This is a genomic window from Komagataeibacter diospyri, assembly GCF_006538165.1.
Classification (GTDB): domain Bacteria; phylum Pseudomonadota; class Alphaproteobacteria; order Acetobacterales; family Acetobacteraceae; genus Komagataeibacter; species Komagataeibacter diospyri.
The window spans coordinates 114,932-171,296 of record NZ_BDLU01000037.1 but is presented as its reverse complement, the minus strand read 5'-3'; the positions used below and the strand labels follow the sequence as shown (position 1 = coordinate 171,296).

Here is a 56,365-nt window from a genome sequence, read left to right as displayed (position 1 = left end):
GCCGGTGGGAATGGGGCATTGCGGGCGGTTCAGTGACGCTCGACTTCCGCTGCAAGGACATAGCCACCCCCGCGTACTGTCTTGATAAGCTGCGCGTTACGCCCGTTATCTTCCAGCTTGCGGCGCAGGCGGCTTATGGCCACGTCGATCGCCCGGTCAAACGGGCCGGCCTGCCGACCGCGCAGCAGGTCAAACAGCATGTCGCGGGTCATGACGCGGTTGGCCCGTTCCAGCAGGGCCAGAAGCAGGTCGTATTCCCCGCCCGTCAACGGCACTTCCACCCCTTCGGGGTTGAGTAGCCGACGCCGCCCGGTATCCAGTTCCCACCCGGCAAAGCGCAGCGTATGCAGCACCGGCACGCTGCGGGGGTCGGGGATGTCGGATGCGCGGCGCAGCACGGCGCGGATACGGGCCAGCAGTTCACGTGGGTTGAAGGGCTTGGGCACGTAATCATCGGCACCCAGTTCCAGACCGATGATCCGGTCGGTATCATCGCCCATGGCGGTCAGCATGACGATGGGCACATTCGCCTGCGTGCGCAGCCAGCGCGAGATGTCCAGCCCGCTTTCACCCGGCAGCATGAGGTCGAGGATCACCAGCTGGTAATGCCCTTCGGACCAGCGGCGGCGTGCTTCGTGGCCATCACGCGCGGTGGTGACGCGCAGTTCGTTGCGTTCGAGGAAGCGTGCCAGCAGGTCACGGATCTCGCGGTCATCATCAATGATCAGGATATGCGGCAGCGGGCTCATGTCACGATCCTACATCACAAAAAGGGCGGGAACATCAGATGTTTCAATCCGTAGCAATTCCCGTCCCATCAGGTGAGAACCCTCAGGCCAGCCAGCTGGGAACCGGCAGGTCCTTGGCGCGCAGGAATTCGGGATTGAACAGCTTGGACTGGTAACGCGCGCCCCCGTCACACAGGATGGTGACGATGCGGTGCCCCGGCCCCATGGCGCGGGCGACACGGATGGCAGCAGCGATGTTGATGCCCGCCGAGCCGCCGACCGACAGCCCTTCATGGATCAGCAGGTCATAGATCTGTTCCAGCGCTTCCGGGTCGGGAATGCGCACGGCGTCATCAAAATGCAGGCCCTCAAGGTTGCCCGTTACCCGCGACTGGCCGATGCCTTCGGTCACGGATGACCCGCTGACCGACAGGTCGCCTGACCTGACCCAGCCATACAGGCCCGACCCCTCCGGATCCGCCAGCACGACGCGCGGCCGTGCGACACCGGCCTTTTTCGCGCAGTCCTCCAGCCCCAGCGTAACGCCGGCCAGCGTGCCGCCTGTCCCGCACGAGCAGGTAAAGGCATCGATCCTGCCATCCAGCTGGTCCCAGATTTCGGGGGCCGTGGTGTGGCGGTGGCCTTCACGGTTGGCGGTATTGTCAAACTGGTTGGCCCAGACGCCGCCAGTCTCCTCCGCCAGGCGGCGCGAGACATGGACGTAGTTGCCCGGATCGCGGAACGGCTTGGCCGGGACCAGGCGCAGGTCGGCACCGATCATGCTCAGGAAGTCGATTTTCTCCCGGCTCTGTGTCTCGGGCATCACGATGACCGAACGGTAGCCACGCGCGTTGGCCACCAGCGTCAGCCCGATGCCGGTATTGCCCGCCGTCCCTTCGACAATCGTGCCGCCGGGCTTGAGCGTGCCACGGCGTTCGGCATCGTTGATGATGGCAAGGGCCGCGCGGTCCTTGACCGAGCCGCCGGGATTCATGAATTCCGCCTTGCCGTAGATATCGCAGCCCGTTGCCTCCGATGCCCGTCGCAGGCGGATCAGGGGCGTATTGCCGATGGCAGCCGGCATGTCCGGTGAGAGGGATGAGGCGGGATTTGCACTTTCGGCCATAAGGCAGCACCTTCACTGGTCTGGATCATATCATGCGGCACGGCGGCCAGACATGGCGGCCATGCCGGGCGTGTTGCATTCTTTACTATCAGGAATGCGTGCGGCTTGGCATATCCCTAAACAGGTTTTCCCGATGAAAGGAAACAGCGATGATTGATGATATTTCCCCCGCCGCCACGTGGGAGGCCGTGCGTGGCCGCCCCAACGCCTGGCTTGTCGATGTGCGCACCCCCATGGAATGGGAGCATATCGGCGTGCCCGACCTGTCGGGTGCGGGCAAGGTGCTGGTGCGTGACAGCTGGCAGCTGCCGCCTGCAGGGCAGGTCAACCCGGATTTCATCACCACGCTGGAAAAGGCGGGGATCGGCAGGACGGACGAGGTCTATTTCATCTGCCGTTCCGGCGCGCGCAGCATGGCGGCCGCCCACGCGGCGTATGATGCGGGCTATCACAATGTACACAACGTGGCCGACGGGTTTGAAGGGCCTGAGGATGCAACCGGCAGCCGTGGCCGCCTTGCCGGCTGGCAGGCATCCGAACTGCCGTGGTCACGCGGCTGACTGACATGGCCGTTACAGCCAGATCCGGCCCGGCGGGCATGAACCTTGCCGGGTGCGGTGGCTACTGGTCCGTCTGCGGTTCGCTATCGGCATCGTAGCGGACCTGCAGCACGACGCACCAGGGGTAGCGCGGATCGAGGCTTTTGCCACTGTGGTCGGCCAGTCGCCCATCACGGCCCACCGGCACATGGGTCAAAGCGACCGCGTCGTCTATGTTGCCACCGATAATGCTGATTTCATGGCCGAAGGGCGCATCATCATGCGGGCCTGCCACCACGATGCCGCAATGGGCAGGAAAGCCCTGTTTCGTGGGCAGGTCACGAAAACGCACCGACTTGCTGGCCCCCCGCCCCACACAGATCAGATCCCCCAGCTTTGGCGCATAGCGGGCGGGGCTGCGTGCCTTCACGCCCTTTTCCTGCCCGCTTGCGGCTGCGTTGATGTAAGTGGCGTGGTTGGGGGAATAGGCAAAACGGTCGTTCGCTCCCGCCACCCGCATGACATAGGAAATGAATGCCGCCGACCAGGCAAAGCGGCCATCATGCACGAAATCGGTTATGTGGCCGTCCGCATCATGCTTGCCGTCCCACGCGATCTCGGTTTCCTGCGGGTCCTGACCGATCCACCAGTATTCGCCCACGCGCTGCCACAGACCGGGCGTGCGTTCGGGCTTGACCACCGGCGTGGTTGGTTCAGGGCGCAGCAGGGGGTCGTCATCACTGACCGGTTCGCCAAACAGCCGCCATTCGCGCAGGGCAATGGCCACCACGTCCTGCCGGGTAAAGGGTTCGTAATTGCGGGTGGCGAAATCCGGCACATGGGTATTGACCGCCATCGGCCCCGCCCCGGTTGCGTATTGCGCGACCGGCGTGGTCGCCCGCCGGGCATGGTCGTCCGGCCCATGGGCACAGGCGGCAAGGCAGGCCAGGAACAGGAGGGGGGCTAACTTGCGCAAAATCGGCACTCCATTGCAGGCGGCGTGCTCATTCCATACGGGGTGGACCGCGCTGGTGGAAGGGGGGGCGGCGCTGTATGGATGAAAATGCATCCTGCATCCGGCCCCATGGGGAAGGTGGCTATTGCATGTGGCGCAGGTATATTTTGACATGCGCCTGTATTGTCAGGATGACGTCAGGCGGTGCGGTCAATATCCGGCCCGCTTCAGCGGGCACGGTTTCGGTGCAGGAATAATGATCACCGGTAACCTGCGGTCATACTGTTATGTCAGTTCAGATATAGGCATATCGCGGCGGTGTTCGGCATCAAAGGCGATGGGGATTATGGGAAAGGTATTCCGATGCCTGACCACAGATCAATGGCAGGATAGGGACGCCTGCAGGCTCGGGGTTGCGCATGCGCGATATCAGTCACGCAACATGATGCGCATGACCCGACCGGCATGATGCGAACGGACCGGCGGCGGTCGTTACAGGCTGGACGGGAAGGGGGTAATCCCCGCAGGTCCGATGGCCGCCGGGATCATCCCGTCAATCCCCGGTCATGCCCGGCACATGATTCAGGTGCCGATCCGGTCAGTCGTCAAACCGGTCGCCCGTGTTTGTAGCATAATGGGTACGCCATGCGCCTTCAGACACCATGCATTCCGAGTAAAAATGGACATGGTTGCCACCAGCCTTGGCGGTGGCGTTGCCTGTCGCCCCTTTTGAAATGACACCCATCGAGGCTTTCGTCTCACATTTCTGTTCGGCTGCGATGTAGCGGGGGTCATGTTCATCCATGGCGGCAATGTAGCCTCTGACCTGGCCATAAGGTGAATTCGCATGGACATGGCGCTGGGGCATGCTGAAATGGTGCGAACGGGCCTGGGCACCGGATGTGAGGATCGTGGCAAGGCATAGCCCCGCAAACAGGATGCGGAGGGAGGGCATGGCAGGCTTCTCCTGAAATGGTCATGCGCGGGTGTGTCGTGGGTATAGGGATGCGGACCGGCCGTGTCAGTGGGTCACAGCTCCGGCCATGCGTTCACTGGTGGGCTGTATTGCGGTTTCATGTCCGGCATGGGGCAGGCTGTCAGGGCGGGGCAGGGAGCGCGCCTCGATCTGCAGTTCCTGTTCAATGAAATCAAGTTCCTGATTGATGGTCCATTCGGTTTCATCATTGATGTGCTTCTGGATCACGCGCATGTGCAGGCGTTCGCGCATGTGCCGGATGATACGGAAGCGCAGCGCCAGTTCGGCGCGCTTTTCCCGTATGGCGGTCGCGCGGATGCTGGCTTCTGCAGCACGGGAATTATCCAGCCGGTGCACGGTGTCCTGATATTCATGCAGCAGGCGGCCAATGGCTTCCTGTTTCAGGTCCACCGATTCCTCATGGCCGGGCAGGTCTTCGATTTCCTGCTGCGCCAGCGCCGCCTGTTCGGCATGCAGGGTCTGGATGGCGGTCTGCGCCAGTTCGATGCGCATCATGTCCAGTTCGTGCAGGGTGGGGTCTTCCTCATCCGTACTCATGCCATGCAGCAGCGACGGGATGGCGAGGCTGGCCAGCAGGAGCGAGCAGATGATGACGCCCGCCGCCAGCGTGACCAGCAGATCACGTCCCGGAAAGCCCGGCCCGGACAGGGACGCCACCGGGAGTGACAGCACGGCTGCCAGCGTAATGGCTCCGCGCGTGCCCGCCACCGTCATCAGCAGCACCGTGCGTATGGATGGAATGACGGTCTTGCGGTGGCGGAAATGGGCGAAAAGTCGTCGTGCGGAAATGGAAATCCAGATCCATGCGAAGCGGATCAGGCTCATCATGAGCTGGATCCCGATGATGGCCAGGATCAGGAACCATGGCGAAACACCGCCCGCGCGTGCGATCGCGGCGCCGCCGTTCACCAGGTCGGGCAGCTGAAGTCCCAGCAGCAGGAAGATCACGGCATTGAAGGTGAAGTTCACCATGTCCCACACCGTGGTGGCCTTCAGGCGCGTCTCGGTCCGGGCTTCGTTCATCACGCCGGTAAACTTGACGGTCATGCCCCCCGCCACGGCGGCAAGGATGCCTGAACACTGCAGCGCGTCGGCAATCAGGTAGATGCCGAACGGCAGCATCATGGCCAGCGTGATATGGGTGGGCGGGTCGTCATACCCGCGCACCAGCAGCATGTGTTCCGCCCGGCAGGCGGCCCATGCGCAGGCAATGCCGATCACCACGCCGCCGGTGGACATGAAGATGAAGCTGCCCAGCGCCTGCTGGAAGGAAAACAGCCCCGTCATGGCTGCCGCCACCGCGAACTTGAAGCACACCAGCCCCGATGCGTCGTTCAGCAGCGCTTCTCCATGCAGGATATGCACCACGCGCGCGGGTGCGCGGCCACCTTCGATCATGCTGCCGACCGATACCGCGTCGGTGGGGGACATGACGGCGGCGAGTGCAAAGGCCGCAGGCAGCAGGATGGGGGGGATCAGCCAGTGGATGAAGTAACCACAGACCAGCGTGGTAAAGACCACCAGTCCCAGCGCCATCATGATGATGATGTTCCGCAGTTCGCCAAATTCGCGCATCGGCATGCGGTAGGCATCAGCATAGAGCAGCGGCGGGATGAACAGCAGCAGGAACATGTCGGGATCGAAGCCGATATTCAGCCCCGCCAGGGCGGCGATCGCCCCAACCCCGATCTGGATCAGCGGCAGGGGCACGGGAATGCGCCCCACGCGTGAAATCAGGCTGCTGATCCCGGTGACGGTCAGTAATGCAAGGGTGATGAAAACGGCATGCATCTGCAGGGATCTTTTTTATATTTCTATTGTTGTTGGGGAATACTTCATTTTTCATTTAATTAAAAATACAAAAAATGTTATTTCGAAGTCTCTGTTTTGTTATTTTCTTCTGCCTGCCATGCAGGAAATAAAGATTTCCCCCTGCTTTCATTGACCCGGTCCGCCCCAATTCCCATTATCGGGGTAAGAGGGGCCGCAAGGTCGTATTCATGGTGTTCGGGACGATAACGGGCGTGGCACAGGCCGGGCTGGCATGTTCCGACGGAGGGATGATTTTTAAGTGAGCAAGGATCCATACGAAGTACTCGGCGTCGCCCGCACGGCAAGTCAGGATGATATCCGCAAGGCCTATCGCAAGCTGGCCAAGAAATATCATCCCGACCTCAACCCCGGTGACAAGGTGGCGGAGGAGAACTTCAAGGCCGTTGGCGCGGCCAATGCCCTGCTGTCGGATGAGGAACAGCGCGCCCGCTTCGACCGTGGCGAAATCGACGCCGCAGGACAGGAAAAGGGCTTCGGTTTCGGTGGCGGGCGTGGCGGCTACCGTGACCATGCCGAAGGGGCGCAGGGTTTCAATTACGGCGGCGGCCAGTTTTCGGAAGATGATCTGGGCGATATTTTCGGCACCATGTTCGGTCAGGGCGGCGGGGCCGGCTTTGGCGGGGGATTCCGCCGCAGGCCGCAGGGGCCTCAGCCGGGGGGCGACCGGCAGTACGCACTGACCGTAAGCTTCCTTGATTCCGTCAATGGCGGCACTTCGCGCATTACCCTGCCCGGCGGCGCGCAGCTGGATGTGAAGATTCCCGCTGGCATTACCGACGGCCAGGTCATGCGCCTGCGTGGCAAGGGGGACCCGGGCATACAGGGCGGCCCCGCGGGTGATGCGCTGATTACCATCACCGTCGCCCCGGACAGTACCTACACGCGTGATGGCAATGACATCCGCATGTCGCTGCCGGTGGACCTGAAAACGGCGGTGCTCGGCGGCAGCATCACCATTCCCACGCCTGCGGGCTCGGTAAAGATGAATGTCCCGCCCCATTCCGACAGTGGCAGCGTGCTGCGCCTGCGCGGACGCGGGGTCAAGGCGCATGGCAAGCAGGAAGCAGGCAACCTGTATGTCAAGCTGGTCGTGACCATAGGCAAGGTGGACCCTGCCCTTGAGGCCTTCCTGAAAGGCACGACGACGGACGAGGCGAAGGAGCAGGGGAAGGACAAGAAGGCATGATCACGCTCGAAACCCTGTGCGTGCGTATCGGCAACGTGCCAGCGGACGAGGTGCAGGGCTGGATCGACAGCGACTGGCTGCGTCCCGAAGGGGTGCGCGGGCATTACCTGTTCCGCGAGATTGACGAGGCCCGCGCCCGCCTGATCCTTGAACTGCGCGATGACATGGGCATCAACGCGGAAGGGATGCCCGTCGTCCTGTCCCTGCTGGATCAGCTTTATGCTGCCCGGCGGCAGATGCGCCGCCTGCGTGAGGCCATCAGCGTCCCGCGTGAAAACGAACTGCGCAGCCGGGTACGCGCCCTGCTTGCCAGCATGCAGGACTGACTGATCGTATGGCCCCCATGCCGAACCGGCATGGGGTATTTTTTACTTAATCCGCGCGGCTGAGCGGCAGATTCATCTTCTGGCCCGGCTTTTCGCCCTGCATCTGCAGGTCGGCGGCGTTGGGTGATGTCAGGCGGAACACCGCGCGCGGGTTGTCATTAATCGACCGTAGCGATGTATCGTCCTGCACCTTCATTTCAATGGTGCGTCCGGTCAGGCCGGTGATCTTGCCCAGCGAGTCCGGCAGGCGGAGGTACAGCCTTGCCGCCGGGCCAAGCGCCTTGTTGGCGCTGATGGTGACAGGCTGGAGACCCAGCGCTGTCCAGTTCCCGGTATAGGCGCCCGGACCATAGGGGGGCTTTGGGTCCGTGCCATCGGCGCGGGCGATGGTGCTGCACCCGACAGCGCCACCCAGGGCCAGTGCGGCCAGTGCCATGTGGAATGGTTTCATCAATTACAGTCTTCCTGATCTGATTCCGGCATTCACAATGGCAGGTGCGCGCCCTGATGGGCAAGCGCACGCGCTGCACGCCAGTCCCCACGGATGGAAACGGGCAGGGCATAATCCATATGTTTTATATATGGAAATAGCCTTGAATATATATTGGACGTACGAACCCGCCTGCTTCACCATCCCCCTGCAATCACATATGACCGGGAAGTGCGGCGCCCAGGGGCGTGCTGTCACCCGATGCAGGAGACTCAGGTCTTGAAGCTGAAATGCTACTCGGTAGGCGATATCGATACCCGTTCCAGTGCTGCGGATACGACGGGCGTGCGTCCGCGCATGAACCGTCTGTACCAGACATCCACCATGGCGGCACTGCTGGACGCGGTGTACGATGGGGAGACCACCCTTGATGAACTGCTGATGCACGGTAATTTCGGGCTGGGCACGTTCAACGGGCTGGATGGCGAGATGATCGTCAATGACAGCGTGATCCACCAGTTCCGCGCCGACGGTCAGGCCGGACGCGTGCCGGGTGATCTCAAGACCCCGTTCGCCTGCGTCACCTTCTTCAACCCGGAGAAGGAATACATGATCGACACGGCGCAGGACAAGGAAGGCTTCGAGGCGATTGTCGACCAGCTGGTCAACAATCCCAACCTGTTCGCCGCCGTGCGCTTTACCGGCATGTTCGAACGGGTCGAGACCCGCACCGTGTTCTGCCAGTGCCGTCCCTATCCGCCCATGCTGGAAGTGGTGGCGCGCCAGCCGACCATGCAGCTTGGTGCGTCCACCGGCACCATGCTCGGCTTTCGCACGCCGGGCTACATGCAGGGCGTGAACGTTGCGGGCTATCACCTGCACTTCCTGACGGAAGACGGGCGTCGCGGTGGCCACGTGACCGATTACGGCGTGCTGAAGGGCAGGCTGGAAGTGGGCGTGATTTCCGACGTGGAAATCCAGCTGCCCCGTACGGAACAGTTCGCGCGCGCCAACCTGTCCCCCGAAAACATTCACGAAGCCATTCGCGTGGCTGAAGGCGGCTGAGGGGTTTTTCCCCTCCCGTTTCCTTGGAATTGACCGCCCGCGCACTGGCTGCGGCGCCTACCCGTTCAGGATATCTGAAATAATGACTGACAAGAACAAACCTGCCACGTCTGAGTGCGGGGCGGACATGATCGTGCGCAACCTGGTCGCACACGGCACCACCCACGTATTCGGTATTCCGGGTGCAAAGGTGGACCGCCTGTTTGACGCGCTGGTGGACAGTCCGATCGAAACGGTGGTGACCCGGCATGAACAGAATGCCGCCTTCATCGCCGGTGGTATTGGCCGCCTGACGGGCAAGGCGGGTGTGGCCATTGCAACTTCCGGCCCCGGTGCGTCCAACTTCGTGACCGGTCTTGCGACCGCCAATTCCGAAGGCGACCCGGTGCTGGCCATTGGTGGCGCGGTCAAGCTGGCCGACCGGCTGAAGCTTACGCACCAGAGTATGGACACCGTCGCCCTGTTCCAGCCGATCACGAAATACAGCGCGGAAATCACATCCCCTGCTGCCGTGTCGGAATGCATTTCCAACGCCCTGCGCTTTGCCGAAAGTGGCCGTCCGGGTGCGGCCTTCGTCAGTACGCCGATGGATATCCTGTCCATGCCAGCCGAAGGCAAGGTGCTGTCGGGCCGCAAGGTGCCCACCGCCGGCGCCGCCCCCGCTGAAGCCGTGAACGAGGCGCTGACGCTGGTGCGCAAGGCGCAGCGTCCCGTCATCCTGCTGGGCCTGCTGGCCAGCCGCCCTGATGTCGCTGACGCCGTGCGCGCGCTGGTCGCAACCACGGGCGTGCCGGTTATCGGTACCTATCAGGCTGCGGGCGCGGTGTCGGAAGACCTGTCGGACCGTTTTGGCGGTCGTGTCGGCCTGTTCCGCAATCAGCCGGGCGACCAGCTGCTGCATGAGGCGGATCTGGTCATCTCGATCGGTTACAACCCGATCGAATACGATCCGTGGCTGTGGAATGTCGATAACGGCCGCAGGATCGTCCATGTTGACGTCGTGGCTGCCGAACTGGACACGCATTACGACCCGGCGGTTGAACTGGTCGGTGACATTGCCGCATCCGTTCGCGCCCTTGCGACGCAGGCGGGCAAGCTGCCGCGTGCGCCCCAGCTGGAAGAAATCCTGTCGCAGTACCACGCGACCCGTCTGGCCGCGCTGTCGGGCGCGCGCAGCACCTCCAACACGGCGGTGCATCCGCTGCAGATCGTGCGTGAGCTTGAGCCGTTCGTGACCCCTGATGTCACGATGTGCCTTGACATGGGCACCTTTCACATCTGGCTGGCACGTTACCTGCTGTCCTTCCGTGCGCGCCAGATGCTGATCAGCAATGGCCAGCAGACCATGGGCGTCGGCCTGCCGTGGGGTATTGCCGCAAGCCTGGTCAACCCGGCGCAGAAAGTGATCTCCATTTCCGGTGACGGCGGTTTCATGATGTCATGCATGGAACTGGAAACGGCGGTGCGGCTGAAGTGCAACCTGATCCACATGGTCTGGGTTGATCAGGCCTACAACATGGTCGAGATGCAGGAAAAGAAGAAGTACGGTCGTGGTTCGGGTGTGGAATTCGGGCCGATCGACTTCGCCCTGTTCGCCCGTTCGTGTGGCGCGCACGGCATTTCGGTGCAGTCTGCCGACGGGATTGCCAGCGCAATGCGCGAAGCCATGGAAATCGAAGGTCCGGTCGTGATCTCGGTGCCGGTTGACTATTCCCAGAATCACCTGCTGATGAAGCCGCTGGCCACGCTGGGCGAGACGTCGGCCGCCGCATAAACCGGTCGCATGCATGACGCGAACGCCCCGCCACGCCCTGACCGGCGGGCGGGTCGTTCTGTTTGGACATGTGACATCGGCATTTTATGCGCACGTCGTCCGATGCAGAACATGCCAGACTATAAAACGCTATTTTGGAAATGCGGCATGGCCTGGCCACGGGGCGCCGGCAGGTTTCAGAATGGGATTGAGGAACAAATAAAATGCTGAAAGCGGCACAGGACATGTCATCTACTGCGGGCGCACAACTGGTTACGGAACTTCAGCAGGTGGTGGGACACCACCATGTGCTGACCGAAGACGGGGCGACCCTGCCGTATCGCCGGGGGTTCCGTTTTGGCGAAGGCCGCGCGCTGGCGGTGGTCATGCCCGGTTCGCTGGTGGAACAGTGGCGTGTGCTGCAGGCCTGTGTGAAGGCGGGCGTGATCGTGATCATGCAGGCAGCCAATACCGGGCTGACCGGCGGCTCCACGCCTGATGGCAATACCTATGACCGCGACGTGGTGATCGTGCACAGCATGCGCATGCGCACGATCCACCTGATTGGCGAAGGCAGGCAGGTCGTGTGCCTGCCCGGCGCCACGCTGGACCAGCTTGAAAACATGCTCAAGCCCATCGGGCGTGAACCGCATTCGGTTATCGGGTCGTCATGCATTGGCGCGTCGGTGTTTGGCGGTGTCAGCAACAATTCCGGTGGCGCGCTGGTGCGCCGTGGCCCGGCCTATACCGATATGGCGCTGTTCGCGCAGGTGTCGGACAGGGGCGAACTGCAGCTGGTCAACCACCTTGGCATCGAACTGGGCAGCGATCCCGAGGAAATCCTGAAGCGCACGGAAGAAGGCAACTTCCCTGACGCCAGCATCAACTGGAACGCAGGCCGCGGGCATGACGACGATTATGCCCGGCATGTGCGCGACGTGAATGCCGACACGCCCGCCCGCTATAATGCCGACCTGCGCCGCCTGCACGAAGGGGCTGGCTGTGCGGGCAAGCTGGGTCTGTTCGCCGTCCGTCTTGATACGTTCGAGGCGGAAAAGGATCCCGTCGTCTTCTATATCGGCACCAACCAGACCGATGTGCTGGAAGATGTGCGTCGCCACATCCTGTCATCCTTTGCCGAACTGCCGATTGCGGGCGAATACCTGCATCGCGACGCGTTCAACATTGCCGAAAAATACGGCAAGGACACGTTTGTCATCATCCGCATGATCGGCACGAAGCGCCTGCCGGCCATGTTCGCGATGAAAAACGCGTTTGACCGTCTGGCTGATAAAATCGGGTTCCTGCCCAAGCATTTCAGCGACCGGTTCATGCAGTTCATGAGCCATTTCTTTCCGCAGCACCTGCCCGCGCGCATGCGCGACTACCGTGACCGGTTTGAACATCACCTGATGCTCAAGGTCAGTGCGTCGGGCGCGCAGGAAGCACGGGATTTCCTGAAAAGCCATTTTGCAACGCATGAGGGCGATTTCTTCGAATGCACGCCCGATGAGGGATCGAAGGCATTCCTGCACCGTTTTGCCGCAGCAGGAGCCGCCGTGCGGTACCGCAACGTCCATACCGACACGACCGAGAATATCGTGGCGCTGGACGTGGCCCTGCGCCGTAACGACCAGAACTGGTTCGAGGTACTACCGAAAGACATCAATGACGAGATCATCGTCAAGCTGTACTATGGCCATTTCCTGTGCCACGTAATGCATCAGGATTATGTGGTCCGCAAAGGCTATGACTGCATGGCGCTGGAACACCGCATGCTGCCGCTGCTGGACAGACGCGGCGCACGGTACCCGGCGGAACATAATTTCGGGCACCTGTATGCGGCACCCGATGACGTGCTGGCCCATTACCGTCAGCTTGATCCGTGCAACTGTTTCAATCCGGGCATTGGTCAGGCCACCAAGCGCCGGAACTGGGTTGCCGAAAGTGTAGGGTGAGCAGCTGGCCGCACACGCGGCCGCCCCTGCTGTCCTTTCGGCATGATGGCCCGGTTGCGGGCCATCCATGTGGTTCCCCCATGATGGGGAAAGGGCGCGGCATGCCACGCCCCCACACAAGGGAAGGAAAGTCTGAATAATGACATATACAGTTGGCCATTACCTTGGTGAACGCCTGGCGCAGATCGGGCTCAAGGATCATTTCGCGGTTGCGGGCGACTACAATCTTGTCCTGCTGGATCAGCTTCTTGAAATTGACGGCCTGCGGCAGGTTTATTGCTGTAACGAACTGAACTGCGGTTTCAGCGCGGAAGGTTACGCCCGTGCGAACGGGGCGGGTGCCGCCGTCGTCACCTTCAGCGTGGGCGCGCTGTCGGCACTGAACGCCATTGGCGGCGCATATGCTGAAAACCTGCCGGTCATTCTGATTTCTGGTGCGCCCAACTCCAACGATCATGGCAGCGGGCATATCCTGCACCATACCATTGGCACGCCGGATTATGGCTACCAGCTTGAAATCGCCAAACGCCTGACCTGTGCGGCGGTCTCGATCACTTCGGCCGGGGACGCGCCGGTGCTGATCGACCACGCCATCCGCACCGCGCTGCGTGAGAAGAAGCCGGCCTATATCGAAATCGCGTGTAATGTCTCGTCCCAGCCATGCCCGCGTCCTGGTCCGGCAGGCGCGATCCTGGCGGATGCGCCGTCCGACCCGGACACGCTGAAACTGGCGATTGATGAACTGGCCGACTTCATTGCCGCGCGCAGGAAGCCGATCATGCTGGTGGGCAGCCGCCTGCGTGCCGCAGGCTGCGAGGATGCCGCCATCCGCCTGGCCGATACGCTGGGCTGCGTCGTGACTACCATGGCCGCCGCCAAGAGTTTCTTCCCCGAAGATCACCCCGCTTATGCCGGGACGTACTGGGGGGATGTCAGCAGCCCCGGTGCGCAGCAGATCTTTGACTGGGCGGATGGTGTGCTGTGCCTGACGCCGGTGTTCAATGATTATTCCACCGTTGGCTGGACCGCGTGGCCCAGGGGCGACAACGTGGCGCTGATGGATACGCGACATATCGCGGCCGGTGGCAAGGCATTTGACGGCGTGCACCTGCGTGATGTGATCGAAGGTCTGATCGCACGGCTGAAGGGCCAACCAAAAAAGGATGCGACTCTGGTTGAATACCGCCGCATCAAACCTCCCGAAGCGCCGGTGGCCGTAGCCGATCCCAGTGCCCCGCTGGTACGGGCCGAAATGGCCCGCCAGATTCAGGGCCTGCTGACATCCGATACGTCTGTCATTGCCGAGACCGGGGATTCCTGGTTCAACGCCATGCAGATGAAGCTGCCGCGCGGTGCGCGCGTGGAACTGGAAATGCAGTGGGGTCATATCGGCTGGTCCGTGCCCGCCACCTTCGGTTATGCCGTGGCCGCACCCGAACGTCGGATCATTGCCATGATTGGCGACGGATCGTTCCAGCTGACGGCGCAGGAAGTGGCCCAGATGGTGCGGCTGAAGCTGCCGGTGATCATTTTCCTGGTCAACAACCGTGGCTACACCATTGAAGTCCAGATCCATGACGGTCCGTACAACAATATCAAGAACTGGGACTATGCGGGTCTCATGAACGTATTCAACGCGGAAGACGGCCATGGCAAGGGTTTCCGCGCCACGACCGGCGCTGAAATGGAAAAGGCCATTGCCGCAGCCGTCGCGAATAAGGAAGGTCCGACACTGATTGAATGCGTGATCGATCGTGACGATTGCACCAGCGACCTGATTTCGTGGGGCCGCCGCGTTGCAACCGCCAATGCCCGGCCGCCTGCCGTGCGCTGATTACGAGCCGCTGTAATGCCCGAATGGGATCATATGGGGGTGCCTTCGGGTGCCCCCTTGTCGTATGGGATGTGTTTTTCAGGGGCTGTTTTAAAGAAGTCTCTTAAATGGGAAGACAAAGGAACATGACGGCAATAACCGGCCCACGCGTGGGATGTGGTGCGGCCATTGTGGATGAAAAGGGCCGTATCCTGCTGCTGCGACGTCTGAAACGGCCGGAAGCCGGATGCTGGGGCCTGCCCGGTGGCAAGGTGGATTCTTACGAAACCACGGCCCAGGCGGCAGAACGTGAAATTGCGGAGGAACTGGGCATCACCATACAGGCCCGTGACCTGCTATGCCTTGTGGAGCAGATGGACGCCGATGCCGGATATCACTGGATTTCGCCTGTGTATCTGGTCACATCATGGCAGGGTGTGCCGACCCTTATGGAACCGGACAAGCATGAAGGCCCATGCTGGTACGCACTGGACGCGTTGCCGGTGGATCTGACCGAACCAACCCGCCATGCCCTGGCGGCCCTGCAGATGCGATCAGAAAAATAATGTCAAAGTTTGATTTTTATCGTGGCCGGTGTGCTGGCCATGCGGTCAACTGATTAAACGATGCTGGCAGATCAGGCATTGTCGGTAGTGGTTGCCAGCGTGCGGGCATAGTCCCGCAGGGCGCGACGGTGGCGGGAATAGATCATCCGGGTGGTCTGGGACCGGGTCGGGATTTCATCGGATGCCACGGACAGTCCAACGGCGACGACGGGGGAAGCTGCCGGGGACGAGGCGATCGTGTCAACTGCAGGGGTCATTGCTGTTTTTCCGTTATGTGCCAAGGACGGGACGGGCTCCGGTGAATCGGGTTGTTAACCGAACGACACATTACCTAACGTCCATACATGTCAGGAATGAGGCATAAAAGACATACCACGCCGGAAATGCGATTCTGTAAGTCACATTTAATTGATACCATGCAACCCAGCGGCATTCTGTCCTGCGCATTACAAAAGTTTCCAAAAAGTAATGTGGCCGCATTCATCGCATAGATGAATTAAAAAAATATCTAATTATCCTTTTCTCCAAACCGGTGTCAGCCGATATCGCGCAGCAGTCGCCCCCGTGTCCACGCATGGCATAACCCCAGCGTGCCGTCGAACCAGTCGGGGCCAAGGCTGTGGACCTGTTGTGTGTCGTGATGCGTGCCGGTCCATGCCAGAAGCTGGATGCGGCGCTGGATGACCAGGGCGGGCAGGATGTCCAGATCCGCCTGTGTAATGGTGCCTGTCGTGCTGTAGCCGCGCAGCCAGTGATCGACCCAGCGCGGTACATGCGGATGGTCTTCATGGAAACTCAGCGCTGCTGCAAGATCCTGCATGAACCAGCTTATGCCGCAGTCATCAAAGTCGATCAGGCGTGTATGCGTGCCGCTGACCAGCAGGTTGGCCAGCCGCAGGTCGGCATGGATCAGTCCGAATCGATCCGGGTGCATGCCATAACCGGCCAGTTGCGCATCAACCTGCCGCACGCATTGCGCAATCAGGTCGTGTGCGGATGGGGTCATGCCCGGTACCCGGTCCCATCGTCCCCACAGTGCGTGGGGACCCGTCATGGTGTCAGGTGTCCATATCTTGCGGATAAACCCGTCGGGACGCGTCCAGCCGCGGCTGTGGCCATGCAGGCGTGCGGTCATGCGGCCCAGCCGGTCAAAGGCTGCCGGATCAATGTCCGGTGTGGGTTCGGTGCCATCCATCCATGCAAACAGGACCGCATGGCGCGTTACCCCGTCACCACACTGCACGGTGCGCAGGGGCATGCCGTCATGGGCGGGGATGGGCAGGGGAACTTCAAGTCCCGCTACGTGAAGGGCATCAAGCCATGCCAGTTCGCTGCGGATTTCGGGTGCGCTGTGGTAGCCGGGCCGGTGCAGGCGCAGTGCATAACGTCGCCCATCGCCTGCGTCGATACGGAAAATGACGTTTTCTGAAATGGACAGCAGGGTGGTCTGCGCATCAGGCAGGCGGTAATCTGCCAATGCCGCATGGGCCTGTCGGTAAAGGAGGGCGGGATCGGTCATGATCCGCCCCCCATACCGTGGGAAACCCCATTGATGAAGGGTGCGTTACAGGATGCAGTTGAACTGCAGGCCCATCACCGCCGCATCATGATAGGTCGTGGTGCCGCCGGGGCGGTTGATGTACTGGAAATCCGGCTGGAAGCTCATGCCACGAGCGGTGTGGATGTTGTAGAACAGCTCGTACACATCTTCATGCGTCTGGATGCCCCATACCTTGCCCCACTGGTTGGTCAGGAACGGCGTGCCAGCCAGCACCGAGGATTCCTGCTGCAGGACGGATGCGCGGCTCATTTCGAAATAGTGGAACATTGCCCCCACCGTATCGAGCGGACGGCCCCATTTCGCACCGGTTTCCACCATACCGGCCCATGCGTGGTATTTCATTGCCGAGACCTTGCCCGACGTATACATGAAGCCCGCCAGCGCGATCAGGCCGTTGGTCGGACCTGCGCCATTGCGCATGAACATCTGGTCTGCCTGGAACCATGCGGTACTGACGCCCGACTGCTTGCGGAACGGCCGGCCCGTCAGAACGGCCGAGTTGCCGTTTATGTCCTGATACAGGTCGCTGTACTGGGAATTGTCGTAGCCGTAACCTGCCTTGTAGTGACCGGCCAGGTGGTGGGGACCAAATTCCGGCAGCCAGCCGATTTCCACCGGGGTGGAGAATTTGCCAAGGCCACTCTGTGCCCATGACCAGCCTGAAATGCCACCGTTATAGGAATGCGGTGATACGGCGAACATACTGGCCATGATGTAGGTATCGACCGTCGGCATGACGCGGGCTACGACACCCAGGTTGCCCGAAGGCCAGTCACGGCCACCCGGCACGTATTTGCCCGGCGCGGGGTTACCGCATATCGACACGTTCATGAAGTCACAGAACAGCGGGGATGCGGCGAAGAAGCTGCCCACCGGGATCCAGCCTGCGCTGATGTCCAGCCGGTTATGGAACAGGGACTGTTCGGCATACATGTACACCAGATGGGCGACCACGTTACCACGGGCGCCATAGATCTGCTGCACGCCGGCAAGGGAATCGTGAATGTAATCGGTACTGGCATTACGGCCATGACCGTTCACGATCATGGTATGTGTCCAGAAATTCTTCGGTGCACCGGCCAGCTTGTGCCAGTCGATATCGATTTCCACACCGACCTGACCCGCATCGGTCACGCCCTGCTTGGCACCGCCACGGAAGTTACCCGCCAGCTCCTCATGCACGTCGGCCTCGATATGTACGCCGTGTTTCAGCAGGAAGGGCTGAATCCCGGCCCAGTCCCCGAAAAAATGCTGGTTTCCGTAAGGCGCGCTGAAAAATGATCCCGGATCGTTCACTGGGACATTACGTCGTGCATTGACGTTGAGGCTGGGCTGAGAGCCGATCACGCCCTGTCCTTCGCCGGGGATGGCCTGTGCCGATGCGGTTTCACTCTGGGTGAAAAACGCAAGAAGAAGCAGGGATAGCGGGACAAAAAAGCGGGAGAATGTTCTGATCATCCGCGTATCGATAGCATATTTCATGCCGAATATAAACCTTGGCAGGGGAATTATGTAAAAACTAATGTTTTGTAAAATAACGGTAAAGGAATTTTTTTTGTTATATCAATAGATTTATGTAAGATGTTATTATTAATGTGTATGTTTTTTTTGTGCAATGCACAAATACATCAGAATTTTGTGTTTGTTCTCACACATTACTCATTATTTCCCTGTCGGAATGACGGTGGGCATGCCCGCTGCGATGCCCGTTGACGCCATGGCGCGGGAATGGTGAACATGGCTTCATGTCGCGACTTGATATGAAAAAAACCTTCCTGCCTGTCCGCATCGCGGTGCTGACGGTATCCGATACCCGTACGCCGGAAACGGACAGATCCGGCGATATACTGGCCGCGCGCATCACCGCCGCAGGCCATGCCGTGGCAGCGCGCGCCATCGTGTCCGATGATGTCGGGCAGCTTGCCGCCACCCTGTCGGGGTGGATTGCGGACCCGCAGGTGGATGTCGTCATCTCGACGGGCGGCACGGGGGTAACGGGCCGTGACGTTACGCCGGAAGCTTTCGATAAAGTGATCGAAAAACGGATTGAAGGCTTTGGTGAGCTGTTTCGCATGCTGTCCTACCAGAAAATCGGCACATCCACGATCCAGTCACGCGCACTGGCTGGGGTTGCGAATGGTACTTATCTGTTCGCGTTGCCCGGGTCATCCGGCGCGGTGAAGGACGGGTGGGACGACATACTGGTCTGGCAGCTCGACAGTCGCCATGTGCCCTGCAATTTTGTCGAACTCATGCCCCGGCTGCGTGAGCACCTGTCCCCGGACGACCATCACGACTGACCGGATAACGGGAAGGAAACGGATAATGAGCGCACCAAGGCTGCTGCTGCTGGCTGGCGATTATGTCGAGGATTATGAGGTCATGGTGCCCTATCAGGCCCTGACCATGCTGGGCTATCGCGTTGATGCGGTCTGTCCGGGCCGCAGGAAGGGCGAACATGTCCTGACCGCCATCCATGATTTTGAGGGGGCGCAGACCTACAGTGAAAAGCCGGGTCACCGCTTTGCGCTGAACGCGACCTTTGATGAGATCAGTCACGGCGACTACGCGGGCCTTGTCCTGCCCGGTGGGCGTGCGCCGGAATACCTGCGGCTGGACGCACGGGTGATCGAACTGGTCCGCGCCTTTGCCGACCGGCCCATTGCCGCGATCTGCCATGCGGGCCAGCTTCTGGCTGCCGCCCGCATCATTTCGGGACGGAAGGTTTCAGCCTATCCTGCCTGCCGCCCGGAAGTGGAACTGGCAGATGGTATTTATGCCGATATCGCGCTGGATGCCGCGATTACCGATGGCCAGCTGGTCACGGCCCCGGCATGGCCCGCCCATCCGGCATGGCTTGCACAGTTCATCGCCGTGCTGGGGGCGAAAGTCACCCTGTAGCCTCGCGATAAATAAAGAAGTTTCTGGTGAAGCTTTTTTTTAAGCTTCAGGGAAACGCCGCCTTTTTAAAAAAGGCGGCACCAAAAACTTTTTTTATCAATCAGATACCGCTGCTGTTCATGGCCGGACGGTTGAGGATCGACAGGAATTCGCGCCGTGTGTCCGAATTGGTACGGAAGGTGCCCAGCATGCGGCTGGTGACCATCGACACGCCGGGACGATGCACGCCGCGCGTGGTCATGCACTGGTGCGATGCTTCGATCACCACCCCCACGCCATAAGGCTGCAGTTCCTCGTTGATGGTGTTGGCGATCTGGGCCGTCAGCCGTTCCTGGATCTGGAAACGCCGGGCGTAGGCATCCACCACGCGGGCCAGCTTGGAAATCCCCACCACCCGCTTGCGCGGCAGGTAGGCTACGTGGGCCACCCCAATGATGGGCACCATGTGGTGTTCGCAATGGCTTTCCACGCGGATATCGCGCAGCAGCACCATCTCGTCATAATCATCGACTTCGGAAAAGGTGCGGCGCAGCAGGTCGACCGGGTCTTCGGCATAGCCGCAGAAGAATTCGTCATATGATTTTATGACGCGCTGGGGCGTATCACGCAGCCCCTCGCGGTCGGGATCTTCACCCGCCCAGCGCAGCAGGGTGCGGACGGCCTCCTCTGCTTCCGTGCGGGAGGGGCGGGAATCGATGGGAGTCATGCTGTTGGTTCTTGTTGCATGGGCCTGTCCGGCAGGGACACGCCGCAGAGGGGAAATTTAATGAAGGATGGCCGGATGATGCGGGCTGTCCAGGCTGAAGACGGGAATACTGACATCAAAATGCTGCCGGCTGGCGGGGCGGATCATGTGGTACATGCCACCCATGAAGCCGGTTGGCGTTTCAAGGGCGGCCCCGGACATGTATTCGAAACTGGCGGCGGCGTCGATAAGGGGCTGCTCCCCTACCACGCCGTCGCCTTCCACGCGGTCGATCCGTCCCTTTCCGTCCACGATGCGCCAGCTGCGGCGCAGTAGCTGGATCTGGTCCTTGCCGTGGTTTTCGATACGGATTCGGTACGCCCATACATAACGGTGTTCATCCGGTTCCGACTGGTCATCCAGCCAGAAGGTCTGGACAACCACGCGGACATTGTCGGTCGTCGCCTCGAAACAGGGGGTATTGTCCATTGTCTCGCCCAGCGGGGATTCCGCTCCTTCCCCACCGGGGGGAGGGAAAGGCCTGTTCTTGCTCATGGAGGGAAGCTCCTTGCTTACCGGTTGCCCAGCGCCGCGATGCCGCGCTTGAGGTCATCAATCAGGTCGTCGGCATCTTCCAGTCCGACGGAAAAGCGGATCGCCCCGTCTGTAATGCCAAGGCGGGCGCGTTCTTCGGGCGCCAGCTTCATGTGCGTGGTCGTGGCCGGATGCGTGACAAGCGAGCGCGCATCGCCAAGGTTGTTGGAAATCGAGATCAGGCGCAGTGCGTTCATGAAGACGAACGCCCCTTCCTTGCCGCCCTCGACCTCAAACGCCACCAGCGTGGAACCGGCGGACATCTGCTTTTTTGCCAGCTCATACTGCGGGTGGTCCTTGCGGCCGGGATAGAAGACCCGGACGATGCCGGGTGCATCCGCCAGGAAGTCCGCAACCCTTGCGGCATTCTGCGTCATGGCGTTCACGCGCAGGCCCAGTGTCTCGATGCTTTTCAGCATGACCCATGCGTTGAAGGGCGACAGGCTGTTGCCGGTATTGCGGGTAAAGGGACGCAGGACCTCGTCAATCCATTTGGCATTGCCCAGCACCGCGCCACCCAGTACGCGGCCCTGTCCGTCGATATGCTTGGTGCATGAATACACCACCACGTCCGCACCCAGTTCCAGCGGCTTCTGGTACAGCGGGGTCGCGAACACATTATCCACCACCACAGTCGCCCCGGCCTTGTGCGCCAGTTCACAGATCATGCGGATGTCCAGCACATCCAGCATCGGGTTGGACGGGCTTTCCAGCAGCACGGCGCGCGCAGGCTTGCTCAGCGCGTCCTTCCATGCCGCCATGTCGCCACCATCGACGAATATGGTTTCCACGCCATAACGCGGCAGCAGCTCGGCCACGATCCAGTGGCACGAACCGAACAGTGCGCGTGACGCCACGACCCGGTCTCCCGCGCGCACCTGCGCCAGCAGGGCGGAGGAGACAGCGCCCATGCCCGTTGCCGTCAGCACGCAGGCTTCCGCGCCCTCCAGATCACACAGGCGGCGTTCAAGGTTGGACGTGGTCGGATTGCCAAAGCGCGAATACTGGTAATGCGAGACATCGCCCGTAAAAGTACCCTCGGCCTGTTCCGCGCTGTCATAGACAAAGCCGGAGGTCAGGAACATCGCTTCGCTGGTTTCACCATATGGCGTACGCTCAAGGCCCGCGTTGATCAGACGGGTGGCGGGGCGGAAGGATTTGGGATCAGGCTGGTCAGTCATGGCGGATGGCGATTCCTGTGAACGGGGATGGGCGTGAATACGGGCAGGGGCCAGCGCCGGTTCTGTTCCGGCAGCCCATTCCCCCAAAAGGCGGTTCACGACCGTGGAAACCATGATGCCCGCGCCCTTGCGGGCGGGATCAGGCCTCTTTAGCGCGTATGTTTTACCTCGCCGCAAGCCGGCCGTATCAAATCACGAGGGTCTGACGGGCAAGCCAGCCAGACATCAATGCTTATTGCGGATCAGGGCAGGGTGCGTCAACTGCCGCCCGTATGGCGGGGTGATTGCATCCGTCCGGCTTGTGCAGTATAGAGGGGCCGGAACGCGGGTGTAGTTCAATGGTAGAACGGCAGCTTCCCAAGCTGCATACGAGGGTTCGATTCCCTTCACCCGCTCCATCATCCCAAAAAAAACACCATGTCCAGCCGATCTGTCCGGCAATGTCGGTGTCGCGAGGTACCGGTCGTTTACCTGTCTGTCGGCGTGGGGGACGGTTCGGCTGCCGCCTGCGTATCGATATAGGTCGTGCCGTTCCAGATCCAGCGATCCGTGTCATCAACCAGCAGGTCATGCATGCCGTCATGCATCTGTGGGGTAATGGTGATCGGCCCGCTGACGGAATCCAGAACCAAAATCCACTTGCGCCCATCGGGCAGATACACGGACGTGGAGCATCCCGCCGATCCGCACAGGCTGGCGGACTGCAACTGTACAAACAACGCCATGCGGCGCGGGTTGTCCGACAACTGGCCCGATCCGGTCAACAGGACGGGCTGTTCACGCTGGTTCGCGGCGTCATGCAGGTCCTGCGTCACCAGTTTTCGGGCCTGCCGGTCCAGTTCGGTGCCGGGATGCTGCGCCAGGATCACCGGTCCGCTTTCCGCCCGCGCAACACCCGTGCCCGACAGAAGTGCTGCAGACAGGCTGGCGACATAGGCAGCCCCACGAAGGGAAGGGAAAAATCGGGGCATGGCGGACACTCCGGCTGGGGGAACAGGGTTGCGCACCCAATGTCTTTCATGCCGAAAGGTTCCCCATTCGTGCGGGGCGGATGCCGCAACCCGGCCATTTCCCTGATCCTGCCAGACCGGGACAGGACTGGCTCCCGTCCCGCTACAGGGTCAGTTGCTTGTGTGGCGGTGGAACGTCATGGCGGTCTGTGGCGTCGCTGTGCCGGTCGTGCTGGGCCAGCTTGCCTCGATCCGGTCGCTCAGTTCATTCAGCAGGTTTTCGGTCACCTTGGCAATATTGGCATTGCTGCCCGTATTGCCCTGCGTGACGATGGTGGTGCGGTTACGCAGGATGGAGGCGCGCGAATCCTGCGGAATGATGGCCCAGTCTGCATTCAGGGCGGCCTGGCCGTCGCGGCTGACATCAAGACGGCTGATATTGAGCTGCAGCCGCCATGTCGGCCGGTCAGGCTGGCTCTGGTCGGTTACGAACAGGTGCGGCCATTTCTGCGCCAGCCGCGCCGTGATCAGGTCGGTCGCACCCACCGACAGGCGGCTGGCCCAGCGGCCCAGCCCACTGCGTTCGATCTCGTGGCCGTTGCGCACCATGATGTCCTGACTGTCCAGATAGTCGGGCATGCGCGCGCGTTCGACCTCGATCACGGGCGTGCTGTCCGTGATGGGCATGGTGGCGGTGCTTTCCGCGCCGACGGCCACGGCGGGCGCGCCAAGGGTATAGAAGCGCACCGGGGCGGAGGAACAGGCCGACAGCACAACCGCCGACAGCAGCAGTCCGCCCCCTGCCCGCAGGGCCGGATACAAACGGGAAAGGGAGACAGCGGGCTGGCGCGTTTTCATTTATTGCGTCCCATCAGCAGAAGTTGCGGATTACTTTCGACTTCATTGGCGAATCCGCGCAGCCCGTAACCAGCTTCCATAATATCACGCATCGTATCGTCCAGATTGAGCCTGTCACGTGATTGCGGGTCGGTCAGCGTTCGCAGGCTGGCAAGGGTTTCATGCGCCTGTGTCATGGTCTGGCGGGTACTGGCGATCAGCGTCAGAAGCTCCGCCCGCCGTGCGGCGAACTGCTGGCTGTTGGTGGCGATCAACTGGTCCAGCTTGTTGATGGTGATGCTGGCGCGGTTTTCCACATCTGCAATGGCAGTACGGATGTGGGTGACCGCCGCGTCACTATGTACGGATGTCTCGCGGATACTGGCGATCATGCCCGGCAGGTCACGGTTCATGTCTTCCGCCAGCTTGTGGATGCTGGCCATAGCGGTCTGCAGATCATGATGAAGCTGCTGGACGGATATGGCGACCAGCGAGGTTTCCATCTGCTGCAGCGCCGTCTGTCCCATCGGTATTTCCGTCAGGTCCGTGTCCACCAGTCCCGGGTGCAGCAGGGCCGGTACGTTGGGGGCAAGGTCAAGGTCAAGCTCGGTCTGTCCGGTGACAAGGCTGTGCAGCGACATTTCCGCCCGCAGCCCGTTGGCGATCAGTTCGGACAATGGCGGCAGGTCGCTGCGACCGGGCGCATGGTCGGGATCAAACAGGATATAGACCGGCATGTAGGTGTGATGGCTGGCCGGATCGACCTTGACCGTAATGCGTTCGACGGCACCCACCGGCACGCCCCGGAAATTAACGGGGGAGCCGATGTCCAGCCCGTTGGTCGGGCTTTCAAAAATCACCAGTGCCTCGGTGGTGCGACCGGGCAGGGGAAGCGATCCCTTTACGCCCAGTATGACGAGCGCAATGGCCGCAACCCCCAGCACGGCTGAACCGATCAGCGTCTGCCTGCCGGGCATTGGCATTACCCGTTTCCAGCGGGGCTGGAACTGTCCAGCTGTTCACGGTGCATGAAGGCATGAACCATCGGATCGGTGCAGTGGTCGCGCAGCCAGCGTGGTGATCCGTGGGCAATGGCGGTTTTCTGGTCGGCATCAAGGAAGATGCCATCATCAGCGATGTGGAACAGGCTGGACAGTTCATGGCTGACGATGATGATCGTCGCCCCCAGCCCGTCGCGCAGGTTCAGGATCAGTTCATCCAGGCGGGCGGACGTGATCGGGTCCAGCCCGGCGGAGGGTTCATCAAAAAACAGGATGTCAGGGTCCAGCGACATGGCGCGCGCGAGGCCCGCACGCTTGCGCATGCCGCCACTGAGTTCGGACGGATACTGGTCAATGGCGTGCAGCATGCCCACCAGCCCCAGCTTGAGTTCCACAAGCTGGCGGATCACGTCCGGTTTCAGCTTGGTGAACATCTGCATGGGCAGGGCGACGTTTTCGCCTACCGTCATGGAACTCCACAGCGCGCCACTTTGGAACAGGACGCCGAAACGCCGCCCGATCCGCACGCGGCTGGCGTCATCGCCTGCCCAGTAATCGTCCTTTTCCACCAGGTAAGTGCCATGGGTGGGACGCAGCAGGCCGATCATGCTCTTGAGCAGGGTGCTCTTGCCGCAGCCCGACCCGCCCATGACCGCAAAGATGCTGCCACGCTTTACGCGAAAGGATACGTCGTGCTGGATCACCTTGCTGCCGAAGGCCAGAGTCACGTCATCGACGGAAATCATCACCGGGCGGTCATCGGTGGAGGGCATCTGGGTATTCGTATCATTCATGACGGTCAGATCCCGATGACATTGGCAATAACCGCGAAAATCGCATCCAGCGCGATTACGCCCACAATGCCCACGACCACGGCCTTGGTCGCGGCAATGCCCACGTCGGCGGCGCTACGTCCGGCCTTCAGCCCGATGCGGCAGCTGGTCAGGCCGACAAAGGTGCCGAACACGAAGCTCTTGATGAAGCCGAAGGTGAACTGGTCCAGCGGCAGCGCCTGGATCGTTTCATGGAAGTAGCCCAGCGGCGACACATCCAGCATGATGTAGGACACGAAGAACCCGCCCAGCATGCCGATAAGGCACCCGTACAGGTAAAGCAGCGGCATGGTGAAGGCGAGTGCCAGCACCGAAGGCAGGATCAGGTAACTGGAAACCGGGATGCCGAATACCTGCAGCGCGTCGATTTCTTCATTGGCCTGCATGGTGGAAATGCGCGCGGCATAGGCGCCACCGGTGCGCCCGGCCATGATGATGGCGGTCATGACGGCGGACATCTCGCGCACCATGGCGATGGCCACAAGGCTTGCGACATAGATGTCGGCCGCGAATTTATGCAGTTCCACCGAACCGACAAAGGCAAGGATCGCGCCCACCAGAAAGTTCACCACGCCCACGATCAGCAGCGCCGCAGGCCCCGCCGCATTCAGGTCGGACATGAGGTCGACGGTGCGCATCATCCCGCGCCCGACCAGTGAGGCCAGGCCACCACGGGCTGCGGCCGTCCCCATTTCGCTGACGCAGCCGACCTCGTTCAGGGTATCGAGCGTAAACTGTCCCACTGCCGCCACCGGCGCGAAATGGTGGGAGGGTGGAGGCGTTGGTTCGGGTGGGATTTCAGGCAGCAGGTCCAGCAGCTTGTGCGCGGATTCCGGCAGGGTGTTGGTATCGACTTCCACATGGGCTTCACGCGCGCTGCGCTTGAGTTCCCACAGGAAGCTGATGAGCGAGGTATCCCATCTGCCCAGCTGGTCGGTGCGGAATTCAACCGGCTCACCGTGCGGCACATCCTTCAGTGCCTCGGCGGGAAAGGCGGGGGTACGTCCTTCCTGTGCAATCCAGTTCCCTGACAGTGTGACAAGGGTCCGGTTCGCCTCGGGCTGAAGATGCCATTGCGGCGCACCATTGACGGACGTATTCACCAGCCTCTCCAACCTCAGTGCCGCAACCTATGCCTGCCCGGTCACGGGGGCGGCATGCACAGAACGATCCCCGTCCACGTTACATGGATGCGTCGCGCATGCGTATGGCGGGCATCCCATGGTATTCTGTTTTCCATACCAGATGACCCGCCCGGCACAAGCCCCGCCGGTGTGGAGGCTCCGCGATGGCAACGCATGGCTTTGGGTTACTGCCGGTCCGTATCGGGCACGCCGCGTGGGTCATGCAGTATATCCAGCGCTGGATCCGCAACCGGCCTTCCCTGCACGACAGCCGTGATATCCGCCACCAGCCGCCGTGCCACCGGAAGTCGGTAATGCAGCGGATCCCAGAAATTATCGCGGTTTTCCGTCAATGGGCTGTCATGGTTGAAATCAAGGGCGATCACGTTGGGCCAGTGGGCCGCGATCCTTTCTACCCCTAGCCTGCATGCCTGCAGCCGGGTTGCGGCGATACCGCCTGCCGTTCCGTGCAGGAAAGCGGACGCAGGCGCAAACCACAGGATGGGGATGGTGGAAGCAGGCATGCGTCCGACCATTGAATCCAGTAGCGCCATGGTGGCCGGTGGCGTGGCGGCCATGCCCGGTGGGGCGGGGGTGTTGTCAGGTGGCGTCCAGTGGTCGAAGGCGGCCTGCACCCGGCTGCGCAACTGGTCATAGCGGTTATCGGGCGGCACGAAACTGGTGTAGCCATCCAGACCGAAACGCTGGGTTTTCAGCCCCACCAGCCACAGGAACTGGTTGGCCGCTTCCTGCAGGGCATACAGGCTGGCCATGTGCAGGTAGCCGGTCCATGCGGGGTGGCCATACATCCATTCCGGCCACGGGCGGTTGGGGGATGTCAGGCTGCCGGGGCGTTCATGGCACCAGGCGGCGTCCACATCGATCATGACAATGCGCGGGGTGGGGTGGGCACGCAGGAAGGTATCGAGTTCGCGCGCCTGTTCCCACGGGCTGGCGCTGTTCATGGCCATGTTCAGGAAATGGGTGCCCAGTGCGCGGTCCATCACGACGGGCTGGATCAGCCTGCTGGTGGATGTACCCAGCATGACGGAATCGAAGCGCGGGTTACGCGCCAGCGCGGGCATGGTGTAGCGGGCGTTGGATGTAATGGGAATGCGTGGCAGGCAGGGGGAAAAGGGCAGTACGTCCCACGGGTCAACCGTTACGATGAACAGGTAAAGGCCGCCGCCCACCACCAGCATGGTTCCCAGCGCAAGCCGGCAGAACTGCTTCCATGCGCCAGGGCGCGCCCGCGTCATTGATGGCGGAATGTTACGACCAGTACGTCACGATAGGCCGGTCGCGCGGGATCAAGGGGCTTTACCGCCGTCACCCCGTGATAGACGCGGTTGTCGTTGACCACCGCCGTATCCAGCGGTTCATCCAGCATGAAGCTGCCTACCATGGTGCGCTGCAGGTCATGGATCGCGGTTTCGCCCGACATGACGTTCTCGCGCCGGATCATCACGACCATGACCCAGTCCACGCCGTCACGGTGCAGCCCTTCCGGTGTGGGCTGGCCGGGACTGTCATCCAGCGCCTCGATACGGAACTGGTGGATTTCGGTATGCCATGTATCAGGCATGCTGGCCGGATCGGTCAGGTCCGCCACGATCCGGTGCATGAGCCGCAGGATGGCGACCAGTGCGGGGTGTGCGCCCACTTCCGGTTCCACCGCGCGGAACCAGCGTTCGATCCCGCCATTGAGTTCGTTGTAATCACGGCTCTGGTAATGGGGCTGGTGTTTCTTGCGCTGGATGCCGTCGTCGCTGATGGAAAAAGTGGCATGGCGGCGGCGGCGGTAACGCCCGCCATCCGCCATGTAGCGGTCCAGGCCCAGCCGGTTCCAGCTGGCGGCGAAGCTGGCCCAGTCCCGTAGGCCATACTGCTCCAGCAGGGGCCGCATCTCCCCTGCCGGCACGAAGGCGTAGCCATCCGTGCGCAGGGGCGATTCCAGTCGCGCCAGCAGCGTGGGCGTGCCGTCAGCCATGGGAGGGTTCATCGCCCTTGGGGCTGGTTGCATCCCTGCCGTCGCTGTCATCCGGGCTGGGGGTGGCAGGTTTGGACGCATCAGGCTGCGCGTTGTGCGCAGCGAGGATGGCTGCGGGGTTTTCCTCCATGTTCATCTGCAGGGCGCCCTTCGGGCCATTGGCCAGCAGGTTGAGCGAAGTCGGAATCGGGAATGCGACCTTTTCCTTCACCATGCGCGCGCCAAGACGGGCATAGTATTCACGATAGACCTTCCACTTCGCTCCCGCCGCCGTGCGGATGGAGCCAAGGAACTTGGCCCCGTTCCCATCAGCCTGTTCGACACCAAGGAACGAGAAGTCGGACTTGATCAGCGGGCCATAGACGGGGTCCTTGCGCAGCACGGACAACTCGTCCTTCAGGATCGCCGCGACCCGGTGCGGATCTTCCGTCAGGTCCAGCATGAAGCTGACCACCACAAGGTTGTAATCACGTGAGGTATTGGCGATCGACGTGACGGAGGAGAACGGGATGATATGCAGGTCCCCGTTGATCGCGCGCAGTCGCAGGGTGCGGATCGACAGGTGTTCCACCGTACCCGCGACACTGCCCGCGGTGACCCAGTCACCCACCTGCATCGCATTTTCCACCAGCATGAAGAAGCCGGTGATGAAGTCCTTGACCAGACTCTGCGAACCGAAGGCGATGGCCGCACCCATGATGCCCGCACCGGTCAGCAGCGGGGCGACGTTGATGCCAATCTGCGACAGCGTGGTCACGGTCACGATGATGATGATGAAGGTCAGCAGCACCGTGCGGATGATCGGCAGTACCGTGCGCAGCCGGGTGGCGCGGGATGCCTGGTCCGATGTCTCGAACCGGGTAATCTGGTTCTGCAGCGTGGCGTTGGCCACTTCCCACACCACGATGGCGATGGTGTAGGCGATCATGACCGTCAGCATGGCCCCCACGATCTTGGTGCCCAGCGAACCATGTACGAAGAAGCGGATGGCGGGCAGGCCCCATGACTGCAGCAGCAGCACGACGGTCACGAATGTCAGCAGCACCGACAGCGCGCGCCGCGCGATGGGGTAGTAGTAGTCCACGCGGGCCTGCAGGCCGGGATAGCGCTTTTCGGTCGCTTCAGGCACATGGAAGATCTTGTTCTGCACGCTGAAGGCCAGCACGGACAGCAGCCGTGCGCCAAGGATGACCACAATGGTCAGCGACAGCGTGCGCAGGATCCAGGCATAGCCACCACGGATCTGGGTGGCCCAGACCAGCCACAGCGCGAAGTCGAAGAACATGGCCGGAATCCACCAGAAGCGGACCATCTTGCCCACGAAGATCCAGAACGGCTTTTCACGCAGGCGGCCCGAGGGCTGCAGTGCCGCACCCACATGGTGGCGGATGCGCCAGATGAAGATCGCGATCAGGATATGTTCGATCAGCACCACGGCGCGGATGATGGCTTCCGTGCCGCGGGCGGGCATGTGAAACACGCCACCCAGCGTGGACAGGCAGACCACGATGGACGGGGCCGCGACAAGGAAGTTCCACCACCGCGTGACCATGCGCGCCGTCGCGTCCGATGCACTGCACAGGCGGATGGTGGGGGAGTGCGGGACGAACACCGTCTCCAGCAGCAGGTAGATCACGCGCGCTATTACGTACGCGTTCGTCAGCGTGATGGTGACCATCGCGGCCTGATGGGTGGAGGTGAACAGCGCGGATGCGCCATAACCCAGCCCGCAGAACAGGGCGACCGGCAGCAGTTTGATCAGCAGGTGCAGCAGTGAATAGGGAATGCGCGTGATGATGCGCAGCGTTTCATGCTGCTGGCGGTCATCGTTCTGGCGTGCCTGTTCGGTCTGCTGTTCGGCCTGTGCATCGGCGGTGGTGGCGGGCGGCGGGGCAGGCTGGTTCTCATCCGCCTGGTCTTCCCGCTTCAGGCGCTGGTTCAGGCGCTGCTCGGTCGCCACTGCGCGCGCGGTGACACCCGCCAGCGGCTTGCGCATGGCGATGGACAGCGCGCGTTCGGCAACAAGGGCGAGGATGAAGATGATGCTGGCGCGACCCATCGCATCCAGCAGGATCCGGCGTGAATCCGCATTGGACAGGATGGAGTGAACCCACCGGCCCACAAAGGCCAGATCCTTGAACAGCCCCATGAAGTTCTGGCCCTGCTGCAACGCGATGTCGCGTATGTGGGTCAGTTCGCTCATGGTTTCGCTGCTGATGCTGTCGGGTTCAAGCGACACATCGGCAGGGGCGGCTTTTTTCGCGGGGGCCGCAGCAGCCGGGGCTGGTTGGGGCGCGGGCAGCCCCTTGGCGATGGCGTCAAGGGTGCGGGTGAACTCCTCGCGCTTCTGCGGGTCGTTCATGACCGACAGTACCTGCTGCGCCTGCTGGCTGGTTATGCCCTGCGGGGCTGCGTCGGTATCCGCCGCGCGGGCCTGCATGGCCCATGGCAGTAGTGCCAGCATGAAGGCCGCCAGCAATGTCAGGATACCGCCCCGTCTGGACCGGGTTGGGGCGGAATGGACCGTTGTCGCGTAATGGGCCGACATGCGGATTGTTCACCTCCTTGGAAAATCAGGAAACCCGGCGCAGCGTCAGGTTCCCCGCCGTAACACCAAAACGCCCGCGCGCATTCCTGCGCGGGGCGGACCGTCATGCTGCGGGAAAAACATTCAATATCAGAATAGAAGGCCGAGCGAGGCGGGAAGGTTGCATTTTTGCCATGTTTTTTTGTGTCAGCCACCCCATTGCGGTGGCGGCGGGGCAGCGGCCCGTGCCTCGCGGCGGATCACGCAGGTGCCCGCCAGGATGTCATGCAGACCCTGCTTGCGCTGCGTCCACATGACCATGAGGAAGCCCACCCCACAGATCAGCGCCGACAGGTATTTGCCGAAATACCGCCCCGCCGCGCGCAGCAGCGTGATGCGGTTGCCATACAGGTCGGTCACGCGCATGTTGCACATGATCTTGCCCGGCGTGGCCTGCAGGGATGATGCCTCGAACACGATGTAATACGCGGCGGGCAGCAGCAGGGTAATCAGTTCGAACAGCCCGTTGCCGTTCCAGTGCAGGTGGGGCGTGCTGGACAGGATGGTGTAGTCTGCGGGCTGGATATAGGAGATGCGGTAGTCGCCCCCGCTGCCCCCCGTCGATTGCGGGTCGAATATCGAGATCGACAGGCTGGGCGGTACCAGCAGCATGCCCAGCAGGCCGAGCACCGCCCATAGCACGATGGAATCGATCACATAGGCCACGACCCGGATCCAGAACCCCCCATAGGTCCAGACGTCCTGTGGGGTGGAAGCAGGGCGGAAAAACGGGTTTGTCATGCAGGCGTTTCCTGTCTGGCAGACGTGGTGGGTATACCCGGACAGCAATGCCATCGCTGCGTGCGCAACGGAACAGGAAAAACGGCCTCCCCTCAATCAGGTGCCCATTATTGCCTAGCTGCGGTAGGAACCGTTGATGTCGATATAGCCGTGCGTCAGGTCGCAGCCCCATGCCTGCGCCGTGCCGTTGCCAAGTCCCAGGTCAATGGTAATCTCGATTTCCTGCCCGCGCATATGCGCGACCACGGGGGTTTCATCGTAATCGGGCACAACGGTGCCATTCTGGGCGATCCATGCTCCGCCAATGCCGACCGACAGCGTATCACGGTTGGCGGGTTCGCCACATTTGCCAACCGCCATGACGACGCGGCCCCAGTTGGCGTCTTCCCCCGCCACGGCCGTCTTGACCAGCGGGGAATTGGCGACGGCCATGGCCACGCGGTGGGCCGATTCATCGGATACGGCGCCGGTGACGGTGATGTGCATCATCTTCGTCACGCCTTCCCCGTCGCGGATCACCAGCAGCGCCAGTTCCAGCAGCAGGGAATCGAGTGCATCGCGGAAATCCGCCAGGTCGGTCGACTGTGCATCCCCGATTTCCGCATTGCCTGCCTGTCCGGTGGCGAACAGCAGGATCATGTCGGAGGTGGATGTATCCGAATCCACAGTGATGCAGTTGAAGCTGCGGTTGACGCCATCGGCCAGCAGGGACTGGATCACGCTGGCGGGCAGCTTCGCATCAGTTGCGATGAAGGACAGCAGGGTCGCCATGTCCGGTGCCACCATGCCGCTGCCCTTGACGATGCCCTGGATGCGCACCGTCGTCTCACCAATGCGTGCCGTGCGGGTCGCGGCCTTGGGAAAGGTGTCGGTGGTCATGATGCCACGTGCGGCGTCCGCCCACCCGTCATCGGACAGGGTGGCGTACAGGCCGGGCAGGGCGGCTGAAATCTTCTGATAGGGCAGGATTTCACCGATCACGCCGGTGGAGGCGAGGAAGACCTCGCTCGCGGCACAGTTGACCAGACGTGCCGCATCAGCTGCATTGGCCTGCGTCGCCTCGAAACCGGCGCGGCCGGTAAAGACATTGGCGTTCCCGGCATTGACCACCAGAGCACGCGCACGGCCATCGGCCATCGCGGCGCGGCACCAGTCCACCGGCGCGCCGGGGCATTTGCTGCGGGTATACACGCCTGCCACCGTCGTGCCTGGCGCGAATTCCGCCATTACCAGATCGGTCCGCCCCTTGTAGCGGATGCCTGCCGCTGTTGCACCAAAACGCACGCCCGCCACGGGCGGAAGGTCAGGCATTGACCGGGCAAGGGGGGAGACGGGCAGGGCATGGGCCATGGTCAGTCAGGATCCTGGGATGACAGCGGGAAACAGGGAATGAATATAATAAGGGCGCGGGCGGGAATGCGGTTGCATGCCCACCCGCGCCACAGTCCGGTCAGTGGGCAGCGGGCTGTTCAGGCAGCGGCTTGCCATCGGGGCCGAAGCGCACGACCTTGACCTGTGACAGGGCGTTGCTGACGGCCTTCTGCACGCCTTCCTGGATCAGCTTCTGGCGGATCTGGTCGCGGGTTGCATCCAGCGTGGGCGTCGGCGCGGTGCGCTTGCCCAGCACCTGAATCACGTGCCAGCCATACTGGGTATGAACCGGGGTCTGGCTGAAGGTGTTGGGCTGCATGGCCGATGCCGCATCCCAGAAGGTCGGTAGCATGTCGCCCTTCTTGAACCAGCCAAGATCGCCGCCATTCTGCTTGGCCGACCCGGGGTCCTTGGACAGCTTGGTGGCCAGCTGGCCGAAATCGGCGCCGCCCTTGAGCTGCTTGATGACGTCGTTGGCCTCGGCCTCGGTCTGCACCAGAATATGACGGGCGTGGATTTCTTCCGCGCCCGGCTTGTTGGCGTAGTTCTTGTCGTAATACGCCTTGACCGCATCATCGGTCAGCGTGGGGGCGACCTGTGCCGACAGATACGCATTCTGCAGCGCATTCTGTGCCGCCTGCTGCATCTGCTGCTGGACGTCGGGCTGCTTGTCCAGCCCGGCCTTGGCGGCTGCGACCTGGATGGCGCGCTGGTCCACAAGCTGGTTGAGCAGGATCGGCACGATGATGTTGTCGGGCAGCTTGCGCAGCTGCTCGGGCATCGTGGCCATGGCCTGCCGCACGTCATTGAGGCGGATGTCCTGTCCGTTCACGCTGGCGAGGAGCGGATTCTGGTCCGCCGTGGCCGGCGCGCCCGGCTTGGCCGCCGCGGGGGCGGGCGCCGGGGCGGGTGTCGCCGCGAATGCAGGAGGGATGATGAAAGAGGAAGCAAGCAGGGCCATCGTTGCGACAGCCTTTGCCGGACTGATAGTCCGCATGTGCAAAAAACCCTAGTTATGAACGCGTTCGGCAGGCATCATGGCGAAGGGTGGCCCGGCCTGCAAGGGCCGGATGCGATATGGCCGTTTTCCCCCGCTTTTGCCACGGCGCTGCGGTCCATCGGTTGACCGTTGGCGGCGTGGGTCCTATCTCATGTCTCCGCGCGAGAATTTTATCCGCCAAGCCTGCCCCCGCCCCCGCCGGTCCGTCGCGGGCGTGCGGGAATGCCATTCCGGGAAGGTCTTCATGTTCGCCAGTATTGCCCGCGCCCTGTTCGGAACCGCCAATGACCGGGCGCTGAAATCGTACCAGCGGCGCGTGCCCGCGATCAACGCGCTGGAAGCCCAGGTCCAGACGCTGGACGATGCCGCCCTTGCCGCCAAGACGCCCGAATTCCGTGAACGCCTTGCCAAAGGTGAAACGCTGGATGCCCTGCTGCCCGAAGCCTTCGCCGTCTGCCGCGAGGCCTCGAAGCGTGTGCTGGGCATGCGGCATTTCGATGTGCAGCTGATTGGTGGCATGGTCCTGCATGATGGCAAGATTGCGGAAATGCGCACCGGTGAGGGAAAGACCCTCGTCGCGACCCTTGCCGTCTATCTCAGCGCGCTGGCGGGTAAAGGCGTGCATGTCGTGACCGTCAACGACTACCTGGCCAGCCGCGACGCAGACCAGATGGGCAGGCTGTACGAATTCCTTGGGCTGAGCGTGGGCGTGGTCGTGCCCAACATGCCCGAGGACGAGCGCCGCGCCGCCTACCGTGCCGACATAACCTACGGCACCAACAACGAATTTGGCTTCGACTATCTGCGCGACAACATGAAGTACCGCGTGGAAGACATGGTCCAGCGGCCCTTTCACCATGCCATTGTCGATGAAGTCGACTCGATCCTGATCGATGAGGCGCGCACCCCCCTCATCATCTCCGGCCCTGCCGAGGACAGTTCCGACCTGTACCGTGCGGTGGACGAAGTGATGGTCGCCCTGGTGGCTGACCCGGAGGCGTATGAGAAGGACGAGAAATTCCGCTCCGTCATCCTGACCGAAAAGGGCGCGGAACAGGTGGAGGAGCTGCTGCGCGGTGCTGGCGTCCTGCACGAAGGCGGCCTGTATGACAGCCAGAACGTGGCGGTGATCCACCACGTCCAGCAGTCTCTGCGCGCGCATACGCTGTTCACCCGTGATGTCGATTACATCGTGCGCGGTGGCAAGGTGGTCATCATTGATGAGTTCACCGGCCGCATGATGGAAGGCCGCCGGTATTCGGATGGCCTGCACCAGGCGCTGGAAGCCAAGGAACATGTCGAGGTCCAGCAGGAAAACCAGACCCTGGCCTCGATCACGTTCCAGAACTACTTCCGCATGTATCCCCGCCTGTCCGGCATGACCGGCACGGCCATGACGGAAGCCGAGGAATTCGCGGATATCTACAAGCTCGACGTAATCGAGATCCCGACAAACCTGCCCGTCGCGCGCAAGGACGATGATGACGAGGTCTACCTGACCGCACGGGAGAAATACGAGGCGGTCGCGAGCCTTATCAAGGATATCAGCAATACATCCGGCCAGCCGGTGCTGGTGGGCACCACCTCGATCGAGAAGAGCGAATACCTCTCGTCCCTGCTGCGCCAGCATGGCATCAAGCATAACGTGCTGAACGCCCGTTTCCATGAACTCGAGGCCGAGATCGTGGCGCAGGCCGGGGCGCCGGGCGCGATCACGATTGCGACCAACATGGCCGGGCGCGGCACGGACATCAAGCTGGGCGGCAATGTGGACATGCTGATCCATCAGCGCCTTGCCGGAATCGAGGATCCGGACGAACGCGCCCTGCGCGAGCAGGAACTGCGTGAGACGGTGGCCCGCGATCACGATATCGTGCGCAAGGCGGGTGGCCTGTATGTCATCGGCACCGAGCGGCACGAAAGCCGCCGTATCGACAACCAGCTGCGTGGGCGCGCGGGTCGTCAGGGCGATCCGGGCAATTCGCGCTTCTTCATCTCGCTTGAAGATGACCTCATGCGCATCTTCGGTACCGACCGCATGGGCAACATGCTGCAGAAGCTGGGCCTGAAGGAAGGGGAGGCGATCGTCCATCCCTGGATCAACAAGGCCCTTGAGCGTGCGCAGAAGAAGGTCGAGGCCCGTAACTTCGACATGCGGAAGAACACGCTCAAATATGATGACGTGATGAATGACCAGCGCAAGGAAGTCTATGCCCAGCGCCGGGAATACATGGCGGCGGAGGATGTCTCCCCCATCATCACCGAAATGCGTGAAGACGTGATCCATGACATGGTGGCCCGTCGCATTCCCGAAAAATCCTTTGCCGAACAGTGGCTGAAGGATGAACTGGCGCAGGATGTGCAGACCACGCTGAACCTGACCCTGCCAATCGCGGAATGGGCGAAGGAAGACGGCGTGGACGCCACGGTCGTCGCCGAACGGATCGAGCAGGCGGCCGCCCAGTCACAGGCCAGCCGGGCCGCCAATTTCGGACCGTCCGTCATGCGCTATGTGGAAAAACAGGTGCTGTTGACCACGTTTGACGCGGTATGGAAGGAACATCTGCTGGCGCTGGACCAGCTGCGGCAGGGCATCGGCCTGCGCGCCTATGGCCAGAAGGACCCGCTGAACGAGTTCAAGCACGAGGCGTTTGAGCTGTTCCATGCCATGCTTGACCACCTGCGGGTGCGCGTGACGTCAACCATGGCGCGGGTGGAAATGGCACCGCCGCCGATCGACAACCCGTTTGCCGGTGTCGCCGAAATCCATTCCGACCCGGAGGTGCCGGGGCTGGAGAACGAGCCGGGACCGGGGCTTATGCCCGACGCGACGGGCAGCCAGCCGGACCCGTCCATGGCGACACCCATTGGCGGGGCTGCGGTCATGCCTGATGACCCGTCCAGCTGGGGCGAGGTCTCACGTAATTCGCCCTGCCCCTGCGGGTCAGGCAAGAAATACAAGCACTGCCACGGGCGGCTGGTCTGACCAGCCGTCCCGGTGCGGACAGCCAAGAACGATAGACGAAACAGGATCAGGGACGAACGATGGCGGGTCATTCCCAATTCAAGAACATCATGCATCGCAAGGGCGCGCAGGACGCCAAGCGGGCCAAGCAGTTTGCCAAGGTCATTCGTGAAATCACCGTGGCCACGCGTGAGGGCATGCCCGACCCGGCCATGAACCCGCGCCTGCGCGCCGCGATTTCGGCCGCGCGTGAAGTCAACATGCCCAAGGACACGGTTGAGCGCGCGATCAAGAAGGCATCGGGTGCTGGCGGCGGTGATGACTACACCGAAGTCCGTTACGAAGGGTATGGCCCCGCCGGTGTGGCCGTGATCGTGGAAGGACTGACGGATAACCGCAACCGCACGGCGTCCGACGTGCGGGCTGCGTTTTCCAAGCATGGCGGTTCACTGGGGGAGACGAATTCGGTGTCCTTCATGTTCACTCGCCTTGGTGTGATTACCTATCCGCTTGATGCGGCCAGCGAGGATGACCTGATCGAAACCGGGCTTGAAGCCGGGGCCGAGAATGTCGAGACCGTGGACGGCGTGCATGAAGTGACCTGCCCGGTCGAATCTTTTTTTGCCGTGCGTGACGCGCTGGAAACCCGCTTTGGCGAACCCGCTTCGGCCAAGCTGGACTGGCGGCCGTCCAACACGGTTGAACTGGATGAAGACAGGGCGCGCAGCGTGTTCAAGCTGATCGACACGCTGGAAGACCATGACGACGTGCAGGCGGTGTACGCCAATTTCGACGTGCCGGACGACGTGGCCGAAAAGCTGTCGGCCTGACCCGGCCGGTGGTCCGCATCCTTGGCATTGATCCCGGCCTGCGGTTTACCGGTTGGGGGGTCGTGACGGCGCAGGGTAACCGGCTGAGCCACGTGGCCGATGGTGTGATCGCCACCGATTCGGCATGGAGCGTGCCCGAGCGCCTGCGTCACCTGCATGATGCGCTGCTGGAACTGGCCCGTAACTTCGCCCCGGATGAAGCCGCGGTCGAGGAAACCTATGTCAACCGCAACGGGGCCGCGACGCTGAAGCTGGGTTACGCCCGTGGCGTTGGGCTGCTGGTGCCGATGCTGCTGGACATTCCCGTATCCGAATACGGGGCGAAAACGGTCAAGCGCGCCGTGGTTGGCACCGGGGCCGCGACAAAGGAGCAGGTCAGCATGATGGTCCGTCGTATCCTGCCCACGGCCCTGCTGAAGCGCGCGGATGCCGCGGATGCGCTGGCGGTCGCCATCTGCCACGCGCACCATCGCGCCAGCGCAGCCCACATCGCCAACGCGACGAGGATGGCATGATCGCGCAACTGCGTGGCCTGCTGGCGCAGGTGGAGGCGGATCGTTGCGTGATTGACGTAAATGGCGTCGGCTATCTGGTACAGGCGTCCAGCCGCACGCTGGCCGTTCTGCCACAGCCACCGGAACTGGCGTGCGTGCTGGTGGAAACCGTGGTGCGCGAAGACGCCATCCTGCTTTACGGTTTTGCCGAGGCGTCGGAGCGGTCATGGTTCCGCCTGCTGACCACCGTGCAGGGAGTGGGGGCCAAGGTGGCGCTGGCTATCCTGTCCGTCCTGCCGCCGCCTGACCTGATGGTGGCCATTGGCGGAGGGGACAAGGCCATGCTGACCCGTGCGGGCGGCGTAGGCGCGCGCCTGGCCCAGCGCATCGTGACCGAACTGCGTGACAAATGTGAAGGCATGCCCACGGGCGCACCGGTGGGCAGTGTGGTGCCGGGCGTGACCATTACCGTGCCGACGCAGCGCAGCATCGCGGCGGATGCGTTGCTGGCGCTATCCGGCCTTGGCTTCCGCCGGGCAGAAGCGCAGCCAGTAGTGGAACGCGTGATTGACCGGCTGGAAGGCAGTGCCGACCTGGATGTCGTGATCCGTGACGCGCTGAAGGAGCTGGCCCGATGAGCGAACAGCCCGAGCGTGAGATCGACGCCCGCCGGGGCGAGGAAGACGGCAACGAAGGTTCGCTCCGCCCCCAGACGCTTGACGATTTTACCGGCCAGAAGGCCAGCCGTGAGAATCTGGCCATTTTCATCGCTGCCGCGCGGCAGCGTGGCGATGCGCTGGACCATGTGCTGCTGCACGGGCCGCCGGGACTGGGCAAGACCACACTGGCGCAGATCGTGGCGCGTGAACTGGGCGTGGGCTTCCGCGCGACATCGGGGCCGGTGATCCAGCGCGCTGGGGATCTGGCCGCGATCCTGACCAACCTGCAGCCGCGCGACGTGCTGTTCATTGACGAAATCCACCGCCTGCACCCGTCCATCGAGGAAGTGCTGTACCCGGCGATGGAGGATTTCCAGCTTGATCTGATTATTGGGGAAGGGCCTGCCGCGCGCTCGGTGCGGATTGATCTTGCCCCCTTTACGCTGGTGGCCGCCACTACGCGCGCGGGTCTGCTGGCGACCCCGCTGCGTGACCGGTTTGGCATTCCGCTGCGGCTGGTGTTCTACACGCCTGAAGAACTGTGCCAGATCGTGACCCGTGGCGCGCGCAAGCTGGAATTCGACCTTACACCGGAAGGGGCGGAGGAAATCGCCCGCCGTTCGCGTGGCACGCCACGCATCGCGGGCAGGCTGCTGCGCCGGGTGAGAGATTTCGCCGCCGTGGCGCGCGCGGGCAGCGGGCCGGTTGACCGGGCGCTGGCCGATGCTGCGCTGTCGCGTCTGGAAGTCGATTCGATGGGCTTGGATGGCATGGACCGCCGCTATCTGCGCCGTATTGCCGAATATCACCATGGCGGTCCGGTGGGCGTGGAAACGCTGGCGGCCGCCCTGGCCGAAGCACGCGATACACTTGAGGACGTGATCGAGCCTTACCTGATTCAGGAAGGGCTTGTGCTACGGACAAGCCGCGGGCGCATGCTGGGCGAACGGGGCTGGCGGCATCTTGGGCTGCAGCCCCCCGCCCGCACGCCTGGACAGGGTGACCTGCTGGGGGATGACTGATGGTGGAACATAATATCGATTTCCGTATCTATTATGAGGATACGGACGCGGGTGGCGTGGTCTATCACGCCCGCTATCTTGCGCTGGCGGAACGCGCCCGCACGGAAGCCATCCGCGCGCAGGGGCAGGCGGCGTCCGACCTGCTGGCCGATTACGGGCTGGCCTTCGTGGTGCGGCATGCGGCCATCGACTACCGTGCACCGCTTCGGCTGGATGATATCGTGCGTATCACGACTCGCCTGACCGAACTCGGGGCGGCAAGCTGTCGGCTCATGCAGGATTTCCACCGCGTGGATGGGGCTGGCGATCTGGGATGCGGATCGCTGGATGTCCGTCTGGCCTGCGTTCGCGCACAGGATGGGCGCGCTGCCCGATTTCCGCCGCGATGGCGTGATCTGTTACGCGAACTCGTGGCCTGAGCCAGACGGAGGCATGCAGTCTGCATGTGCTTTTCGTGCCATGGGTTGACCGGGATGCAAGGCTGTGCGGAAAGCGGGTTGGCCGCGACTTGCTAAAGGGGCAAGTTTCGTGTTTGTGCGAACGGTCAAGGTGGGCAGGAGGTATATTTGGACCAAGCGGTTAACGCGGCGAATCTGGGCGCTGCAGCGGGTGATCTGTCGATGTGGGCGTTGTTCATGCACGCATCGATTGTCGTTAAGCTGGTAATGATTGGCCTGGTGACCTGCAGTGTGATTGTGTGGGCAATCATTTTCGACAAATTCACGACTGTCCGCCGGATCAACCGGCAGGCGAATGATTTTGAGGAACGCTTCTGGGCCGGTGGCAGCCTTGATGACCTGTACGAATCCGATGGCGCCAAGCCGGTCCACCCGATGGCCGCCGTATTCGGTGCGGCCATGGGGGAATGGCGGCGTTCATCGCGCATTACCGGCATCGACCTGGTGCATGGTGGGGTGCAGGATCGTGTCAACCGCGCCATGGCCATCACCATTACGCGTGAAATGGACCGCCTGAACCGGTGGGTCATCTTCCTCGCCACCATCGGACCGGTGGCACCGTTCATCGGCCTGTTCGGCACGGTCTGGGGCATCATGCATGCCTTCGGGTCGATCGCGGCGATGCACAACACCAACCTGTCCGTCGTGGCCCCCGGTATTTCCGAAGCCCTGTTTGCAACCGCCATCGGCCTTGTCACGGCCATTCCTGCGGTGATCGCCTATAACGTGATCAGCAACAGCATGGGCGTGTTCGAAGACCGGCTGGACGCCTTCGGCACCGAATTCGCCGCCATCCTGTCGCGTCAGTCCGAAGAAAGGGGTGCGTGACCATGGGGGCAAGCCTGAGCGACCTGCGTGGACGCCGGCGCAAGCGGCGGCCCATGGCGGAAATCAACGTCACCCCTCTGGTTGACGTGATGCTGGTGCTGCTCATCATCTTCATGGTGACGGCACCAATGATGACCAGTGGCGTGAACGTGGACCTGCCCAAGACGGACGCGGCCCCGGTCAATACGGACACCAAGCCGATTACCGTCTCTATCCGGTCCAATGGCGACCTGTATCTGGGGGATGATCCCGTCTCGCCGGACCAGCTGGTCGACCAGTTGAAGGCGGCGGCCCAGAATGACCGTGAACACCGCATTTTCGTGCGCGGGGATTCCCATATCGATTATGGCCGTGTGATGCAGATCATGGGCCAGATCACGGCAGGTGGCTTTACGCACGTGGCTCTGCTGGCACAGCAGCCGCCCGGTGGCCATTAAGCTGAACCTGATACCGGGAGCCGTCTGATCGTGGTGCCACCGCGTCGTTCCGAACGTGTCCTCATGCGGCGTTCCGTCATTGTGTCGGGCGGGCTGCATGTCGCACTGCTGCTGGCCGTGCTGCTGCGGATGCCGGTGCCGGTTCCCAGGGAACCGCCGCCGCCACCCACGATCGAGATGGAATTCGCAGCCGATACCGGTACGTCCACCCCGCACAAGGGTGACAAGCCAGCACCCAGGCCCGCCCCGGCGCCCGCGCCGGTCAGGCAGGATGCGCCCCCTGCGCCCACCCCACCGGAAAAAGCACCCAATGAGGAAGCGGCCCCGCCGCCTCCGCCTCCGCCCCCCATGCCACCGCCGCAGCAGGCGCCCAGGCCGGTACCCGACGCGCCAACGCCCCCGCGTGAACAGCAGCCCTCGCCCGATGCGGTAAAGCTGCCGCCCACGCCGGCCAAGGCTGCCCCGGCACAGGCCCATGCCCCGGTGCCCCCTTCGGCCCAGCCGGACCCGACGGCCGCGCCCAAGGTGCAGGAGAAGTCAAGCACGACGCAGCCCAATGAGGCGAAGAAGCACGTGCCTGATACGCATTCCCTGCTGGCGACGCTGGATGCGTTCCGCGCGGACCAGAAGCAGACCCATCCGCCCAAGGCGCGGCCCAACCCGCAGCAGGGAGGCGCGCCAGATGGCGGCGGAACACCGGATGGGGATATCACCAGCGCGCTGAACGCAACGCAGCAGAAGGCAATCGGCAATTCCGTGCGGCGCTGTTATTCGGAAGATACGGCCGCGCGTAATTATGCCCAGTTCGTGGCGCATCTGGTTGTGACAGTGGATGAAACGGGCACGGCGCGGCTGGTGGAATTTGCTCCCCAGACACAGGCGCAGATGGCGTCGGACCCGTCCTACCGCGCGCTGGCGGAACGTGCGCGTGATGCGGTGCTAAGCCCCACCTGTGCCAAACTGCCCATTCCGCAGAACCTTCTGGGCCAGACCAGGCAACTGAAATTCGTATTCCGTCCCTGAGATAAAGTGGACGAAGGCGAGGAGAGGAAAATGACGTCAAGCGTAAAGCCATTGATTCCCGATGATGATGCCGATCGGCTGGCCGCGGCCTTTGGCCGTCGCGGTTTCATGGGGGCTGGTGTGGCCGGGGGCCTTATGGCCACGCCGCTGTTTGCCGCGGGTGTCGCCCACGCGCAGGCGGGCGATGCCGAAATCACGGTGGACCAGGCCCGCACGGCACCCATTCCCATTGTCCTGCCTTCGCTGGGCAGTGGTGTGGCGCAGCAGATCACGGATGTCATTTCCGCTGATCTGGGAAATTGTGGCCTGTTCCGTCCCATCAGCGCCAGCATGCCGCAGGGCACGCCTGATTTCGGCAGCTACAAGTCCATGGGCGCACGCGCAGCCATGACCGGCAGGGTCATGGACCAGGGCGGCAGCCTGCGGGTGGAATTCCGCCTGTGGGATGTCGTGACCGGCAAGCAGATCCAGGGCACGGCCTATACCGCATCTGCCCAGGACTGGCGTCGCATCGCGCATGTGATTGCTGATGTGATCTATGGCCGCCTGCTGGGTGAGCAGGGATATTTCAATTCCCGCATTGCCTATATCGCCCGTTCCGGCCCGCGCGCGCGCCAGACCACCCGGCTGGCCATCATGGATCAGGACGGGGCGGACAGCCGTTACCTGACCAACGGGCAGTGGCTGACGCTGACGCCGCGTTTCAATCCGGCAAATAGTGAGCTGGCATTCATGTCGTATGCCAACTATAGGCCGCGTGTTTACCTGTTCAACCTGAATACCGGACAGCAGAGACTGCTGGGTGATTTTTCAGGTATTTCCTTTGCGCCCCGTTTCGCCCCGGATGGACGTTCCGTGGTCCTGTCGGTCACGCGTGGTGGCGGGTCGGATATCTATACCGTGGACCTGGCCACGATGGCGCGGCGGCAGCTTACGTCCTCCGGTGCGATTGACACCAGCCCGTCCTATAGCCCCGATGGGTCGCAGATCGTATTCAACTCCGATCGTGGCGGCTCTCCGCAGCTTTATATCATGAGTGCTGCGGGCGGCGACGCGAAGCGGATTTCCTATGGCCACGGGCATTATGGATCCCCGGTCTGGTCCCCGCGTGGCGACCTGATCGCGTTTTCACGTATTGCCAATGGCAGTTTCTCGCTGGGGGTCATGGCCCCCGACGGAACGGGGGAGCGGATCCTGACGCAGGGCTTTACGGTGGAAAGCCCGACTTTCTGCCCCAATGGCCGTGTGCTGGCCTTCTGTCGCCAGAGTTCGGCAGGCAGCAATGGTGCCGGATTTGCAACAGGTATCAATACAATTGATATTACCGGCTTCCATGAACGGGCCCTGCCGGCGGGCAGTGCGTCCGATCCGACATGGTCGCCGCTGAACAAGTAATTCTTTCAATGTGTTGGGCAGATAATATTCCGCTACCTAATCATTTAACAAATGGCGGGTATGTGTTTGTCCAACATTGACTGTGGCCGGATTTTATCTCTATGCTAGCGGCGGTTTCCAGCGATCGCGAGTTTCTGTTTGGACAGTTTGTTTGGCAGGGCGCAACGAGACTCGGGACCGTTCTATATTTAAATCCGGAAATTCAACAAATGGTTTCAAGCAATGAAACCGATCCAGGATCAAAAGTAATGAAACTGAAGCTTCTCGGTGCGGCCGGCATGGCCCTTTTTCTCGCTGCCTGTTCCGATCATGCGAACAAGAACGTGAACACGGGCGCCGCCACGCAGCAGGTCGGCCCGGCCCCGGGCAGCGAGGCTGACCTGGTTGCAACCGCTGGTGACCGCGTGCTGTTCGCGCTGAACCAGAACACGCTGTCGAGCGATGCGAAGGCAACGCTGGACAAGCAGGCAGCCTGGCTGGCCAAGTACCCGCAGGTGCACGTGCAGATCGCTGGTAACTGCGATGATCGTGGCACGGAAGAATACAACATCGCGCTGGGTGAACGTCGTGCCAACGCGGCGCATGACTATCTGGTGGCAAAGGGTGTCGATGCATCGCGCATCACCACCATTTCCTATGGCAAGGACCGTCCGACCGCTGTTGGCGATGACGAAGCGTCCTGGGCCCAGAACCGTAACGCCATCACGGCGGTACAGTAAGTTTCTGCCCACGCTTTTTATGGCGTGACAGTTATGGAACCGGCCGGGCGCTTATCGCTCGGCCGGTTTTGTTTTAGGTATGCATGTCTTGTGTTTCAAAGGGTTTGGTCCATGCAGTCTGTGATGTCATGTTTCCTTTCGGTCCCCGCCCTGTGCCGACGGTGGGGCAGGGTGGGCGTGCTGGCCGGTGGGGTCTCGCTGGTGGGCATGGGGCTGGCGCAGGCTGCTGACAATAGCGGCAATCTGACCCTGCAGCTGCTTGACCGCGTCAATGCGCTGGAAGACCAGACGCGGGAAATGCGCGGTCAGATCGACCAGTTGACCAATCAGGTCCAGCAGCAGAACGCAACCATGAACAAGCAGATCGAGGACATGAACTTCGCCATGCAGCATGGCCATGGCGGCGCAGGTGCCAGTACCGTTGCCCCGCCTGCCACCGCAGCGGCTGCGGCCCCGGCCGCTGCATCTGCCAAGCGCACGCCTGACGAAGTGCTGAAAGCCGGAAATGACGCGCTGCTGAAACAGGATTACGCCACGGCGCAGGCTGATGCACAGCAGGTTCTGTCCGGTCCCAAATCGCCCCGACAGGTGGATGCCCAGTATCTTCTGGCCCAGTCACTGGCGGGGCAGAAACAGTATCGTCAGTCGGCGCTGGCCTATTATGACGCCTATAACCGTGCGCCGCACGGCCAGCGCGCACCCAGCGCCCTGCTGGGAGTGGCAGCGACGCTTGTGGCGCTGAATGACAGGGCGTCGGCCTGTCAGGCGCTGGACAAGCTGTCCAGTGAGTTTCCTGAACCCGCCGCCCGTATCAAATCCGCCGAACAGGTTTATCGTAAGCGCGCCAAGTGTAGCTGACCTGCGGCAGGGCGCTGGTGCTTTCGGCTGAAGCGGTTAATCCGTCGCATTTTTCTGCCATGATGGTGGCCCTTGGCCCATGGCCGGGTCAGGGCGTGCCAGTTGCGGTTGCCGTATCGGGGGGGGCGGACAGCATGGCGCTGGCCATTCTTGCGCGGCAATGGCGGCGTGATGTGGTTGCGCTGGTGGTCGATCATGGCCTGCGTGCCGAATCCCGATCCGAAGCCGTGCAGACCCTGGCCCGGCTGTCCACGCTTGGCATCCCCGGTCTCCTGCTGTCCCTGACGGGGCTGGTGCGCGGCCCCCGCATGGCGGAACGTGCCCGGCGCATGCGCTATCAGGCCCTTTTTGCCGCCTGTCGCGAAATCGGGGCGCTGGACCTGCTGGTGGCCCATCATGCGGGGGATCAGGCTGAAACGGTCATGATGCGCAGGCGCGCCGCCAGTGGGAATGACGGACTGGCGGCCATGGCGGCTGAGATTCCTGTAACCGATGTGCGGCTTGTCAGGCCCTTGCTGGGAATTCCCAAGTCTGCCCTGTATGCCACTGTCCGCGCGGCAGGGGTGGCATGGGTGGAAGACCCGTCAAACCATGACCTGCGTACGGAACGGGCGCGTGCGCGGCAGGCGCTGGCGCATGATGGGGTGCACGCCGCGCAGTTGCTGGCCGGGGCCCGGCACGCAGGGGCAGGGCGTATGGCGCGTGATGCGGCGGATGCGCGGTGGCTTGCGGCCCATGCGCGGTTCCATTGCGGGGGCTGGGTGGTGCTGCCGGCGGGGCTGGCGTCCGCACGACTGCTGTCTGCCCTGATCGGCGTGATTGGGGGACGGGATTATCCGCCGGGGCGCGAGGCTGTCGAAAGACTGGCCCATACGCCCCGGCCCGCAACCCTGGCGGGTGCGGCCATCATTCCGTGGCGTGATGGGCAGTGGATCATCGCGCGTGAGGAATCGGCGCTTGCGCCCCCCATACCTGCCCGCGCGGGCATTATATGGGATCGGCGCTTCGTGCTGCGGACGCACGCCGTGATGCCGGGGTGGACCATGGGGGCAGCTGGGGCCGTGGCGTCATGGTGGCCTGCCGGCCGGTCGCGTTCCATCTGGCCCGCGCGCGTGTTGCGCACGCTGCCCGCGCTGTGGCATGATGGGCGGGTAATGGCCGTTCCGCATATGGGGCTGTGCACGCAGGATTGCGTGGCCGATGCAGTTTTTGTGAACCAGCCACCCCATCCCGTGCTGCCCGGAGCCATGTTTTGTGCTCCCGATGACGGACCTTCTGATCCATTGTCATAAAAGGTGGCGGATTGGGGGTGTGAATGTCCCTTGATCGTCCTATGTATGTTAGGACGTAGTGAACGTGGCGTCTGTTCGTCTGCCCGCGTGGGGTGATGGCGAAGGGGCCAGCGCATGGAACAGTAGGCAAGATGAACAATTTCGGCCGCAACCTGGCCCTGTGGGTTATCATCATCGTCCTGTTGCTGCTGCTGTTTAACGTTTTCCAGCCGGGAAGCGTGCAGCACGCATCGCAGCAACTGGCGTATTCCGATTTCATCGGAGACGTGAACAGCGGACATGTCCGGTCTGTCGTGGTGCAGGAACATAATATTACCGGCACGTTGACGGATGGCACCTCGTTCGACACGTACGCGCCGCAGGACCCGACCCTGATTTCCCGCCTGACGGACAAGGGGGTGGAGGTCGCGGCCAAACCGCTGGAAAGCGACACGAACCCCTTCCTGCGTTACCTCATCAACTATGCGCCGCTGCTGCTTATGGTGGGTGCTTGGATCTTCATCATGCGCCAGATGCAGTCCGGTGGCGGGCGCGCCATGGGATTTGGCAAGTCGCGTGCGCGGATGCTGACCGAAAAGCAGGGCCGCGTAACGTTTGACGACGTGGCCGGCATTGATGAAGCCAAGGGCGAACTGCAGGAAATCGTCGACTTTCTGCGTGATCCGCAGAAATTCACCCGCCTGGGTGGCAAGATCCCGAAGGGCGTGCTGCTGGTCGGTCCTCCCGGCACCGGTAAGACGCTGCTGGCCCGCGCCATCGCGGGTGAGGCGAACGTGCCGTTCTTCACCATTTCCGGTTCCGACTTCGTGGAAATGTTCGTGGGTGTGGGGGCGTCGCGTGTCCGTGACATGTTCGAACAGGGCAAGAAGGCTGCGCCCTGCATCATCTTCATTGACGAAATCGACGCTGTCGGCCGCCACCGTGGCGCGGGCCTTGGCGGCGGGAATGACGAGCGCGAGCAGACCCTGAACCAGATGCTGGTCGAGATGGACGGGTTTGACAGCAATGAGGGCGTGATCCTGATTGCTGCGACCAACCGTCCCGACGTGCTGGACCCCGCCCTGCTGCGTCCCGGCCGTTTTGACCGTCAGGTCGTGGTGCCCAACCCCGATGTGGCAGGCCGCGAAAAGATCCTGCGTGTCCATATGCGCAAGGTACCGCTGGCATCCGATGTGGATCCCAAGGTCATTGCCCGTGGCACGCCCGGCTTCTCTGGCGCGGATCTGGCCAACCTTGTCAATGAAGCGGCCCTTATGGCGGCCCGGCTTGGCAAGCGTACTGTCGCCATGCTGGAATTCGAGAATGCCAAGGACAAGGTGATGATGGGGGCCGAGCGCCGGTCCCTGGTCATGACCGAGGACGAAAAGAAGATGACCGCCTATCATGAAGGTGGTCATGCGCTGGTAGGTATCCTCACCCCCGGTTCCGACCCGGTTCACAAGGCGACCATCATTCCGCGTGGGCGTGCGCTGGGCATGGTGATGAGCCTGCCGGAAAAAGACCGTTATTCCGAAAGCAGGTCATGGTGTATCGGCAAGCTGACGCTGGCCATGGGTGGACGTGCGGCTGAGGAAATCATCTTTGGCCCGGACAATGTATCTACCGGCGCTTCAGGCGACATCAAGATGGCGACCGACGTGGCCCGCCGCATGGTGACCGAATGGGGCATGAGCGAAAAGCTGGGCATGGTGGCCTATGGCGGTAACGGACAGGAAGTGTTCCTTGGTCACAGTGTCACGCAGAACAAGAACGTGTCCGAGGAAACAGCCCGCGAGATCGATAATGAGGTCCGCAAGCTGATCGACGCCGCATACGATCGTGCCCGTAGCCTGCTGCTGGAACATATTGACCAGCTGCACCGTCTGGGTAGCGCCCTGCTGGAATATGAAACCCTGACGGGTGAGGAAATCCGGCAGGTACTGCGTGGCGAGAAGATCGAGCGCGTGGTGGTGGATGACCCGATGCCGGAAAACCGGCGTCCGTCCGTGCCGCCTTCGGCCCCTTCCGCCCCGGTGGCGCCGCTGCCCGCGCCGGAAGGTGGCGGTGGAGTCGGCGCGGCGCCGGCTGGCTAGGACATTTGATCTGGACGGAAGAAGATGGCGGGGTGGCCCATGGCTGCCCCGCCATGTTTGTATCTGAAGCATAAGGAATTGTTTGAAATAATCCCTTGATAGGAAAGTAATAAAAGTTTTTGGGTGCCGCCTTTTTTTAATAAAGGCGGCATTGTCCGAAGCCGTCGGAACCATTCTTGGGATAAACCGGTTTCCGAAAAATGCTTTCCCGGATACCCGCATTGACAGGATGATCATGAACGACTGGCTGATTGAACCCCTTGCCCTGCTGCATGGGCAAGCCGCCCGGCAGGCCGTGGCGGCTGGTCTGGCCCGCTGGCTGGCGGGGGGGGCGTCCGCCTATACGCTGGCGCGCCTGTGGGGTGGAGGGAAAGACGGACATATCTTTCCGGTTCGCGCCATTCCTGCACAATGGGCGGGGGTTGTGGACAGGGTCAGCACGGGATTTCCTGATGCCGGTCTGCCGTCCGGCCCGCAGGTAATGGGAATCATCAATGTCACCCCCGACAGTTTCAGCGATGGGGGACGGCATTACTGCGTTGCCCCCGCGCTGGAATCCATACAGGCGATGTATGCGGCCGGATGCCGGATTGTTGATATTGGCGGCGAAAGCACCCGTCCCGGTGCCCCGCCGGTGACCGCGGAAGAAGAATGGCGGCGTATCGGGCCGGTTATCCATGCGGTGCGGGAATGCACTGTCCTTGATGACCTGCTCCTGTCCATTGATACGCGACAGGGCATGGTCATGGACCGTGCGCTGGGGGCAGGGGCCAATATCATCAATGATGTCTCGGCCCTGACATATGATCCGGCGGCGCGTGGCGTGGTAGCGCGGCATGGCTGCCCGGTCATGCTCATGCACATGCGCGGCACGCCTGCAACCATGCGTGACCATACGGCCTACGATGATATTGCGGTGGATGTAGTGCGTGAACTGTCGCAGCGGGTGGACGAAGCGGTGGCCGCCGGTATCGACAGGACGCGCATACTGGTTGATCCCGGTATCGGTTTTGCCAAGACGGTGGAGGGCAATCTGGACCTGCTTGCCCGCCTGCCGTTGCTGGCCAATCTGGGCTGTCGGGTGGTGCTGGGCGTTTCACGCAAGCGCATGCTGGGTGAAATCTGTGACCAGCCGGATGCGGCCCGTCGTGATCCGGCCACCATTGCCGCCAGCCTGCCGGGACTGGTTTTTGCAGGCACCGTGCTGCGCGTTCATAACGTTACGGCCATGATGCAGGCCATGCGGGTCTGCCAAGGGCTGGATCGTCACTGACAGGTAAGGTAGGTCGGTGTACGACCTGAATGCATCCGGAGATCCCCAGTAATGGTAAAAACAAGAAAGCTGTTCGGTACTGATGGAATTCGGGGCACCGCCAACCGTTTTCCCATGACGGTCGAAGTGGCACAGAAGCTGGGACAGGCTGCCGGCCTTCGCTTCATTCAGGGGACGCATCGCCATAGCGTACTGCTGGGCAAGGATACGCGCCTGTCGGGGTACATGATCGAATGTGCGCTGGTGTCGGGTTTCCTGTCGGCGGGCATGGATGTGACGCTGGTGGGACCAATGCCCACACCTGCCATTGCCATGCTGACCCGTTCGCTGCGCGCGGATCTGGGGGTCATGATCTCGGCGTCGCATAACCCGTATGGTGATAACGGCATCAAGCTGTTCGGCCCGGATGGTTTCAAGCTGTCGGATGAGACGGAAGCCGGGATCGAGGCGGCGATGGGTTCCGACCTGACCCACATGCTGGCGGCCCCGGACCAGATCGGTCGCGCATCCCGTCTGAATGACGCGGCGGGACGGTATGTGGAAAACGCCAAATCATCGTTCCCGCGCGGGCTGCGGCTGGACGGACTGCGTATCGTGATCGACTGCGCCAATGGCGCGGCCTACCGTGTGGCACCTACGGCATTGTGGGAACTGGGGGCAGAGGTTGTGCGGATCGGGTGTGACCCCGATGGCATCAACATCAACGAAGGCTGTGGCTCAACCCGGCCCGAAGCCCTGTGTGCCGCCGTGCTGCGGCACCGCGCGGATATCGGCATAGCCCTTGATGGGGATGCCGACCGGGTACTGATTTCCGATGAAAAGGGCCGTCTGATCGATGGTGATCAGATCCTTGCCCTGATTTCCAAGTCATGGGCGCGGCAGGGACGACTGTCCAGCCGGTATATCGTGGCGACCGTCATGTCCAACATGGGGCTGGAGCGTTATCTGGAAACACAGGGGCTGGAACTGGTCCGCACGGCGGTGGGTGACCGTTACGTGGTCGAAAAGATGCGTGAACTCGGCGCTAATATCGGTGGCGAGCAGTCAGGGCACATGGTTCTGTCCGATTTCGCCACGACGGGCGACGGGCTGATCGCCGCCCTGCAGGTACTGGCGGAAGTGGTTGAATCCGGCCGTCCCGCCAGTGCGGTCTGCCGCATGTTCAAACCCTATCCCCAGCTTTTGCAGAATGTCCGCTTTGCCGGAAAAAGCCCGCTGCAGGACCCGCAGGTGCACGAAGCGCGCAAGGCCGCGGAAAAACGCCTGGGGGAACGCGGCCGGCTGCTGCTGCGTGAAAGCGGGACGGAACCGCTGGTGCGCGTGATGGCGGAAGCGGAAGATGAAGTGCTGGTGAAAGAAGTGGTCGAGGATATGTGCGACGCAATCAACGCGATCCAGATGGCGGGCTGATCCATGCGTGGGCGTATCCTTATCATGGCAGGCAGCGATAGCGGGGGCGGAGCCGGTATCCAGGCGGATATCAAGACCGTCACCATGCTGGGTGGTTTCGCCATGACCGCCGTGACGGCGCTGACCGCGCAGAATACCTTGGGTGTGCAGGAAGTGATGCCGGTATCGCCCGCTTTCATAATCGCGCAGATGCGCTGCGTCATGGATGACCTGGGCGTGGATGCGTTCAAGAGCGGCATGCTGGATCGTCCCGAAGCGATCGAAGCCATCGCCAGTGTACTGATGACCTCCGCTGATATTCCCTACGTCCTTGACCCGGTCATGGTGGCGAAGGGGGGGGCGGCGTTATTGCAGGACAGTGCGCTGTCTACCCTGAAATCGCGGCTGTTGCCGCTTGCATCCGTCCTGACCCCCAACCTGCCGGAAGCCGAGGCCCTGCTGGAACGACGGATCGGGAACCGGGCGGAAATGATTGCCGCAGCATACGACCTGCTGGTTCTGGGACCGCGTGCCGTATTGCTCAAGGGTGGGCATATGGAAGGGGATGAACTGGTGGATGTGCTGCTGGAACGTGGCGGCGTAGCGGAAGAATTCGTGACCCGGCGCATCCATACCCGCCATACGCACGGAACCGGTTGTACGCTGGCCAGTGCGATTGCAACCGGCCTGGGGCAGGGCATGCCCCTGCGTGATGCGGTAGTACGGGCACGTGCCTATGTGCAGCAGGCGATTGCCGGGGCTCCCGGTTATGGTGCGGGGGCTGGGCCACTGGACCATACGGCTGGAATGACGATGTGGGGATATTAATATTTAATTAATAAAGCGAATGGTATTAATTCATAATCGTCATAACAGGAGAGTAATATATTATCAACTTTAGGTTGTCCTAAATTTACAATGCACTTATAGGTGGTTTTGTTGTAAAATATCTACTGGATGGTCGATATGCGGATCCTGCTTGTTGAGCCTGTTGCACGAAAAGCCGAAGAGACCACCCGGCATATGGAAAAAGGTGGATTTACAGTCGATCATGTCGATACGGGGCATGATGCGCTGGGCATGCTGAAATCGTACAATTACGATCTTGCTGTTATTGATGTCCGGCTTCCTGATTTGGATGGGTATGAAGTCCTGCGCATCAGCCGGGCCGCACGTGTACCCACCCCGGTGCTGGTCCTGTCGGAAGAACGGACCGCCATGGCCAAGGTGAAGGCATTTTCCATCGGTGCGGATGATTATGTGACACGTCCCTATGAATCCATGGAACTGACCGCACGGATGCAGGCGGTCATCCGGCGATCAAAGGGGTATAGTGAACCAACGCTGCGCGCGGGGGAGCTTGAGCTGAGTCTGGACAGCCGGGAAGTCACGGTCCATGGCCAGAATGTACACCTGACCGGCAAGGAATACATGATCCTGGAGCTGTTGCTGCTGCGCAAGGGCATGGTGCTGACCAAGGATGCCTTCCTTAATCACCTGTATGGCGGCATGGATGAACCGGAAATGAAGATCATTGACGTCTTCATCTGCAAGCTGCGCAAAAAACTGCAGATGGCAGGGGCAGGGCAGCTTATCTCCACCGTATGGGGACAGGGTTACGTCCTGCGTGATGAAGGCAGTCCGCTTGCAGTGCCCCCTGAACAGGCCAAGACGCATGCAGCGGTTTTCTGACCGCGGCATGGCTGTCGCTGGATGACTTTCTGGCACCTCGTGCCTTAAAAAAGTCATGGATAACAGTTGAATCTGGTAGTAATTAAAAAAGGCAGGCCACCGTATGGTGAGCCTGCCTGAGTTTTAAAGTGATGATTCGATATGCGATGCCCCCATCGCCCTGCTGTTATTGCATTGGTGTTCCACCCCCGGACATGAGATAAATCAAAGTCGGTCGGAATAATGCATATGTTTTTTCTGTCACATCTTTATTCCGTTTCGCGCATGGGACAGGATGCGGGAATTAACAGGATGGAAACAGGCAGAATGTCGATGGGACACAGGAAAAGGTTCAGGAACCTATACACTGGCGGCGCATTGCTGGTTGCGGCGGCTGGTGGCCTGACTGCGTGCGAAAGCGTGCATGACCAGATTGTGGACAAGGAAAACAGCCTGGCCGCGGCAGGGTTTGTCGCCCGTCCCGCCAACACGCCGGAACGTCAGGAAATGCTGCAGAAACTTCCCCCCAACCGGTTTCTTCAGAAATCGTTCGGGGATCACATGCTGTATGTCTATTCCGACCCCAAGGTATGTAATTGCCTGTATGTCGGTAACCAGGCGGCCTATGGACGGTACATGTCCTATGTGCAGGCCCAGAACCTGGCGGACCAGCAGCAGATGACCGCCGATATGTACCAGGATGCTTCATGGAACTGGGGCATGTGGGGCTGGGGTGGCGGCTGGGGCGGCCCATGGGGTGGCGGCTGGTGGTAAAGGGTAAGGTACATCCGTGTACCGCACCTGTTCAGTGATATTTCACACTATTTTGGGGCGGTGGTCGGCATAGACCACCATTTGCCACGCTTCGCGTGTACCCAGCCGGTGCGGGTGGGCATGGGCGGGGGGCAGGAGATGCCCCTCGCTTGCGGCAATTTCCACGCCGCAGCCAACACAGCGATAAATGCCGGAATGGGGTGCTACGGTACGAGGGGGATGGATCTTGTCGAATTCAGGATCGGTCCACGTATCAACAAACTGTGCGGACTGGTAAAGGGCCATCCCGTTCTCCATAGTTTCCCATATCGGTTGCCAGGAATTGTCCAGCCTGCCAACAGGGCTGTTAAAACAACCTTTAGCATGCATGTTATGTTATACCACCATCTTCGGTCATCCGCCTTTCCGGTAACTGAATGCAACATTCCGGATGGGCATGTTGCGCAGGTTATGGAACGGTTCGCGACGGTCGGAGTATAAGGCAGTATATTATTTAAATTCGTGTAATACTAATTCCCTGAATGCAGGGTCAGTGACTGGTCAATGGTCTGGGTAACGATTGCGTTCAGGCCGCCATGCGCGGCAGTCCACTGGAATGGATCGGCATCATTGTTGAATGTCGGGTCAAGCTGGTCATTGGTGACCGTGCCATAAACCTGAAAATACATGTCGGGACGGTCCGGGATGGTATCCATTGTCCATGTCCAGTCATCGGACAACAGCGCCATCGCACCAATGTGCGCGCAGGGGTGGGCACGGGACAGGGTCGTTGCCGTTGTGGTCATGAGGGCCGCCTGCGGACGGTGATAATCGCCGTCCCCCCCGATATCTTCCATCTGCAACTGGCGACGGCGCGCTTCTTCGGCTGGTGTGACGTTTCGCCATCCATCCCCGTCCGGGGCGGCGTGGGCACGATCCAGCGGGTCGGATGCAGGCCCGAAGGCATGCCCGGCATAGCTGAACGCTGTGCCCGCAGGTACATGGATCGGGCCACGCGCTGGCGTATCCTGTACAAAGGCGTTTTCCACTGCGTGCTGTTCCAGGCACAGCTCGATTTCGCCACCTGCCCGTGCGGGCCGGGCCGACAGGACCGCGCAGGCCATGCCGACATATGCAGCGGTAAGGCAGGCTGTCCGTAGCCGGTCAGGCAGGCAATGCCGCTTTCCTGACCGGAAAGCGGCATATGACGTAAGCATGCAGTGCATGAAAACGACCGGAAACGACTGCGTATCAGTGGGCAGCGGATTTCTTGCCGCTACCCTGGCCTTCGGGGGAGCCGACCATGTCTTCGGATACGAAGCGGATGCTGTTCTGTGCTTCCTGCAGTGCGCTGTCGGCGCCCTTGGTGTCCTTGCCTGCCAGCAGGTTGGATGCACGGTAGACATCGCCTGCGCTGGCGTCGAGCGGGGCGATGGCCAGGACGAAGTCAACATCCACGGCCGCAACCTGCAGGTTCTGCGCCGCCTGTGCGGTCTGGCCCTTGTTCAGGCTGGTATTGGCGGACGCCACGGCCGAACCCTTGGTGGATGTGGGCTCAAGGTCCTCGGTCACGATATATTCGCCATCAACCGGCAG

At 61.8% G+C, this 56,365-nt stretch carries 56 protein-coding genes, 1 tRNA gene and 1 riboswitch (2 of these 58 cut by a window edge); of the genes, 30 read left to right on the top strand and 27 right to left on the bottom strand.

The window, feature by feature from the left end; all coding sequences use genetic code 11:
- The 3 genes from MSKU9_RS09360 to MSKU9_RS09350 form a co-directional block, all read right to left on the bottom strand.
- On the bottom strand, positions 1-19 hold the 5' portion of the coding sequence (locus MSKU9_RS09360; protein ID WP_141261169.1) for an ATP-binding protein. It extends 1,577 nt beyond the left edge of the window; 19 of the gene's 1,596 nt are visible here — the first part of the coding sequence; the start codon lies at positions 17-19; the stop codon falls past the left edge of the window.
- Between the two features lie 10 nt (positions 20-29).
- The gene (locus MSKU9_RS09355; protein WP_141261167.1) at positions 30-749 is read right to left on the bottom strand and encodes a response regulator; all 720 of its coding nucleotides are present in this window, start codon (positions 747-749) and stop codon (positions 30-32) included.
- 82 nt (positions 750-831) lie between these two features.
- On the bottom strand, positions 832-1,854 hold the full coding sequence (locus MSKU9_RS09350; protein ID WP_141261165.1) for a cysteine synthase A: 1,023 nt from the start codon (positions 1,852-1,854) through the stop codon (positions 832-834).
- Positions 1,855-2,003: 149 nt separating this feature from the next.
- On the opposite strand from MSKU9_RS09350, the gene MSKU9_RS09345 reads away from it, so the two are divergent.
- Positions 2,004-2,414 carry a rhodanese-like domain-containing protein gene (locus MSKU9_RS09345; RefSeq protein ID WP_141261164.1) on the top strand — a complete coding sequence of 137 codons (411 nt, stop codon included), beginning with the start codon at positions 2,004-2,006 and terminating at the stop codon, positions 2,412-2,414.
- Positions 2,415-2,475: 61 nt separating this feature from the next.
- On the opposite strand, the gene MSKU9_RS09340 is transcribed toward MSKU9_RS09345, so the two are convergent.
- The 3 genes from MSKU9_RS09340 to MSKU9_RS09330 form a co-directional block, all read right to left on the bottom strand.
- Positions 2,476-3,369, bottom strand: a complete 894-nt coding sequence (locus MSKU9_RS09340) for a DUF2272 domain-containing protein (protein WP_141261162.1) — start codon at positions 3,367-3,369, stop codon at positions 2,476-2,478.
- A gap of 577 nt (positions 3,370-3,946) precedes the next feature.
- Positions 3,947-4,303 carry a hypothetical protein gene (locus tag MSKU9_RS09335; RefSeq protein ID WP_141261160.1) on the bottom strand — a complete coding sequence of 119 codons (357 nt, stop codon included), beginning with the start codon at positions 4,301-4,303 and terminating at the stop codon, positions 3,947-3,949.
- 66 nt (positions 4,304-4,369) lie between these two features.
- On the bottom strand, positions 4,370-6,136 hold the full coding sequence (locus MSKU9_RS09330) for a Na+/H+ antiporter (protein WP_141261158.1): 1,767 nt from the start codon (positions 6,134-6,136) through the stop codon (positions 4,370-4,372).
- A gap of 280 nt (positions 6,137-6,416) precedes the next feature.
- On the opposite strand from MSKU9_RS09330, the gene MSKU9_RS09325 reads away from it, so the two are divergent.
- Both MSKU9_RS09325 and MSKU9_RS09320 read left to right on the top strand, forming a co-directional pair.
- Entirely contained in the window at positions 6,417-7,364 is a 948-nt protein-coding gene (locus MSKU9_RS09325) for a DnaJ C-terminal domain-containing protein (protein ID WP_141261156.1), read from the top strand.
- Positions 7,361-7,690, top strand: a complete 330-nt coding sequence (locus tag MSKU9_RS09320; RefSeq protein WP_025439436.1) for a chaperone modulator CbpM — start codon at positions 7,361-7,363, stop codon at positions 7,688-7,690. The genes MSKU9_RS09325 and MSKU9_RS09320 overlap by 4 nt, the downstream gene beginning before the upstream one ends.
- 46 nt (positions 7,691-7,736) lie before the next feature.
- On the opposite strand, the gene MSKU9_RS09315 is transcribed toward MSKU9_RS09320, so the two are convergent.
- Positions 7,737-8,141: a hypothetical protein gene (locus tag MSKU9_RS09315; RefSeq protein ID WP_141261154.1), complete on the bottom strand. Its 405-nt coding sequence runs from the start codon at positions 8,139-8,141 to the stop codon at positions 7,737-7,739.
- A 240-nt stretch (positions 8,142-8,381) separates the two neighbouring features.
- Here MSKU9_RS09315 and budA point away from each other — a divergent pair, with 240 nt between their 5' ends.
- From budA to MSKU9_RS09290, 5 genes are all read left to right on the top strand, one after another.
- The gene (gene budA, locus MSKU9_RS09310; protein WP_193557673.1) at positions 8,382-9,185 is read left to right on the top strand and encodes an acetolactate decarboxylase; all 804 of its coding nucleotides are present in this window, start codon (positions 8,382-8,384) and stop codon (positions 9,183-9,185) included.
- A gap of 82 nt (positions 9,186-9,267) precedes the next feature.
- Positions 9,268-10,959 carry an acetolactate synthase AlsS gene (alsS, locus tag MSKU9_RS09305; RefSeq protein ID WP_141261150.1) on the top strand — a complete coding sequence of 564 codons (1,692 nt, stop codon included), beginning with the start codon at positions 9,268-9,270 and terminating at the stop codon, positions 10,957-10,959.
- A 203-nt stretch (positions 10,960-11,162) separates the two neighbouring features.
- Entirely contained in the window at positions 11,163-12,896 is a 1,734-nt protein-coding gene (gene dld, locus MSKU9_RS09300; protein ID WP_141261148.1) for a D-lactate dehydrogenase, read from the top strand.
- A 139-nt stretch (positions 12,897-13,035) separates the two neighbouring features.
- Positions 13,036-14,730, top strand: coding sequence for an alpha-keto acid decarboxylase family protein (locus tag MSKU9_RS09295; RefSeq protein WP_141261146.1), 1,695 nt, complete (start codon positions 13,036-13,038; stop codon positions 14,728-14,730).
- 125 nt (positions 14,731-14,855) lie between these two features.
- Positions 14,856-15,275: an NUDIX domain-containing protein gene (locus MSKU9_RS09290; protein WP_141261144.1), complete on the top strand. Its 420-nt coding sequence runs from the start codon at positions 14,856-14,858 to the stop codon at positions 15,273-15,275.
- Between the two features lie 71 nt (positions 15,276-15,346).
- Here MSKU9_RS09290 and MSKU9_RS09285 read toward each other — a convergent pair whose 3' ends face one another.
- The 3 genes from MSKU9_RS09285 to MSKU9_RS09275 form a co-directional block, all read right to left on the bottom strand.
- Positions 15,347-15,532 carry a hypothetical protein gene (locus tag MSKU9_RS09285; RefSeq protein ID WP_141261134.1) on the bottom strand — a complete coding sequence of 62 codons (186 nt, stop codon included), beginning with the start codon at positions 15,530-15,532 and terminating at the stop codon, positions 15,347-15,349.
- Positions 15,533-15,810: 278 nt separating this feature from the next.
- Complete coding sequence (locus tag MSKU9_RS09280; protein ID WP_141261132.1) at positions 15,811-16,794, bottom strand: phosphotransferase enzyme family protein; 984 nt, start codon at positions 16,792-16,794, stop codon at positions 15,811-15,813.
- 45 nt (positions 16,795-16,839) lie between these two features.
- Positions 16,840-18,318, bottom strand: a complete 1,479-nt coding sequence (locus MSKU9_RS09275; protein ID WP_141261130.1) for a carbohydrate porin — start codon at positions 18,316-18,318, stop codon at positions 16,840-16,842.
- A gap of 263 nt (positions 18,319-18,581) precedes the next feature.
- Between MSKU9_RS09275 and moaB the strand changes: the two genes are divergently transcribed.
- Entirely contained in the window at positions 18,582-19,136 is a 555-nt protein-coding gene (moaB, locus tag MSKU9_RS09270; RefSeq protein ID WP_141261128.1) for a molybdenum cofactor biosynthesis protein B, read from the top strand.
- Between the two features lie 25 nt (positions 19,137-19,161).
- Complete coding sequence (locus MSKU9_RS09265; protein ID WP_141261126.1) at positions 19,162-19,737, top strand: DJ-1/PfpI family protein; 576 nt, start codon at positions 19,162-19,164, stop codon at positions 19,735-19,737.
- A gap of 100 nt (positions 19,738-19,837) precedes the next feature.
- Here MSKU9_RS09265 and folE read toward each other — a convergent pair whose 3' ends face one another.
- From folE to metZ, 3 genes are all read right to left on the bottom strand, one after another.
- A complete protein-coding gene (gene folE / locus MSKU9_RS09260; protein WP_010509068.1) occupies positions 19,838-20,443 on the bottom strand; it encodes a GTP cyclohydrolase I FolE in 606 nt (201 codons plus the stop codon).
- A 57-nt stretch (positions 20,444-20,500) separates the two neighbouring features.
- Positions 20,501-20,911 carry a Co2+/Mg2+ efflux protein ApaG gene (apaG, locus tag MSKU9_RS09255; protein WP_141261212.1) on the bottom strand — a complete coding sequence of 137 codons (411 nt, stop codon included), beginning with the start codon at positions 20,909-20,911 and terminating at the stop codon, positions 20,501-20,503.
- A gap of 83 nt (positions 20,912-20,994) precedes the next feature.
- Complete coding sequence (metZ, locus tag MSKU9_RS09250; RefSeq protein WP_141261210.1) at positions 20,995-22,197, bottom strand: O-succinylhomoserine sulfhydrylase; 1,203 nt, start codon at positions 22,195-22,197, stop codon at positions 20,995-20,997.
- 128 nt (positions 22,198-22,325) lie between these two features.
- Positions 22,326-22,406: riboswitch (SAM riboswitch) on the bottom strand.
- Between the two features lie 115 nt (positions 22,407-22,521).
- Here metZ and MSKU9_RS09245 point away from each other — a divergent pair.
- Positions 22,522-22,595, top strand: a tRNA-Gly gene (locus MSKU9_RS09245).
- A gap of 69 nt (positions 22,596-22,664) precedes the next feature.
- On the opposite strand, the gene MSKU9_RS09240 is transcribed toward MSKU9_RS09245, so the two are convergent.
- The 11 genes from MSKU9_RS09240 to MSKU9_RS09190 all read right to left on the bottom strand — a co-directional run bounded on the left by MSKU9_RS09240 (position 22,665) and on the right by MSKU9_RS09190 (position 34,592).
- On the bottom strand, positions 22,665-23,168 hold the full coding sequence (locus MSKU9_RS09240) for a hypothetical protein (protein WP_193557672.1): 504 nt from the start codon (positions 23,166-23,168) through the stop codon (positions 22,665-22,667).
- Positions 23,169-23,318: 150 nt separating this feature from the next.
- Positions 23,319-24,005 (bottom strand): PqiC family protein, encoded by a 687-nt coding sequence (locus MSKU9_RS09235; protein ID WP_141261124.1) that lies wholly within the window; start codon positions 24,003-24,005, stop codon positions 23,319-23,321.
- On the bottom strand, positions 24,002-24,967 hold the full coding sequence (locus MSKU9_RS09230; RefSeq protein ID WP_141261122.1) for an MlaD family protein: 966 nt from the start codon (positions 24,965-24,967) through the stop codon (positions 24,002-24,004). The genes MSKU9_RS09235 and MSKU9_RS09230 overlap by 4 nt, the downstream gene beginning before the upstream one ends.
- Positions 24,967-25,779 (bottom strand): ABC transporter ATP-binding protein, encoded by an 813-nt coding sequence (locus MSKU9_RS09225; protein WP_141261121.1) that lies wholly within the window; start codon positions 25,777-25,779, stop codon positions 24,967-24,969. The genes MSKU9_RS09230 and MSKU9_RS09225 overlap by 1 nt, the downstream gene beginning before the upstream one ends.
- 5 nt (positions 25,780-25,784) lie before the next feature.
- Positions 25,785-26,921 carry an MlaE family ABC transporter permease gene (locus tag MSKU9_RS09220; protein WP_141261118.1) on the bottom strand — a complete coding sequence of 379 codons (1,137 nt, stop codon included), beginning with the start codon at positions 26,919-26,921 and terminating at the stop codon, positions 25,785-25,787.
- A 206-nt stretch (positions 26,922-27,127) separates the two neighbouring features.
- On the bottom strand, positions 27,128-28,201 hold the full coding sequence (locus tag MSKU9_RS09215; RefSeq protein ID WP_141261117.1) for a hypothetical protein: 1,074 nt from the start codon (positions 28,199-28,201) through the stop codon (positions 27,128-27,130).
- Positions 28,198-28,932 carry a 2OG-Fe dioxygenase family protein gene (locus tag MSKU9_RS09210; RefSeq protein WP_141261115.1) on the bottom strand — a complete coding sequence of 245 codons (735 nt, stop codon included), beginning with the start codon at positions 28,930-28,932 and terminating at the stop codon, positions 28,198-28,200. Before MSKU9_RS09210 ends, MSKU9_RS09215 begins: the two co-directional genes overlap by 4 nt.
- The gene (locus tag MSKU9_RS09205) at positions 28,925-31,480 is read right to left on the bottom strand and encodes a mechanosensitive ion channel family protein (protein WP_227002437.1); all 2,556 of its coding nucleotides are present in this window, start codon (positions 31,478-31,480) and stop codon (positions 28,925-28,927) included. The genes MSKU9_RS09210 and MSKU9_RS09205 overlap by 8 nt, the downstream gene beginning before the upstream one ends.
- A gap of 186 nt (positions 31,481-31,666) precedes the next feature.
- Positions 31,667-32,260: an RDD family protein gene (locus MSKU9_RS09200; protein ID WP_141261113.1), complete on the bottom strand. Its 594-nt coding sequence runs from the start codon at positions 32,258-32,260 to the stop codon at positions 31,667-31,669.
- A gap of 114 nt (positions 32,261-32,374) precedes the next feature.
- Positions 32,375-33,610: a bifunctional glutamate N-acetyltransferase/amino-acid acetyltransferase ArgJ gene (gene argJ, locus MSKU9_RS09195; RefSeq protein ID WP_141261111.1), complete on the bottom strand. Its 1,236-nt coding sequence runs from the start codon at positions 33,608-33,610 to the stop codon at positions 32,375-32,377.
- 100 nt (positions 33,611-33,710) lie between these two features.
- A complete protein-coding gene (locus tag MSKU9_RS09190) occupies positions 33,711-34,592 on the bottom strand; it encodes a peptidylprolyl isomerase (protein WP_141261109.1) in 882 nt (293 codons plus the stop codon).
- Between the two features lie 283 nt (positions 34,593-34,875).
- Here MSKU9_RS09190 and secA point away from each other — a divergent pair, with 283 nt between their 5' ends.
- The 19 genes from secA to MSKU9_RS09095 all read left to right on the top strand — a co-directional run bounded on the left by secA (position 34,876) and on the right by MSKU9_RS09095 (position 54,790).
- Complete coding sequence (gene secA / locus MSKU9_RS09185; RefSeq protein WP_141261108.1) at positions 34,876-37,617, top strand: preprotein translocase subunit SecA; 2,742 nt, start codon at positions 34,876-34,878, stop codon at positions 37,615-37,617.
- Positions 37,618-37,676: 59 nt separating this feature from the next.
- Entirely contained in the window at positions 37,677-38,426 is a 750-nt protein-coding gene (locus MSKU9_RS09180) for a YebC/PmpR family DNA-binding transcriptional regulator (protein WP_141261106.1), read from the top strand.
- An 8-nt stretch (positions 38,427-38,434) separates the two neighbouring features.
- A complete protein-coding gene (gene ruvC / locus MSKU9_RS09175) occupies positions 38,435-38,941 on the top strand; it encodes a crossover junction endodeoxyribonuclease RuvC (RefSeq protein WP_141261104.1) in 507 nt (168 codons plus the stop codon).
- A complete protein-coding gene (ruvA, locus tag MSKU9_RS09170; protein WP_141261102.1) occupies positions 38,938-39,558 on the top strand; it encodes a Holliday junction branch migration protein RuvA in 621 nt (206 codons plus the stop codon). The genes ruvC and ruvA overlap by 4 nt, the downstream gene beginning before the upstream one ends.
- Positions 39,555-40,601: a Holliday junction branch migration DNA helicase RuvB gene (gene ruvB / locus MSKU9_RS09165; RefSeq protein WP_141261100.1), complete on the top strand. Its 1,047-nt coding sequence runs from the start codon at positions 39,555-39,557 to the stop codon at positions 40,599-40,601. The genes ruvA and ruvB overlap by 4 nt, the downstream gene beginning before the upstream one ends.
- Positions 40,601-41,020, top strand: a complete 420-nt coding sequence (locus MSKU9_RS09160) for a YbgC/FadM family acyl-CoA thioesterase (RefSeq protein WP_141261098.1) — start codon at positions 40,601-40,603, stop codon at positions 41,018-41,020. The genes ruvB and MSKU9_RS09160 overlap by 1 nt, the downstream gene beginning before the upstream one ends.
- 201 nt (positions 41,021-41,221) lie before the next feature.
- A complete protein-coding gene (gene tolQ, locus MSKU9_RS09155) occupies positions 41,222-41,887 on the top strand; it encodes a protein TolQ (RefSeq protein ID WP_141261204.1) in 666 nt (221 codons plus the stop codon).
- A 2-nt stretch (positions 41,888-41,889) separates the two neighbouring features.
- The gene (gene tolR, locus MSKU9_RS09150) at positions 41,890-42,324 is read left to right on the top strand and encodes a protein TolR (protein ID WP_010515144.1); all 435 of its coding nucleotides are present in this window, start codon (positions 41,890-41,892) and stop codon (positions 42,322-42,324) included.
- Between the two features lie 30 nt (positions 42,325-42,354).
- Positions 42,355-43,347: an energy transducer TonB gene (locus tag MSKU9_RS09145; protein WP_141261097.1), complete on the top strand. Its 993-nt coding sequence runs from the start codon at positions 42,355-42,357 to the stop codon at positions 43,345-43,347.
- A gap of 30 nt (positions 43,348-43,377) precedes the next feature.
- Positions 43,378-44,742 (top strand): Tol-Pal system beta propeller repeat protein TolB, encoded by a 1,365-nt coding sequence (gene tolB / locus MSKU9_RS09140; protein ID WP_141261095.1) that lies wholly within the window; start codon positions 43,378-43,380, stop codon positions 44,740-44,742.
- Positions 44,743-44,990: 248 nt separating this feature from the next.
- Positions 44,991-45,461 (top strand): peptidoglycan-associated lipoprotein Pal, encoded by a 471-nt coding sequence (gene pal, locus MSKU9_RS09135; RefSeq protein WP_141261093.1) that lies wholly within the window; start codon positions 44,991-44,993, stop codon positions 45,459-45,461.
- Between the two features lie 111 nt (positions 45,462-45,572).
- Positions 45,573-46,319, top strand: coding sequence for a tol-pal system YbgF family protein (locus MSKU9_RS09130; RefSeq protein ID WP_141261091.1), 747 nt, complete (start codon positions 45,573-45,575; stop codon positions 46,317-46,319).
- Positions 46,320-46,336: 17 nt separating this feature from the next.
- A complete protein-coding gene (tilS, locus tag MSKU9_RS09125) occupies positions 46,337-47,611 on the top strand; it encodes a tRNA lysidine(34) synthetase TilS (protein ID WP_141261089.1) in 1,275 nt (424 codons plus the stop codon).
- A gap of 131 nt (positions 47,612-47,742) precedes the next feature.
- Positions 47,743-49,683: an ATP-dependent zinc metalloprotease FtsH gene (gene ftsH, locus MSKU9_RS09120; protein WP_141261087.1), complete on the top strand. Its 1,941-nt coding sequence runs from the start codon at positions 47,743-47,745 to the stop codon at positions 49,681-49,683.
- Positions 49,684-49,918: 235 nt separating this feature from the next.
- Positions 49,919-50,956: a dihydropteroate synthase gene (folP, locus tag MSKU9_RS09115; protein WP_154670673.1), complete on the top strand. Its 1,038-nt coding sequence runs from the start codon at positions 49,919-49,921 to the stop codon at positions 50,954-50,956.
- Positions 50,957-51,007: 51 nt separating this feature from the next.
- A complete protein-coding gene (glmM, locus tag MSKU9_RS09110) occupies positions 51,008-52,366 on the top strand; it encodes a phosphoglucosamine mutase (RefSeq protein WP_141261083.1) in 1,359 nt (452 codons plus the stop codon).
- Between the two features lie 3 nt (positions 52,367-52,369).
- The gene (gene thiD, locus MSKU9_RS09105; protein ID WP_141261081.1) at positions 52,370-53,173 is read left to right on the top strand and encodes a bifunctional hydroxymethylpyrimidine kinase/phosphomethylpyrimidine kinase; all 804 of its coding nucleotides are present in this window, start codon (positions 52,370-52,372) and stop codon (positions 53,171-53,173) included.
- A 138-nt stretch (positions 53,174-53,311) separates the two neighbouring features.
- The gene (locus tag MSKU9_RS09100; RefSeq protein ID WP_141261079.1) at positions 53,312-54,037 is read left to right on the top strand and encodes a response regulator transcription factor; all 726 of its coding nucleotides are present in this window, start codon (positions 53,312-53,314) and stop codon (positions 54,035-54,037) included.
- A 306-nt stretch (positions 54,038-54,343) separates the two neighbouring features.
- Positions 54,344-54,790, top strand: a complete 447-nt coding sequence (locus tag MSKU9_RS09095; protein WP_227000993.1) for a hypothetical protein — start codon at positions 54,344-54,346, stop codon at positions 54,788-54,790.
- A 42-nt stretch (positions 54,791-54,832) separates the two neighbouring features.
- Here MSKU9_RS09095 and MSKU9_RS09090 read toward each other — a convergent pair whose 3' ends face one another.
- The 3 genes from MSKU9_RS09090 to MSKU9_RS09080 all read right to left on the bottom strand — a co-directional run.
- Positions 54,833-55,075 (bottom strand): hypothetical protein, encoded by a 243-nt coding sequence (locus MSKU9_RS09090; protein WP_193557671.1) that lies wholly within the window; start codon positions 55,073-55,075, stop codon positions 54,833-54,835.
- Positions 55,076-55,299: 224 nt separating this feature from the next.
- On the bottom strand, positions 55,300-55,893 hold the full coding sequence (locus tag MSKU9_RS09085) for a hypothetical protein (protein ID WP_141261075.1): 594 nt from the start codon (positions 55,891-55,893) through the stop codon (positions 55,300-55,302).
- Positions 55,894-56,020: 127 nt separating this feature from the next.
- On the bottom strand, positions 56,021-56,365 hold the 3' portion of the coding sequence (locus MSKU9_RS09080; protein ID WP_141261073.1) for a YfdX family protein. 348 nt of this gene lie beyond the right edge of the window; the window shows 345 of its 693 coding nt (coding positions 349-693); the start codon falls outside the window, past its right edge; its stop codon occupies positions 56,021-56,023.

What these genes read in the sequence shown, in the direction of transcription:
- dld (WP_141261148.1), top strand. Translation starts at nt 11,163, where the DNA reads ATGCTGAAAGCGGCACAGGACATGTCATCTACTGCGGGCGCACAACTG.
- metZ (WP_141261210.1), bottom strand. Translation starts at nt 22,197, where the DNA reads ATGACTGACCAGCCTGATCCCAAATCCTTCCGCCCCGCCACCCGTCTG.
- MSKU9_RS09160 (WP_141261098.1), top strand. Translation starts at nt 40,601, where the DNA reads ATGGTGGAACATAATATCGATTTCCGTATCTATTATGAGGATACGGAC.
- ruvA (WP_141261102.1), top strand. Translation starts at nt 38,938, where the DNA reads ATGATCGCGCAACTGCGTGGCCTGCTGGCGCAGGTGGAGGCGGATCGT.
- MSKU9_RS09225 (WP_141261121.1), bottom strand. Translation starts at nt 25,779, where the DNA reads ATGAATGATACGAATACCCAGATGCCCTCCACCGATGACCGCCCGGTG.
- folP (WP_154670673.1), top strand. Translation starts at nt 49,919, where the DNA reads ATGAACGACTGGCTGATTGAACCCCTTGCCCTGCTGCATGGGCAAGCC.
- MSKU9_RS09320 (WP_025439436.1), top strand. Translation starts at nt 7,361, where the DNA reads ATGATCACGCTCGAAACCCTGTGCGTGCGTATCGGCAACGTGCCAGCG.
- pal (WP_141261093.1), top strand. Translation starts at nt 44,991, where the DNA reads ATGAAACTGAAGCTTCTCGGTGCGGCCGGCATGGCCCTTTTTCTCGCT.
- ftsH (WP_141261087.1), top strand. Translation starts at nt 47,743, where the DNA reads ATGAACAATTTCGGCCGCAACCTGGCCCTGTGGGTTATCATCATCGTC.
- apaG (WP_141261212.1), bottom strand. Translation starts at nt 20,911, where the DNA reads ATGGACAATACCCCCTGTTTCGAGGCGACGACCGACAATGTCCGCGTG.
- MSKU9_RS09355 (WP_141261167.1), bottom strand. Translation starts at nt 749, where the DNA reads ATGAGCCCGCTGCCGCATATCCTGATCATTGATGATGACCGCGAGATC.
- MSKU9_RS09295 (WP_141261146.1), top strand. Translation starts at nt 13,036, where the DNA reads ATGACATATACAGTTGGCCATTACCTTGGTGAACGCCTGGCGCAGATC.
- MSKU9_RS09215 (WP_141261117.1), bottom strand. Translation starts at nt 28,201, where the DNA reads ATGACGCGGGCGCGCCCTGGCGCATGGAAGCAGTTCTGCCGGCTTGCG.
- MSKU9_RS09240 (WP_193557672.1), bottom strand. Translation starts at nt 23,168, where the DNA reads ATGCCCCGATTTTTCCCTTCCCTTCGTGGGGCTGCCTATGTCGCCAGC.
- MSKU9_RS09265 (WP_141261126.1), top strand. Translation starts at nt 19,162, where the DNA reads ATGAGCGCACCAAGGCTGCTGCTGCTGGCTGGCGATTATGTCGAGGAT.
- moaB (WP_141261128.1), top strand. Translation starts at nt 18,582, where the DNA reads ATGTCGCGACTTGATATGAAAAAAACCTTCCTGCCTGTCCGCATCGCG.
- folE (WP_010509068.1), bottom strand. Translation starts at nt 20,443, where the DNA reads ATGACTCCCATCGATTCCCGCCCCTCCCGCACGGAAGCAGAGGAGGCC.
- ruvB (WP_141261100.1), top strand. Translation starts at nt 39,555, where the DNA reads ATGAGCGAACAGCCCGAGCGTGAGATCGACGCCCGCCGGGGCGAGGAA.
- MSKU9_RS09290 (WP_141261144.1), top strand. Translation starts at nt 14,856, where the DNA reads ATGACGGCAATAACCGGCCCACGCGTGGGATGTGGTGCGGCCATTGTG.
- alsS (WP_141261150.1), top strand. Translation starts at nt 9,268, where the DNA reads ATGACTGACAAGAACAAACCTGCCACGTCTGAGTGCGGGGCGGACATG.
- thiD (WP_141261081.1), top strand. Translation starts at nt 52,370, where the DNA reads ATGCGTGGGCGTATCCTTATCATGGCAGGCAGCGATAGCGGGGGCGGA.
- argJ (WP_141261111.1), bottom strand. Translation starts at nt 33,610, where the DNA reads ATGGCCCATGCCCTGCCCGTCTCCCCCCTTGCCCGGTCAATGCCTGAC.
- MSKU9_RS09280 (WP_141261132.1), bottom strand. Translation starts at nt 16,794, where the DNA reads ATGACCGATCCCGCCCTCCTTTACCGACAGGCCCATGCGGCATTGGCA.
- tolB (WP_141261095.1), top strand. Translation starts at nt 43,378, where the DNA reads ATGACGTCAAGCGTAAAGCCATTGATTCCCGATGATGATGCCGATCGG.
- MSKU9_RS09180 (WP_141261106.1), top strand. Translation starts at nt 37,677, where the DNA reads ATGGCGGGTCATTCCCAATTCAAGAACATCATGCATCGCAAGGGCGCG.
- tolQ (WP_141261204.1), top strand. Translation starts at nt 41,222, where the DNA reads ATGTGGGCGTTGTTCATGCACGCATCGATTGTCGTTAAGCTGGTAATG.
- MSKU9_RS09130 (WP_141261091.1), top strand. Translation starts at nt 45,573, where the DNA reads ATGCAGTCTGTGATGTCATGTTTCCTTTCGGTCCCCGCCCTGTGCCGA.
- MSKU9_RS09085 (WP_141261075.1), bottom strand. Translation starts at nt 55,893, where the DNA reads ATGGCCTGCGCGGTCCTGTCGGCCCGGCCCGCACGGGCAGGTGGCGAA.
- secA (WP_141261108.1), top strand. Translation starts at nt 34,876, where the DNA reads ATGTTCGCCAGTATTGCCCGCGCCCTGTTCGGAACCGCCAATGACCGG.
- glmM (WP_141261083.1), top strand. Translation starts at nt 51,008, where the DNA reads ATGGTAAAAACAAGAAAGCTGTTCGGTACTGATGGAATTCGGGGCACC.
- budA (WP_193557673.1), top strand. Translation starts at nt 8,382, where the DNA reads ATGCAGGAGACTCAGGTCTTGAAGCTGAAATGCTACTCGGTAGGCGAT.
- MSKU9_RS09100 (WP_141261079.1), top strand. Translation starts at nt 53,312, where the DNA reads ATGCGGATCCTGCTTGTTGAGCCTGTTGCACGAAAAGCCGAAGAGACC.
- MSKU9_RS09345 (WP_141261164.1), top strand. Translation starts at nt 2,004, where the DNA reads ATGATTGATGATATTTCCCCCGCCGCCACGTGGGAGGCCGTGCGTGGC.
- MSKU9_RS09210 (WP_141261115.1), bottom strand. Translation starts at nt 28,932, where the DNA reads ATGGCTGACGGCACGCCCACGCTGCTGGCGCGACTGGAATCGCCCCTG.
- MSKU9_RS09275 (WP_141261130.1), bottom strand. Translation starts at nt 18,318, where the DNA reads ATGAAATATGCTATCGATACGCGGATGATCAGAACATTCTCCCGCTTT.
- MSKU9_RS09095 (WP_227000993.1), top strand. Translation starts at nt 54,344, where the DNA reads ATGTCGATGGGACACAGGAAAAGGTTCAGGAACCTATACACTGGCGGC.
- MSKU9_RS09090 (WP_193557671.1), bottom strand. Translation starts at nt 55,075, where the DNA reads ATGGCCCTTTACCAGTCCGCACAGTTTGTTGATACGTGGACCGATCCT.
- MSKU9_RS09350 (WP_141261165.1), bottom strand. Translation starts at nt 1,854, where the DNA reads ATGGCCGAAAGTGCAAATCCCGCCTCATCCCTCTCACCGGACATGCCG.
- MSKU9_RS09205 (WP_227002437.1), bottom strand. Translation starts at nt 31,480, where the DNA reads ATGTCGGCCCATTACGCGACAACGGTCCATTCCGCCCCAACCCGGTCC.
- MSKU9_RS09235 (WP_141261124.1), bottom strand. Translation starts at nt 24,005, where the DNA reads ATGAAAACGCGCCAGCCCGCTGTCTCCCTTTCCCGTTTGTATCCGGCC.
- MSKU9_RS09335 (WP_141261160.1), bottom strand. Translation starts at nt 4,303, where the DNA reads ATGCCCTCCCTCCGCATCCTGTTTGCGGGGCTATGCCTTGCCACGATC.
- tolR (WP_010515144.1), top strand. Translation starts at nt 41,890, where the DNA reads ATGGGGGCAAGCCTGAGCGACCTGCGTGGACGCCGGCGCAAGCGGCGG.
- MSKU9_RS09285 (WP_141261134.1), bottom strand. Translation starts at nt 15,532, where the DNA reads ATGACCCCTGCAGTTGACACGATCGCCTCGTCCCCGGCAGCTTCCCCC.
- MSKU9_RS09315 (WP_141261154.1), bottom strand. Translation starts at nt 8,141, where the DNA reads ATGAAACCATTCCACATGGCACTGGCCGCACTGGCCCTGGGTGGCGCT.
- MSKU9_RS09190 (WP_141261109.1), bottom strand. Translation starts at nt 34,592, where the DNA reads ATGGCCCTGCTTGCTTCCTCTTTCATCATCCCTCCTGCATTCGCGGCG.
- MSKU9_RS09200 (WP_141261113.1), bottom strand. Translation starts at nt 32,260, where the DNA reads ATGACAAACCCGTTTTTCCGCCCTGCTTCCACCCCACAGGACGTCTGG.
- MSKU9_RS09230 (WP_141261122.1), bottom strand. Translation starts at nt 24,967, where the DNA reads ATGCCAATGCCCGGCAGGCAGACGCTGATCGGTTCAGCCGTGCTGGGG.
- MSKU9_RS09330 (WP_141261158.1), bottom strand. Translation starts at nt 6,136, where the DNA reads ATGCATGCCGTTTTCATCACCCTTGCATTACTGACCGTCACCGGGATC.